At 56.2% G+C, this 57,671-nt stretch carries 55 protein-coding genes, 1 tRNA gene and 1 other RNA gene (1 of these 57 running past the window's edge); 46 read left to right on the plus strand and 11 right to left on the minus strand.

Features of this window, described 5'->3' with window-relative positions; all coding sequences use genetic code 11:
- Positions 1-139, plus strand: a 139-nt coding sequence (locus HPY58_07675; GenBank protein ID NPV29520.1) for a pyruvate ferredoxin oxidoreductase, incomplete at its 5' end; no start/stop codon positions are given.
- 128 nt (positions 140-267) lie between these two features.
- On the opposite strand, the gene HPY58_07680 is transcribed toward HPY58_07675, so the two are convergent.
- The 3 genes from HPY58_07680 to HPY58_07690 all read right to left on the minus strand — a co-directional run bounded on the left by HPY58_07680 (position 268) and on the right by HPY58_07690 (position 3,883).
- Complete coding sequence (locus HPY58_07680; protein ID NPV29521.1) at positions 268-1,452, minus strand: cation:proton antiporter; 1,185 nt, start codon at positions 1,450-1,452, stop codon at positions 268-270.
- Between the two features lie 110 nt (positions 1,453-1,562).
- Positions 1,563-3,200: a DUF1957 domain-containing protein gene (locus HPY58_07685; protein NPV29522.1), complete on the minus strand. Its 1,638-nt coding sequence runs from the start codon at positions 3,198-3,200 to the stop codon at positions 1,563-1,565.
- Positions 3,201-3,232: 32 nt separating this feature from the next.
- On the minus strand, positions 3,233-3,883 hold the full coding sequence (locus HPY58_07690) for a DUF4912 domain-containing protein (protein ID NPV29523.1): 651 nt from the start codon (positions 3,881-3,883) through the stop codon (positions 3,233-3,235).
- A gap of 238 nt (positions 3,884-4,121) precedes the next feature.
- Between HPY58_07690 and HPY58_07695 the strand changes: the two genes are divergently transcribed.
- The gene (locus tag HPY58_07695; GenBank protein NPV29524.1) at positions 4,122-6,092 is read left to right on the plus strand and encodes a glycoside hydrolase family 15 protein; all 1,971 of its coding nucleotides are present in this window, start codon (positions 4,122-4,124) and stop codon (positions 6,090-6,092) included.
- Positions 6,093-6,167: 75 nt separating this feature from the next.
- Here HPY58_07695 and HPY58_07700 read toward each other — a convergent pair whose 3' ends face one another.
- Complete coding sequence (locus HPY58_07700) at positions 6,168-6,815, minus strand: hypothetical protein (protein NPV29525.1); 648 nt, start codon at positions 6,813-6,815, stop codon at positions 6,168-6,170.
- A gap of 240 nt (positions 6,816-7,055) precedes the next feature.
- On the opposite strand from HPY58_07700, the gene HPY58_07705 reads away from it, so the two are divergent.
- The 6 genes from HPY58_07705 (at position 7,056) to HPY58_07730 (ending at position 13,478) form a co-directional block, all read left to right on the plus strand.
- Positions 7,056-7,769 carry a hypothetical protein gene (locus HPY58_07705; GenBank protein ID NPV29526.1) on the plus strand — a complete coding sequence of 238 codons (714 nt, stop codon included), beginning with the start codon at positions 7,056-7,058 and terminating at the stop codon, positions 7,767-7,769.
- Positions 7,770-8,064: 295 nt separating this feature from the next.
- On the plus strand, positions 8,065-10,359 hold the full coding sequence (gene hypF, locus HPY58_07710; GenBank protein ID NPV29527.1) for a carbamoyltransferase HypF: 2,295 nt from the start codon (positions 8,065-8,067) through the stop codon (positions 10,357-10,359).
- Positions 10,322-10,549 (plus strand): HypC/HybG/HupF family hydrogenase formation chaperone, encoded by a 228-nt coding sequence (locus HPY58_07715; GenBank protein NPV29528.1) that lies wholly within the window; start codon positions 10,322-10,324, stop codon positions 10,547-10,549. Before hypF ends, HPY58_07715 begins: the two co-directional genes overlap by 38 nt.
- A complete protein-coding gene (gene hypD / locus HPY58_07720; protein ID NPV29529.1) occupies positions 10,527-11,627 on the plus strand; it encodes a hydrogenase formation protein HypD in 1,101 nt (366 codons plus the stop codon). The genes HPY58_07715 and hypD overlap by 23 nt, the downstream gene beginning before the upstream one ends.
- Positions 11,552-12,649 carry a hydrogenase expression/formation protein HypE gene (gene hypE, locus HPY58_07725; protein ID NPV29530.1) on the plus strand — a complete coding sequence of 366 codons (1,098 nt, stop codon included), beginning with the start codon at positions 11,552-11,554 and terminating at the stop codon, positions 12,647-12,649. Before hypD ends, hypE begins: the two co-directional genes overlap by 76 nt.
- A 115-nt stretch (positions 12,650-12,764) precedes the next feature.
- A complete protein-coding gene (locus HPY58_07730; GenBank protein NPV29531.1) occupies positions 12,765-13,478 on the plus strand; it encodes a CPBP family intramembrane metalloprotease in 714 nt (237 codons plus the stop codon).
- Positions 13,479-13,482: 4 nt separating this feature from the next.
- On the opposite strand, the gene HPY58_07735 is transcribed toward HPY58_07730, so the two are convergent.
- Positions 13,483-14,625, minus strand: coding sequence for an acyl-CoA dehydrogenase (locus tag HPY58_07735; protein ID NPV29532.1), 1,143 nt, complete (start codon positions 14,623-14,625; stop codon positions 13,483-13,485).
- 241 nt (positions 14,626-14,866) lie between these two features.
- On the opposite strand from HPY58_07735, the gene HPY58_07740 reads away from it, so the two are divergent.
- From HPY58_07740 to HPY58_07815, 16 genes are all read left to right on the plus strand, one after another.
- Positions 14,867-16,258, plus strand: coding sequence for a sigma 54-interacting transcriptional regulator (locus HPY58_07740; GenBank protein NPV29533.1), 1,392 nt, complete (start codon positions 14,867-14,869; stop codon positions 16,256-16,258).
- A 376-nt stretch (positions 16,259-16,634) separates the two neighbouring features.
- Complete coding sequence (locus HPY58_07745; GenBank protein NPV29534.1) at positions 16,635-17,915, plus strand: CoA transferase; 1,281 nt, start codon at positions 16,635-16,637, stop codon at positions 17,913-17,915.
- A 29-nt stretch (positions 17,916-17,944) separates the two neighbouring features.
- Positions 17,945-19,081 (plus strand): acyl-CoA dehydrogenase, encoded by a 1,137-nt coding sequence (locus HPY58_07750; protein ID NPV29535.1) that lies wholly within the window; start codon positions 17,945-17,947, stop codon positions 19,079-19,081.
- Between the two features lie 85 nt (positions 19,082-19,166).
- Positions 19,167-19,943, plus strand: a complete 777-nt coding sequence (locus tag HPY58_07755) for an electron transfer flavoprotein beta subunit/FixA family protein (GenBank protein NPV29536.1) — start codon at positions 19,167-19,169, stop codon at positions 19,941-19,943.
- Between the two features lie 19 nt (positions 19,944-19,962).
- Positions 19,963-20,910: an electron transfer flavoprotein subunit alpha/FixB family protein gene (locus tag HPY58_07760; protein NPV29537.1), complete on the plus strand. Its 948-nt coding sequence runs from the start codon at positions 19,963-19,965 to the stop codon at positions 20,908-20,910.
- 18 nt (positions 20,911-20,928) lie between these two features.
- Positions 20,929-22,221 carry an FAD-dependent oxidoreductase gene (locus tag HPY58_07765; protein ID NPV29538.1) on the plus strand — a complete coding sequence of 431 codons (1,293 nt, stop codon included), beginning with the start codon at positions 20,929-20,931 and terminating at the stop codon, positions 22,219-22,221.
- Positions 22,218-22,499: a ferredoxin family protein gene (locus HPY58_07770; protein NPV29539.1), complete on the plus strand. Its 282-nt coding sequence runs from the start codon at positions 22,218-22,220 to the stop codon at positions 22,497-22,499. Before HPY58_07765 ends, HPY58_07770 begins: the two co-directional genes overlap by 4 nt.
- Before the next feature lie 78 nt (positions 22,500-22,577).
- Entirely contained in the window at positions 22,578-24,002 is a 1,425-nt protein-coding gene (locus tag HPY58_07775) for a hypothetical protein (GenBank protein ID NPV29540.1), read from the plus strand.
- Positions 24,003-24,121: 119 nt separating this feature from the next.
- Entirely contained in the window at positions 24,122-25,039 is a 918-nt protein-coding gene (locus HPY58_07780; GenBank protein NPV29541.1) for a DNA double-strand break repair nuclease NurA, read from the plus strand.
- A gap of 12 nt (positions 25,040-25,051) precedes the next feature.
- Positions 25,052-26,905 (plus strand): ATP-binding protein, encoded by a 1,854-nt coding sequence (locus tag HPY58_07785; GenBank protein NPV29542.1) that lies wholly within the window; start codon positions 25,052-25,054, stop codon positions 26,903-26,905.
- A 1-nt stretch (position 26,906) separates the two neighbouring features.
- Positions 26,907-27,896 (plus strand): serine/threonine protein phosphatase, encoded by a 990-nt coding sequence (locus tag HPY58_07790; GenBank protein NPV29543.1) that lies wholly within the window; start codon positions 26,907-26,909, stop codon positions 27,894-27,896.
- Positions 27,893-29,197, plus strand: a complete 1,305-nt coding sequence (locus HPY58_07795) for an AAA family ATPase (GenBank protein NPV29544.1) — start codon at positions 27,893-27,895, stop codon at positions 29,195-29,197. Before HPY58_07790 ends, HPY58_07795 begins: the two co-directional genes overlap by 4 nt.
- A gap of 25 nt (positions 29,198-29,222) precedes the next feature.
- The gene (locus HPY58_07800; protein ID NPV29545.1) at positions 29,223-29,501 is read left to right on the plus strand and encodes a hypothetical protein; all 279 of its coding nucleotides are present in this window, start codon (positions 29,223-29,225) and stop codon (positions 29,499-29,501) included.
- A complete protein-coding gene (locus HPY58_07805; GenBank protein NPV29546.1) occupies positions 29,498-30,151 on the plus strand; it encodes an ATP-binding protein in 654 nt (217 codons plus the stop codon). The genes HPY58_07800 and HPY58_07805 overlap by 4 nt, the downstream gene beginning before the upstream one ends.
- Before the next feature lie 25 nt (positions 30,152-30,176).
- Positions 30,177-30,968 (plus strand): undecaprenyl-diphosphate phosphatase, encoded by a 792-nt coding sequence (locus tag HPY58_07810; GenBank protein ID NPV29547.1) that lies wholly within the window; start codon positions 30,177-30,179, stop codon positions 30,966-30,968.
- A 233-nt stretch (positions 30,969-31,201) separates the two neighbouring features.
- Positions 31,202-31,279, plus strand: a tRNA-Pro gene (locus HPY58_07815).
- On the opposite strand, the gene HPY58_07820 is transcribed toward HPY58_07815, so the two are convergent.
- Entirely contained in the window at positions 31,258-31,428 is a 171-nt protein-coding gene (locus HPY58_07820) for a hypothetical protein (protein ID NPV29548.1), read from the minus strand. The two genes, HPY58_07815 and HPY58_07820, sit on opposite strands and share 22 nt — an antisense overlap.
- A 79-nt stretch (positions 31,429-31,507) precedes the next feature.
- Here HPY58_07820 and HPY58_07825 point away from each other — a divergent pair, with 79 nt between their 5' ends.
- The 12 genes from HPY58_07825 to HPY58_07880 all read left to right on the plus strand — a co-directional run bounded on the left by HPY58_07825 (position 31,508) and on the right by HPY58_07880 (position 44,162).
- A complete protein-coding gene (locus tag HPY58_07825; protein ID NPV29549.1) occupies positions 31,508-32,233 on the plus strand; it encodes an HAD family hydrolase in 726 nt (241 codons plus the stop codon).
- A 78-nt stretch (positions 32,234-32,311) separates the two neighbouring features.
- Positions 32,312-35,764, plus strand: coding sequence for a DNA polymerase III subunit alpha (locus HPY58_07830; protein NPV29550.1), 3,453 nt, complete (start codon positions 32,312-32,314; stop codon positions 35,762-35,764).
- Positions 35,765-35,829: 65 nt separating this feature from the next.
- Positions 35,830-36,057, plus strand: a complete 228-nt coding sequence (gene mtrB / locus HPY58_07835; protein NPV29551.1) for a trp RNA-binding attenuation protein MtrB — start codon at positions 35,830-35,832, stop codon at positions 36,055-36,057.
- Positions 36,058-36,157: 100 nt separating this feature from the next.
- Entirely contained in the window at positions 36,158-36,358 is a 201-nt protein-coding gene (locus HPY58_07840; protein ID NPV29552.1) for a glutamate decarboxylase, read from the plus strand.
- 125 nt (positions 36,359-36,483) lie between these two features.
- Complete coding sequence (locus HPY58_07845) at positions 36,484-37,332, plus strand: acetyl-CoA carboxylase carboxyltransferase subunit beta (GenBank protein ID NPV29553.1); 849 nt, start codon at positions 36,484-36,486, stop codon at positions 37,330-37,332.
- Between the two features lie 14 nt (positions 37,333-37,346).
- A complete protein-coding gene (locus HPY58_07850; GenBank protein NPV29554.1) occupies positions 37,347-38,288 on the plus strand; it encodes an acetyl-CoA carboxylase carboxyltransferase subunit alpha in 942 nt (313 codons plus the stop codon).
- Between the two features lie 41 nt (positions 38,289-38,329).
- Positions 38,330-39,298, plus strand: a complete 969-nt coding sequence (gene pfkA / locus HPY58_07855; GenBank protein ID NPV29555.1) for a 6-phosphofructokinase — start codon at positions 38,330-38,332, stop codon at positions 39,296-39,298.
- Positions 39,299-39,341: 43 nt separating this feature from the next.
- Positions 39,342-41,093: a pyruvate kinase gene (pyk, locus tag HPY58_07860; GenBank protein NPV29556.1), complete on the plus strand. Its 1,752-nt coding sequence runs from the start codon at positions 39,342-39,344 to the stop codon at positions 41,091-41,093.
- A gap of 22 nt (positions 41,094-41,115) precedes the next feature.
- Entirely contained in the window at positions 41,116-41,598 is a 483-nt protein-coding gene (locus tag HPY58_07865) for a sigma-70 family RNA polymerase sigma factor (GenBank protein ID NPV29557.1), read from the plus strand.
- Between the two features lie 12 nt (positions 41,599-41,610).
- Positions 41,611-42,063 carry a zf-HC2 domain-containing protein gene (locus HPY58_07870; protein ID NPV29558.1) on the plus strand — a complete coding sequence of 151 codons (453 nt, stop codon included), beginning with the start codon at positions 41,611-41,613 and terminating at the stop codon, positions 42,061-42,063.
- Positions 42,064-42,170: 107 nt separating this feature from the next.
- Entirely contained in the window at positions 42,171-42,932 is a 762-nt protein-coding gene (locus tag HPY58_07875; protein ID NPV29559.1) for an ABC transporter ATP-binding protein, read from the plus strand.
- Between the two features lie 12 nt (positions 42,933-42,944).
- A complete protein-coding gene (locus HPY58_07880) occupies positions 42,945-44,162 on the plus strand; it encodes a SufD family Fe-S cluster assembly protein (protein NPV29560.1) in 1,218 nt (405 codons plus the stop codon).
- A gap of 61 nt (positions 44,163-44,223) precedes the next feature.
- Here HPY58_07880 and HPY58_07885 read toward each other — a convergent pair whose 3' ends face one another.
- Complete coding sequence (locus HPY58_07885) at positions 44,224-45,018, minus strand: serine hydrolase (protein NPV29561.1); 795 nt, start codon at positions 45,016-45,018, stop codon at positions 44,224-44,226.
- Positions 45,019-45,162: 144 nt separating this feature from the next.
- Here HPY58_07885 and rnpB point away from each other — a divergent pair.
- Positions 45,163-45,611, plus strand: an RNA gene (rnpB, locus tag HPY58_07890) — RNase P RNA component class A.
- A gap of 160 nt (positions 45,612-45,771) precedes the next feature.
- On the opposite strand, the gene HPY58_07895 is transcribed toward rnpB, so the two are convergent.
- A complete protein-coding gene (locus HPY58_07895; protein NPV29562.1) occupies positions 45,772-46,860 on the minus strand; it encodes a DUF763 domain-containing protein in 1,089 nt (362 codons plus the stop codon).
- Positions 46,861-47,062: 202 nt separating this feature from the next.
- Here HPY58_07895 and HPY58_07900 point away from each other — a divergent pair, with 202 nt between their 5' ends.
- The 8 genes from HPY58_07900 to HPY58_07935 all read left to right on the plus strand — a co-directional run bounded on the left by HPY58_07900 (position 47,063) and on the right by HPY58_07935 (position 53,498).
- Entirely contained in the window at positions 47,063-48,130 is a 1,068-nt protein-coding gene (locus HPY58_07900; GenBank protein ID NPV29563.1) for a YedE-related selenium metabolism membrane protein, read from the plus strand.
- Between the two features lie 49 nt (positions 48,131-48,179).
- Positions 48,180-48,401, plus strand: a complete 222-nt coding sequence (locus tag HPY58_07905; GenBank protein NPV29564.1) for a SirA family protein — start codon at positions 48,180-48,182, stop codon at positions 48,399-48,401.
- A gap of 88 nt (positions 48,402-48,489) precedes the next feature.
- Positions 48,490-48,786: a DUF3343 domain-containing protein gene (locus tag HPY58_07910; protein ID NPV29565.1), complete on the plus strand. Its 297-nt coding sequence runs from the start codon at positions 48,490-48,492 to the stop codon at positions 48,784-48,786.
- Between the two features lie 249 nt (positions 48,787-49,035).
- Positions 49,036-49,449, plus strand: coding sequence for a GntR family transcriptional regulator (locus HPY58_07915; protein NPV29566.1), 414 nt, complete (start codon positions 49,036-49,038; stop codon positions 49,447-49,449).
- The gene (locus HPY58_07920) at positions 49,431-50,348 is read left to right on the plus strand and encodes an ABC transporter ATP-binding protein (protein NPV29567.1); all 918 of its coding nucleotides are present in this window, start codon (positions 49,431-49,433) and stop codon (positions 50,346-50,348) included. The genes HPY58_07915 and HPY58_07920 overlap by 19 nt, the downstream gene beginning before the upstream one ends.
- On the plus strand, positions 50,326-51,369 hold the full coding sequence (locus HPY58_07925; protein ID NPV29568.1) for an ABC transporter permease subunit: 1,044 nt from the start codon (positions 50,326-50,328) through the stop codon (positions 51,367-51,369). The genes HPY58_07920 and HPY58_07925 overlap by 23 nt, the downstream gene beginning before the upstream one ends.
- Before the next feature lie 93 nt (positions 51,370-51,462).
- Entirely contained in the window at positions 51,463-52,551 is a 1,089-nt protein-coding gene (locus HPY58_07930) for a hypothetical protein (GenBank protein ID NPV29569.1), read from the plus strand.
- Positions 52,552-52,919: 368 nt separating this feature from the next.
- A complete protein-coding gene (locus HPY58_07935; protein ID NPV29570.1) occupies positions 52,920-53,498 on the plus strand; it encodes a hypothetical protein in 579 nt (192 codons plus the stop codon).
- Between the two features lie 168 nt (positions 53,499-53,666).
- Here the strand turns inward: HPY58_07935 and HPY58_07940 are convergent, their stop codons facing one another.
- From HPY58_07940 to HPY58_07950, 3 genes are all read right to left on the minus strand, one after another.
- The gene (locus HPY58_07940; GenBank protein NPV29571.1) at positions 53,667-54,647 is read right to left on the minus strand and encodes a hypothetical protein; all 981 of its coding nucleotides are present in this window, start codon (positions 54,645-54,647) and stop codon (positions 53,667-53,669) included.
- A 170-nt stretch (positions 54,648-54,817) separates the two neighbouring features.
- Positions 54,818-55,936: a copper amine oxidase N-terminal domain-containing protein gene (locus tag HPY58_07945; GenBank protein ID NPV29572.1), complete on the minus strand. Its 1,119-nt coding sequence runs from the start codon at positions 55,934-55,936 to the stop codon at positions 54,818-54,820.
- A gap of 354 nt (positions 55,937-56,290) precedes the next feature.
- Positions 56,291-57,253, minus strand: a complete 963-nt coding sequence (locus HPY58_07950; GenBank protein ID NPV29573.1) for an ADP-ribosyl-[dinitrogen reductase] hydrolase — start codon at positions 57,251-57,253, stop codon at positions 56,291-56,293.
- Positions 57,254-57,457: 204 nt separating this feature from the next.
- Between HPY58_07950 and HPY58_07955 the strand changes: the two genes are divergently transcribed.
- A protein-coding gene (locus tag HPY58_07955) for an HD domain-containing protein (GenBank protein NPV29574.1) crosses the window boundary here: on the plus strand, positions 57,458-57,671 show its start. 1,160 nt of this gene lie beyond the right edge of the window; the window shows 214 of its 1,374 coding nt (coding positions 1-214); it begins with the start codon at positions 57,458-57,460; the stop codon falls past the right edge of the window.

Here is a 57,671-nt window from a genome sequence, read left to right on the forward strand (position 1 = left end):
GCCCGTTGCCGAGTACCTGAAGCCCCAGGGCCGCTTTGAGCACTTCTTCCGGCCGGGGAACGAGCACCTGCTCGAGGAACTGCAGGCGGAAACCGACCGGCGCTGGAACCGCCTCCTCAGGCTGGCCAGGAAAATTTAACTAAGAGGCCCCGAAGCCGCCGTATACCTCCCGAACTGGTTTGAAAACCAGTTCTTCGGCGGCTTCTTTATTTTATGCTTTTATTACTGTATTACTGTTATAGACCAGTCTTTCCCAGGCGTGCTTTTTTATCGGGTAGCAGCAGGAACCCTCTCTTGTTTTTCACGTAATTTATTAATCAAACAGGCAAGGACCGGGGGAGTTGTCAGCGTCGTAAGTATCGACATAGCTACAACAATTCCGAAAACGTCCATTGAAATTACCTTTAAATTTAGTCCCAGTCCGGCCACCAAAATTCCCACTTCGCCCCGGGGAACCATTCCTGCCCCAATAATTGTTGCTTCCTGCCGCCCCAGGGTGAAGGCGCCCAGGGAGGCTCCTGCAAATTTTGTCACAATAGCGAGGATGGTAATCAGGACGATTAAAGTCAGGGTTTCAGGACGCAAAAAAATTCTTATGTCAAGTTGGAGCCCGATGAAGACGAAGAAGAAGGGCGAAAAGAGGGCGTAAATAGGTGCCACCTCTTCTTCAATCCGGTAGTATTCCCGAAGTTCGGAAACGGTTAAACCCGCCAGGAAAGCTCCGATAATTGCCGCAAGGCCGATATATGTGGAGAGGGCAGAGAGGCCGAACAAAAAAGTAATCACCGGAAGAATGGGGGATTGCACAAATTCGATCCTTTTCCTTTCACTTAAAAATCTTTTAAGCAGAAGAGGAATGCCGAACATAAAAATTGCAACAAAGAGAAGGGCAGTCAGGAGGGGGACCAGGACTTCCCCCGCGGAAATGCCTCCTGCTTTAAGGCCCAATACCCCCGCCAGCAAGAGCATTGCTAAAATATCGTCCAGCACGGCCGCTCCCAGGATGACCCTGCTGTATCTTTCCTTGAGAGCATCAAGCTCCAGCAAAACTTTTGAAGTGATTCCAACACTTGTGGCCACTAAAGCGGTTCCAAGAAACGCGGCCTCAATAAAATTTGACCCGAATTGCCGGGCAAAAGCAAATCCCCCGGCAAAAGGAAAGACAACACCCAGGGTTCCGGCCAGGACGGCGGGAAAACCTACCTTGATCATTTCCCGGACGTCGGTCTCCAATCCCACGGTGAATAGAAGAAAAACCGCACCTAATTCTGATAAAACTCGCAGAAATTCACTTTCGTGGACCAGGCCCAAAACAGAAGGGCCGATGGCGACCCCGGTTAAGATTTCCCCTACGACAAAAGGGATGTTCAAGCGGAGAGAGATCACCCTTCCAATTCCTGCGGCCAGAAGGACCGTAAAAAGTGTTAATAAAATTTCTCCGGCCTCATGCATCTTATTTGCTCTCCTGTTTATTAAAAAAATTTAAATGGTTGCAAAAATTTTACAACCATTTCATATTTTATCCTATTGGCAGAACAGGATCAAGAATATAGGGGAAAGATTTATGCAGGCTGGAGGGCGCGGCGGGAAAGCGGCCCGGGAAGCCTCTCCACATGCCGGCTCTGGTAGACCCGGTAATCTATTTGGGGAAAAATGTTGTCCTTCTGCTCTATTTCGGCGAGCCGGCCTTCGTTTATGGTGTTTCTCTTGATGCTTTCATAAAGCTCGGTGAAACAGGCAATGTGTTTTATCAAGCGCTGCCTGGCGTACTCCACCATCGTACCGGTCTTCATGATAAAGGGCCAGTCGCTGCTCTGGGCCAGCAGCAGCTCGCGGGCGGCCTGGTTGAGGGCGCGCTTCAGGGGCCCCTCTGCGTTTTCATATCTGTTGGCAAGTTCCACCATGCGCTCTCCAGCCTTGTGCAGGTGCCGCCAGATCCAGTCGTTCGCCCCGTTCAGCCAGACTTCATGGTATCCCTTCCACCCCCAGCTGGATTCCGAAGGGGTGGAGACCTGATTGCAGGGGTAAATTTTGAGATACTCACCGGGTGTAATCATCTTGATCGTATTCTGGTCGTGGTGAATTTTCCGGATCAGATAGTCCAGCCACTGGGGCCCCTCAAACCACCAGTGACCGAAGAGTTCGGCGTCGTAAGGAGCAACGACAACGGGCTTTCGGTCAAGAATCTGGGCCAGCCACTCCACCTGCTTTTCTCTGTTGAACATGAAGTTCCCGGCGTGGAGGGCTGCTTTCTCCAGGGCGTTTTTTCTCACGTAAGGCTCTTTGTGGTCGGAAAGCCCGGTGATCCGGTAGTACTTGATCCCTGTGTGTGTCCGGATTCTCCCCTCAGGGAGATAGGGGCCGATGTAATCAAGATCGAGGTCGTATCCGATGTCCCGGTAAAAGTCGCGGTAGTCGAAGTCTCCCGGGTATCCTTCCCGGGCGCTCCAGACCTGTTTCGAGGATTCCACGTCCCTTCCAAAGGCGGCGACCCCGGATGGTGTGTAGACCGGAGCAAAGTAGCCGTATTTGGGACGGGGTGAAGCGTGGAGCAGCCCGTGGCTTTCGACAAAGAAATATTTAATGTCAAATTTCTTTAAGATCCTTTCATCCCCGGGCCGGTACCCGCATTCGGGAAGCCAGAACCCCTGAGGGCGGCGCCCGAAGTGTTGTTCGTACAGGGCGACGGCAACTGCCACCTGGGCGTGAATTATTTCCCGCTGCAATCCCAGAAGGGGAAAATACCCGTGTGTGGCGCCGGTTGTGATTATTTCTATTTTTCCTGAGTCCTGAAGCCGCTTGAAGGCCTGCACCAGGTTCCAGCGGTATTTTTCTGTTAGGAGGTGGTAGGCGCGGGAAAAGAGATCCCGGTACATCAGGGCATTCTCGTGAAACTCTGGCTGGTTTCTCGTCCGGACAACCTCGCGCTCTGCCAGCTCCATCAGCTTTTCCAGGTGCCGGACGCAGCGGTGGCGGAGGAGGTCGTCTGTGAGCATGGAGATCAGGGTCGGGGAAAGGTTGAGAGTTATCCGGAAATCGACGTTGTCCTCCAGCAGTTTTTCGAAAGTCCACAAAAGGGGGAGATAGGTCTCCGCGACGGCCTCATAAAACCACTTCTCTTCCAGGAAATGTTCGTGTTCCGGGTGGCGGACGTAGGGTAAATGGGCGTGCAGAACGAGGCAAAGGTAGCCCTGGGTCACTTTACAAACCCTTCCTTTCGCGGTTAAAGTTTTTACCAATTCATTGGTGAGCCGATCAACGCCGGAGAACTGGGACCGGGGTAGACGCGTCCGATGCGTTCGTAGAGCCTTTTCTCGTATTCTGCGAGGAGCAGCCATTCTTCGTCAACAATTTCCGAAACCCGATCCCGGGGTGTGCTTACAAAGTTGGAGCGGGCAATAAAGATATAGGTCCCATCGGGCAGGACGCGCCCCAGTTCCACGCAGAAGGTTTTGTCTGGCTCGCCGGTGTGGATGTACCAGTTGTTGGCATAGTCGTTGATCGGAATTTCTACATAATCTCTGCTGTCAAAGAAGTAAAGGTTGGTTGCATTGTAAACCCGCAGGACGGGCCTCGATTCTTCCCAGGAGCGGGGGCCAAACCGCTCTGCTAGCTCCCTCCTTTTTGCCTGGCTGATTTCCCAGTAGGCGAAGATCCAGTAAGGATCCCTGGCGAGGGCGACGATTTTACTTTCTCCGTAGGTCCAGGGAAGCTCGCAGGTTTCAGGTCTGGGAGCCTCCCGCTCCTCTTTGCCGATCAACGGTTTGGGCTGGGTTGCTGTGAACTCTTCAGCAGCTTCCATGGGAAAGGGCTTCTGCTGCTTGGGATGCCGTTTTTCTTCTGGACTCTGGGGTTTTTGCTGGGGGAGTCCTTTTCTGGACATCAAAGACAAGCCTCCTAAGACTAAAATTGCAAAAAATAAAAGCAGAAAGTCTATCAGGGCCATCGCAACGGTCCCCTCCTCCTTTCGGGAGCTGAACCCCATCGTTTTGGTTCGAAAGAGATTATTTTCCTTCCTGGTCGGAAAAATTAATTTAATAACGCGATTTCTGTTGGTATTATGTCCAAACCGAAAAGGGTTTATTTCAAGTCGGGGCCGTTTTGAAACAGGAGAGTGGTGTATGCCGAGGAATTTGGTATTAGGCAACGGCAATATTTTGATTAATTTCGATCATGCCATGAACATGCGCGATCTTTATTTTCCCTACGTCGGGATGGATAACCACATCGCGGGGCACCGCTGCAGCATCGGCTTTTGGGAGGCAGGGAATTTTTCCTGGATTGACGAGGGGGTTTGGGAGAAAAGCCTGGGGTACCAGAAGGACACCCTGGTTACCCTGGTAAAGGCGAGAAATTTAGTGCTGGGCCTGACGGTTGTAATCAACGATGCCGTTCACCACCGCTTCTCCATTTTTCTCCGAAGAATGGAAATTAAAAACCTCGAGAAGAGGGCCAGGAGCGTCAGGATTTTTTTTAACCACGATTTTTCTCTGGGCGGGTTCGATGTGGGGGACACCGCCCTTTACGACCCCACTTTAAAGGCTGTCTGCCACTATAAAAGAAATCGCTATCTTCTGGCAAACGGGAGGGTTCAGGGGAAGGGCATCTTTCAGTACGCGACGGGATTGAAGCGCTTCGGGGCGGCCGAAGGCACCTGGCGGGATGCGGAGGACGGCTGGCTGGAGGGGAACCCTGTTGCTCAGGGCTCTGTAGACAGCACCATCAGCTTTGAGGTGAGCCTGGAGCCCGGTGCGGCAGAAATCCTCTGGTACTGGCTTGTCATGGGCGAAAACTTCCGGGAGGTCCGGGAGCTGAATTACCTTGTCCTGGAGCGGGGGCCGGCGGCCCTCCTTGAAGAGACGAAAAACTACTGGTATCACTGGGTGAACAAGCAGGAACGGGACTTCGCCGACCTCCCCCCCAAAGTGTCAGATTTATTCAAACGAAGCCTGCTTGTGGTTCGGACCCAGTGCGACAACCGCGGGGCGATCCTTGCGGCCAACGATACCGATATTCTTGTGACCAACCGCGACCACTACAGCTACATGTGGCCGCGGGATGGTGCTTTAATTGCAATGGGGTTTGATAAGGCAGGGTATCCGGAGATCCCCTTGCGCTTCTTCCAGATGTGCGCCAGGATTCTCACCGAGGGAGGGTACTACCTTCATAAATACAACCCCGACGGTTCTGTAGGCTCCAGCTGGCACCCCTGGATCCATGAGGGCGAACTCCAGCTCCCGATCCAGGAAGACGAGACCGCCCTGGTGAATTACGCCCTGTGGAACCATTACTGCTGCTTCCGGGACTATGAGCTTGTGGAGTCTCTCTACCATGAAATGGTAAAAAAGGCGAGCGATTTTTTGGACCGCTACCGCGACCCGGCCACGAAGCTGCCGCTGGAGAGCTACGATCTGTGGGAGGAGAGAAGGGGTGTTTTCAGCTTTACGGCTGCCGCAGTCTACGCGGGTCTTGAGGCGGCCGCGCGCTTTGCGGATTTGTTCGGGGACTGCCGGGCTGCCGGGGTTTACCGCCGGGCAGCCCGGGAGGTCCGGGAGGGGATGGAGCGCTGCCTTTACAGCAGCGATCTGGGCCGGTTTTTGCGGGGGGTTTACCTCCGGCGCGGGGACCTGATCCCCGACTACACCCTGGATGCCAGCCTGTACGGGCTTTTTGCCTTTGGGGCTTTTGCGCCTGACGATCCCCGGGTCGTTCGCACGATGGAGGCGGTCCGGGAAGGGCTCTGGGTCAAAACCCAGGTGGGGGGGCTTGCCCGGTATACCGGCGACTGGTACTTCCGGAGAAGCGAAGATCTTGAAAAAGTTCCCGGCAACCCCTGGTTCCTGACAACGATCTGGCTCGGGGAGTGGTACATCGCGAAGGCCAGAACCAAAAAAGAGCTGGAGTATGCGAGAGCAATTCTGGAATGGGTGGCCGACCACCGCATGGAAAGCGGAATTCTATCCGAACAGATCCACCCCTACACGGGAAAGCCTCTTTCTGTGGCCCCCCTTACCTGGTCCCACGGCGCCTACGTGCTGGCAGTTGCCAACTACCTGGAAAAATACCACGCCCTGCAGGCAGCGGTAGAATAAAAAGTCGTGGGAGGCATGCAGCAACGCGCCTCCCACGCGAGCAGAAATTCTTCGAAATGTGGTTGAAGTGGAGATCTACCGGCTCTTAATTTCCACTACGGCTTTTTCTTTGAGTTCTCTGGTCAGTTTTTCAAACGCAGCTCTCTCTGCAGCCAGTCTTTGATCAGCCGGAACATTCGGCCCAAGCCTCCTGTCGGTTTCGTCGTATATCTGGGCGCGAAGCTTCCCGATGCTTAAGGCTTGCTGATAGAGAGGCGGAGCCACTTTGTCAAAAAACTCATCGATGGTTAACCCCTGACCTTCGATGTAGTTCTTAATTAATTCTGGGTTCTCAACGTCAGAACCGAATGCCTCCTTCTTCATTCTCTGTGAAAATTGCTTTGCTTCTTCGAGGCTTACCGTGAGACCGCGTTTTTTGGCTTCTTCATAAAGTACAGTTTTTTCGATGATTTTTTCTCGGACTTCATCATCCGAAACTGATTCACGCTCAAAGGACAGTAAAGCCCTCTGGTTCTCGAAGTCTTTCTTTGTCACCGGCATCCCGTTAACCACCATCACTATTTTATCTTTGTCCGGAATGCTTTCGTTTTCTCGAAGTTTTTGCCCTACTAAAAATTCTGGTCGAGGAAAAGAAAATAACTTGCTGCTTCCAAAAGCAACACCCACAAGGATAAATGCCAGCAATCCCAACCCAACTATCTTTGGATACGATTTTACTTTCATTATTTTCACTCCCTACTTAAATTATTTACCCATCCAGCCGTTCAGGATACAATATAACCGCCTGGATGATTGGCAACAGATAGAGGTCAAGCAGGGCCGCTTTTTTAGGTTAGGGGGGCGGCGTGGCAGGGATATTGGCGGCCCTTTTGAAGTAAAGATTTAAAGCATTTTTAGAGGTGCCGGGATGAAGCACCAATATCAGAACGTCTGGGCGATTCTGTATTGAGCGGGGTATTCATTATGGCGTTAAAGACAAAGTTGTTGGTGGGTTGGGCAGCAGCTTTCTTCATATTCTCAATTTTCTGGGAGTCCGGTTTCTATTCTTTTATCCTGCCGTATTTGGTCTATTACAACGCAGGTCTTGCCTTTCTGTTTGGCCTTGCCGGAAGCGCTTTAACCCTGCTCCTGCTCCGCAATAAATATGCTTATCACATCAGGCATCTTGATGCGCTGGCCGTTTTAACAGGGGCAAGCGGCCTTCTCTATCTTTACAACAATGCAGCTGCTGCTTATGCATTAGGGTGCTGCAGATACTACCAAGCGGGATCAATCCCTGAAGAGTTTCTGATGTCCCGTATATATCACAGTTATTTTAATTTATTTAAAGATTTTACGGCGCTGTTCCTGGTCTTTTTCCTGGCTTTAGCCTCTCTTTTTGTCCTGGTCTTTCTCTGGCACATAAAATTTAAGGGCAAAGCATCGGGAACGGAGTTAATTAATTTCCTTGCTGCCTGTTACGGGTGGGTTCACTTTTTCCTCGGCAAGGCGTTCCAGGCAAATTTTGCCTGGAACGAGTTGAATCCCTTGCCAGATTTTCTGCATTTTCTGCTTAAATTTCCTGCTGTTCTCATGCCACTCCTGATATTAAGTTTAGGATTAACCTGGTGCGGAATCAAACCTTTGACGCCAAAGCTTAATCCCAACGAACTGCTGAACATAAACAATCAAAAATAAAAGCAGAAAACTTCCCTTAATACAAACCTCGATTATTTCGGGGTCCCGCGTAACAATTTCGCTCCCTGTTTCCCTGGCCAACGCCAGGACGAAGGCGTCGGCGTAAGAGATCCTGTAGTTCATATTGTAAGACACCATGATTAAGGAAGCAACCTTTTTGGCCGATAAGGGATGCCCCAGGTCGGGTTTGATTTGGATTCTGTGCAGTCCTGATATTTACACCCCTGTCCTGTTATGTTAAGATGGGATTGTCAGATTTTATTCTGTATGATTCTGATGGGGGGAGAGGGCGCACGTGGAGACTGTTGCCCGGGAAATCAGAATCGAGGGCGTTGTCCAGGGTGTGGGGTTTCGCCCTTTTGTTTACCGCCTTGCCCATGAATACGGGATCAAGGGGTGGGTGCTCAATTCCTCCGAAGGTGTGACGATCTGGGCGGAGGCCGGCGAGGAGCAGATTGCGGCCTTTTACCAGGCCGTTCTGGCAAACCCCCCAAAGCTCGCGATTATCGTCAACCACTACCAGATCCCCCGCGAGGTCCAGGGCTTCGACCACTTCTTCATCAAGCACAGCATGGCGGGCGACCGCAAAGATGTGATCATATCTCCCGATGTAAGCATCTGCTCCGACTGCTACCGGGAAATTATGGATCCGAGGGACAGGCGCTACCGCTACCCCTTTACCAACTGCACCAACTGCGGCCCCCGTTTCACAATCATCATGGATGTTCCCTACGACCGGAACAAAACCACAATGCGGGACTTCCCCATGTGCCCTGTTTGCGCCCGCGAGTTCGAAGACCCTTTAAACCGCCGCTTTCACGCCCAGCCCAATGCCTGCCCGGACTGCGGCCCCCAGGTTACCTTGAGAGACCAGGAGGGGAATGTTTACCCCGGCCTGGGGCACGAATTTTTAAAGGCCGGGAAAATTCTGGCAGTCAAGGGTTTGGGAGGGTTTCACCTTGTCTGCGACGCCCGCCGGCGGGAGGCGGTGGCTGCTTTACGCCGCCGGAAAATCAGGGAGTTCAAGCCCTTTGCCGTAATGTGCCGGGATCTCCAGGTTGTTGAAAAATACTGCTTCGTTTCTCCCCAGGAGGCAGAGCTTCTGGAAAGCCCGGCCCACCCCATTGTCATCCTGGCGCGCCGCCGCCGGGACGACCTCCCTCCGGAAATTGCGCCCGGAATCAACACCCTGGGGGTTATGCTTCCCTATACTCCCCTGCACCACCTGCTTTTTGACGAAGAGCTGGAAATCCTGATCATGACCAGCGCCAACATCAGCGACGATCCCCTGATCATCGACAACGATGAGGCTCTTGCCAGGCTTAAAGGGATTGCTGATTATTACCTGATGCATAACCGCCGGATCTACAACCGGTGCGATGACTCCCTCGCCGCGGTGGTCGGCGGAGAAGTGCAGATTTACCGCCGGGCGCGGGGGTATGTTCCGCTTCCGGTGGATCTGCCCGAGGAAGTGCCCCCAATCCTCGGCTGTGGGGGGGAACTGAAAAACACCTTTTGCATGACCAAAGGCAGGGGTGCTTACCTGAGCCAGCATCTGGGGGATTTAAACCATTACGGCAACTACCGGCAGTTTCTCGATTCCATCCCGCGTTTTGAAAAGATGCTGGACGTCAAGCCTGAAATTATCGCCTACGACCTCCACCCGGAGTACATGGCCACCCGCTGGGCAAAGCGCCAGGAGGGTGTGACAAAAATTGGGGTCCAGCACCACCATGCCCACATGGCCAGCTGCCTTGCCGAAAACCAGGAGAAGGGCCCGGCGCTCGGGATCATCTGCGACGGGACCGGATACGGAACGGACGGGGCCATCTGGGGGTTTGAGTTTTTTGCCGGAACCCCCGCCCGGTTCGAGCGAATGGCTCACCTGGCCTACGTGCCCCTGCCCGGGGAGGTAACCATCAAGCGGCCGGCGCGCATGGCCTTTACTTACCTGTACGAGCTTTTTGGGACCTCCGGCCTGAAATGGGCGCGCAGGTATCTCCCCACGTTGCCCGAGGAGGAGCAGCAGGTTCTGATCCGCCAGCTGGAGAACAGATTCAATACCGTACCCACCTCCAGCTGCGGTCGGCTTTTCGATGCCGTCTCCGCCCTGCTTGGGATCTGCACGCGGGTCCAGTACGAGGCCCAGGCGGCGATGGAGATGGAGGCGGTGGCGGACCCCACGGTTCAGGACTTTTACGGGTTTGAGTTTCTTACCCATACAAGGCCGTACCAGCTGGGAGTCCGGGGGATCTGGGAAGGCCTCTTGGAGGATCTGGAGCGCGGAACCCGGGTGGAGGTCTGCGCCGGGAAGTTTCACCTGACTCTTGCCGTGATGATGCTCGCGGTTGCCGAAAGGCTGCGGGAGGAGACGGGTCTCAATCAGGTTGTGCTGAGCGGGGGGGTATTCCAGAATAATTTGCTGTTCTGCCTGCTGCGTGAGAAGCTCAAGGATGCCGGCTTTCGGGTTCTCATCCACCGGAAGGTTCCGGCTAATGACGGTGGAATTTCACTGGGTCAAGTTTACATTGCAAGCGAGGTGATCAAGGGGAATGTGTCTTGCAATACCTGCCAGGATTATCAAAATTAATGGCGTCTTTGCCGAAGTTGATCTGGGAGGGAACACCAAAGAGATCAACATTGCTTTAACACCGGAAGCGAAGGTCGGAGATTATGTTCTTCTGCACGCCGGTTTTGCCATCCAGGTAATCGACGAAAAGGCCGCCGGGGAAATTTTCGAAGCATGGGAGGAAGCTTATGCAGCTTTACAGCAGAAATAAAAAGGAATATGCCCGCTCTCTCCTGGACCGACTGCACCAGGAGGCCGACCGCCCCCTCACGGTGATGGAGGTTTGCGGAACCCACACGGTGGCCATTGCCAGAAGCGGACTGCGGGAGCTTTTGCCGAAGAATATTCGCCTGATTTCAGGCCCCGGCTGCCCGGTCTGCGTGACCGATGATGCCGACCTGGATTATGCGATCGCCCTTGCCCGGGAGAGAGGGGTGATTCTGGCCACTTTTGGCGACATGATGCGGGTGCCCGGGACGACCGGCAGCCTCCAGGAGGAAAAAAGCCGGGGGGCGGATGTCCGGGTTGTTTACTCCCCCACCGACGCCCTTGCGCTGGCCGCTGAAAACCCCTCAAGGCGGGTTGTTTTTTTGGCGATCGGCTTCGAGACCACCGCGCCCGCGGTGTCTGTTGCGCTGGAGCAGGCGGTCCAGCAGGGTTTGAGAAATTTTTTCATTTTTTCCCTTCACAAACTGGTGCCTCCGGTGATGGAGACCCTGCTGGAGGACCCCAAGGTCAAGATCGATGCCTTTATCAACCCCGGCCACGTCTGCACCATTCTGGGGAGCGAGCCCTTTCGGTTTGTGGCAGAAAAGTACGGAAAGCCCTGCGTGATCACCGGCTTTGAAGCAGTTGACATTCTGGAGGCTCTTCTTTTGATTGTGCGCCAGTACCGTGAGAACCGGCCTGCTGTTGAAATCCAGTACAGGAGGGCTGTAAGGGCCGAGGGCAACCCTGTGGCGCGCGCCTATATTGAGAAGTACTTTGCCCCGGCCCTGGCGCGCTGGCGGGGGATCGGGGAGGTGCCCGGGAGCGGGCTTGCCCTCCGGGAAGAGTTTGCAGACCTGGACGCCACGCGGCGCTTCTCCCTGACGGTAACGCCTGGGAAGCGGACGCGAAACTGCGCCTGCGGAGATGTTTTGAAGGGCCTGAAGCTGCCCTACGAGTGTTCCCTTTTCGGGAGGGCCTGCACCCCTGTAAAGCCGGTGGGGCCCTGCATGGTTTCCGCCGAAGGCTCCTGTGCCGCCTACTACCGCTTCCGCGCCCGGAAGGCTGGTGGGGCGCGGTGAGAACAGGAGAACAGGGGGAAATTGTCCTGCTCGGCCACGGGAGCGGGGGGACCCTGACCCACCGGCTTGTGAAAACGGTCTTTCAGGAAGCCTTTGAAAACCCGATTTTGGATGAGATGCTGGACGCCGCCCTGCTGGATTTGCCCCACGGCCGGATTGCCTTCACAACCGACTCCTTTGTGGTGGATCCCATCTTTTTCCCGGGCGGCGACATCGGCAAGCTGGCCGTTTGCGGGACGGTCAATGATCTTGCTGTCAGCGGGGCGAAACCTTTATACATCAGCGCTGCTTTTATCATTGAGGAGGGTTTTCCCCTCGCGGACTTGCGGCAGATCGTGGGTTCAATGCGGGAGGCTGCCCTTGCAGCAGGAGTGCACGTGGTCACCGGGGATACGAAGGTGGTGGGGCGGGGGAGTGCAGATAAAATTTTCATCAATACAACCGGAATCGGAATCATCCCCGAGGGGTGCTGTCTTTCCCCGCGCCGGATTAAAAGCGGCGATGCCGTGATCGTGAGCGGTTCCCTCGGGGAGCACGGACTGGCGATTCTTGCCCGGCGGGAGGGTTTGTCGTTCACGACCCCTGTTGTCAGCGATTGCGCCCCTCTGCACAGGCTGGCCGCGGCAATTCTTGCCGCGGGCGGCGAAGGCGTCAGGTGCATGCGGGATCCCACCCGCGGGGGGCTTGCGACAACCCTCAACGAACTGGCGGCTCAGAGCGGGAAGGGAATCCTGATTCAGGAGGAGCTTCTCCCCGTGCGGCGCGAGGTCGCCGGGGGATGCGAAATGCTCGGAATCGACCCTCTCTACCTGGCTAATGAAGGAAAAATCGTTGCCGTTGCGGCTCCCGGGGTTGCGCCCCGGGTTCTGGAGGCGATGCGGAGCCTGCCCGAAGGCCGGGAGGCCGTCCAGATCGGGAGGGTGATTGAAGAGGAACCGGGGCTTGTCCTGATCGAGACCGAACTGGGAGCAACCCGGATCTTGACGATGCTGGAAGGGGAGCCCCTGCCCCGGATTTGCTGAACGTCTGATTTCAGAACCCCGGTTGCCGGAGAACAGGTGGGCCATGAAAGGGCGGAAGATTCGGTGCCACGCAGAATTACAAAAACAAGAAAATCCCCGTAAAACCGGCTTTCCCGTGCTGCGCCCTCCCTGGGGGCTCCAGGAAATCCTGATGATTCTTGTGCTTGTTTATCTGTTTGGGTTTCTTTTGAGCCTGTTCGGTGCCCGGCTGGTGGACCGGGTGCTCCTCTTTTTCCCTGCCGTCCGCAGTCCCGAACTGGCCTCCTTTTTTCTGTCGGGGATCCTGCAGGCTCTCCTGCTGGGGGGCCTTGTGCTTGGTTTTGTGCGGGGCAAGCACCGCGCTTCTCTGGCGTACCTGGGCCTGGGCCTCTTTTCCTGGAAAGATCTGGTGGTTGGTCTGGTGGGGGGACTGGCGGTTTTCAGTCTGGTCGTCCTGGCGATGGCCCTGATTATTTTTCTGCTGCCCCATCATCCCCAGCCCCAACCCTTCGCTGAGGTAATTCTGCAAGCCCGCAGATGGCAGGAACTGGTACTTCCCTTGATTCTGGGGGGGATCTTTGCCCCTGTAGGCGAAGAACTCTATTTTCGCGGTTTCATCTACCCGGTATTCCGTTCCCGTTTCGGCCCTCTTCCCGCCGTATGCATCACTTCTCTCTTTTTTGCCGCTCTCCATTGCGACCTGGCCCGCTTTCTTCCCCTTGCGCTCGGCGGAGCAGGACTGGCCTTGATCTGCGAGAAAACGGGTTCTCTTTTCCCTGCCCTGGCGGCTCACAGCACCTGGAACCTGGCCATGACCTTCCTTGTCGTTTTGGGCAGGCAGGCTCTGTAGCTTTTCAGCAGCCCAGCTGTTTTGCGATAACAATCCGCATGATTTCCGAGGTTCCCTCGGCAATCTCCATGAGCTTGGCGTCTCGCAGATAACGCTCCGCAGGGTATTCCTTTGTATAGGCCGCTCCCCCGTGAATTTGAATGGCGTGGTTGGCCGCCTGGGTCGCAGTTTCGGAGGCAAAGAGCTTCGCCATTGCCGCTTCTTTCCGGAATGTTCGCTGGTGGTCGATCAGCCAGGCTGCCCTGTATGTCATAAGGCGGGCCGCCTCTAATTGCATGGCGATATCCGCTAATTTGAATCTGATCGCCTGGAACTTGGTTAACGGCTGGCCGAACTGGATGCGGCCGCGGGCGTAGGCAAGGGAGGCTTCGAGGCAGGCGCGGGCAAGACCTACGGAAAGTGCTGCGATGGCGACCCGGCCGCGGTCGATAATCTGCAGGGACTGCTCGTAGCCCTTCCCCCTTGCCCCCAAAAGATTCTCCCGGGGAATGCTGCAGTCATCAAAAAAGATTTCGACGGTGCTCACTCCCCTTAAGCCGAGCTTGTCATACCTGCTTCCGATTGTAAAGCCGGGGATGTTTGCAGGAACGAGCAGGAGGCTGCAGCGCTCCTTTGCCCTCCCGGAGTTTTCCGTTACTGCGCTGACCACAACTACTCCCGCAACATCCGCATTTGTAATAAATGTTTTTCTGCCGTTGATGACCCAGTTCCCGTTGCCGAGGATGGCGCGGGTGGTAATTCCTGCCATATCGGAGCCTGCTCCCGGTTCGGTAACTGCGAAGGCCCCCAGGAATTTTCCTTGAATCAAGGGAACGAGGAATTCTTCTTTTTGTTCGGGAGAACCAAAGAGGCGGATTGCCTCTGCAGCCAGGGAGGTGTGGCTGGCAACCACCAGGGCCGTAGAAGCGCAAACCCGGGCAATCTCTTCGATCGCGATCGCAAGACCGAGGTACCCCAGATCTTTCCCTCCGTAGCTTTTTGGGAAAGGAATCCCAAAAAGGCCCATTTCTGCCCCTTTTTGAATGATTTCCGGAGGAATCTGCCCTGTCCGGTCTACGATTTGGGCTAAAGGAGCAATTTCCCGGCTCGCGAAATCCGCGACCTGGTGTCGTAGTCTGGCATGTTCTTCACTTAAAGAAAAGTCCACTTGGCCCCCTCCCGGTTCAGAAGCTTTTAAATTAGGATTCCACATGATTGAGAAGTTTCCTGCTGCCTGCAAGGCAAAGGTTCCGGATGGGGGTCGGCCTCGAAAGAGGGAGAGGAGGGAATTTCGCGAAAAATGTCGAATTACAGCTAGTGTAAAACTTCACGAAATTAATGGCGAAATAAGACCTGTTCAATGAAATTCTGGCTGTGAGGGGGGGGAGATTTCGATTAACTTAAAGCCGGTGAAGCAAGTCTACTATTTTCATGATGATGAAGGACAACCGGTAAGAACGTGGGACTTAGCAGATTCTGCCAGCCCTCTTCAGCTGCTGGAGGCTTCCTATGACGGTCTGACTGTTTTCGACCAGCAGGGGCAGGTTGTTGCTTCTTCTGGTATCCCCTTTATGGAGCAAGCCGGTACCTTTTTTCAGAACCTGGTATTCCAGGTAGTTCAATCAGGAAAAAGAGTCAGTGCCCTGTTTCAGGAGGGAGGCGAGAATTTTCTTGTTACTGCAAGCCCCGTTTTTAACCGCGGGCATGAGGTTTCTCATGTTGTCTGCAACGTCCGGAATCTGGAAGAACTGGGTTTTCTCGAGAGGGAGATTCAGTACCTCACCCTTCTGGAAAAAGGGCCTACCCCCTCGGCTGAATGGACCGCTTACAGAGAAGAACTGAAAGAAATTATTACCAGGAGCGCTGCGATGCGCAGTGTTTTGACATCGGCCCTGCGGGTTGCCCAGGTTGATTCGACGGTTTTAATCCTGGGGGAGTCCGGGGTCGGGAAAGACATGCTGGCGCGGCTTATTCACAGGGCCGGAAAGCGCCGGGACCGTCCTTTTGTTAAGATTTCTTGCGGCGCGATTCCTGAGAGCCTTTTAGAATCGGAGTTGTTCGGCTACGAAGGCGGAGCCTTTACAGGGGCCCGCAAAGAGGGAAAGCCCGGCCTGTTTGAACAGGCTGCGGATGGAACAATTTTTCTTGATGAGATCGGGGAACTTTCCCTGAATTTACAGGTAAAACTCCTTAATGTTTTGCAAGATCGAAATTTCCTGCGGGTTGGCGGGGTGAAACCGATTCCCACAAATGCGCGGGTGATCGCGGCGACCAACCGGGATCTGGAGGCCCAGGTAAAGGAGGGGGCCTTTCGCGCCGACCTCTATTACCGCCTGAGCGTAATCCCCCTGGTCATTCCCCCGTTGCGGGCGCGGCGGGGGGATATTTTACCCCTTGTCAGGCACTTCCAGGAGCTTTTTTGCAAGCGCTACGGTTTCAAAAGAAGAATCACCCCGGCTGCTTTGAACTACCTGATCAGGTACGACTGGCCCGGGAACGTCCGGGAGCTTCAAAATGTCATGGAGTTTCTGGTTGTCATGACACCGGGTGAGGTTATTGATGTGGAGCACCTTCCCGAGAAGATCGTGGAGAATGTCCAGGGGGGAAGGGTTTCGCCAAAAGCGCCGGTGCCGGAGAAGGCCCGGCTGAAGGAAGCGCTTGAGGAGTACGAACGGGCACTGATCAGCCGCGCCCTCGCAGAGCATGAAACGCTCCGGGAGGCGGCGGAGTACCTGGGGATCGATCTTTCAACCCTTACGAGGAAAAAGCAAAAATACGGTCTGGCCAGGCATGAAGGTTAGTTTGCCAGACATGAGGATTGCCTTCAAAAATTAATTTGCCCCGCAAGGCTGGGGAGCCACTGCGGGGCTTTTTTGGTTTGAACGGCTTTATGCAGTCATGCACAATACTTGCCCAAAAATGTGATCATTTGCACAAACTTCAACAAAAACCCCTTGAAAACGGGCTTCTTCCCCACTGGCATATTTCTTGCGAAACTTAAAAGAGCGCCAAAAAATTAGCACCTTGCAGGAGTTGCAACTCAGAAGGAGTTCCCGCACAAAATACGTATCCGGGAGAAAACGGAGGTGATGCCAGACTTAGACCGATAACTTGAGCTGAGTAATTTTCAAGAGGCCTGGAAATTATGAAGGAAAACAAGAAAGTGGGGGGAAGCTTGTGAAGCGCGTTGAAGAAATGCCACGGGTACCCGCACCGGCCCTGATCCCGTCCTTTGGCCCTCTTGCGGGGATGCGAGTTCTATCTACAGGAAGCATTGTTGCCATGCCCCATGCCGCCAACATGCTGGCGGATTTTGGTGCGGAGGTGATCCATGTCGAGCGCCCCAAAGTGGGAGATACCTACCGCACCCTGGCGCCCTTTGTGAGGGACGGAGAAAAGTGCGTGAGCGCAAGCTGGGCCCAGGATGCCCGGAACCGGTTGAGTCTCACGCTGGAAGTGAACCTGAAAATCCCCGAAGCCAGAGAGATCTTTCTCGGCCTGGTTAAAAACTCGGATATCTGGTTTGAGAACCTGGTCTGGCTGGAGAAGTTCGGAATTACCGATGAGATGTGCCTGGAGGTCAACCCGCAGCTTGTAATCGTTCACGTCAGCGGGTTCGGGAGGCCCCAGTTTGGAGGAATCCCTGAGATTTGCGACCGGGGTTCTTATGACATGATCGGGCAGGCGGCGAGCAGCTGGATGAGTTTGATGGGATTTCCTGAGCCGAACCCTCCTTCCATGGCGAAGCCCTGGAGCAATGACTACATCTCCGCCATGTTTGCCGTTTTTGGAGCCCTGATTGCCTATGTCCACGCCCAGAAAACCGGGGAGGGCCAGGTGATCGACGTTGCCCAGTACGAAGCAAATGCCAGGATTCTTTCAGACACCTTCGTCTCTTATTTAGAGGCCGGCATCCTGCGCCAGCGGACCGGGAATAAATCTCCTGCCTTCCAGCCGTACGACGTTTTCCGGGCGAAGGATCGCTGGGTGGCGTTGGGCGCTTTTGGCCCCGCTGTCTACGAGCGCTTTATCAAGGCCCTGGGCCTTGACCCCAACTACTATACCTGGAAGGAATGCGCCTCATCGGTGGAAGCTGTCGCGTCTGAAAAAGGACAGGAACTCGACCGCCTGACGCGGGAGTGGATCGGCGCCCGCACCGCCAAAGAAGTAGAAGAACATATGGCAAAATACAAGGTTCCGTGCTCTGTGGTCTGCGATGCCCGGGACGCTGCCGAAAATCCCCACTGGCAGGCGCGGGAAAACTTCATCGAATACGAGGACCAGACCCTGGGGCGGAAGATTAAGGCGCTCGGTGTGATTCCGAAGCTGAGCAAGACGCCGGGAAAAGTCTGGCGCGGTGCACCGTCGGTCGGACAGGATACGGAGGCAATCCTCTCGAAGATCCTGGGTTACAGCAAGGCAGAAATCGACGCCTTTAGGGAGAAAGGTATTATTTAATAATCTTAAAACTGGAGGCGAAACTGGAAATGGCTTACCTGTTGGGTGAGGAACATGAATTGATGCGGCGGACCGTGCGGGAGTTTGCGGAAAAGGAACTGGCCCCCCGCGCCAAAGAGATGGACGAGACCGGGGCCTTCCCCTGGGATCTGGTCAAAAGGGCGGCAGAACTGAATTTGCTGGGGATCATGGTTCCCGAGGAGTACGGCGGGGCAGGGAGCGACATGCTGAGTTGCGCCATTGCAATCGAGGAGATTTCGCGGGCGAACGCCGCGATGGGGATCATCGTTGCCGCGCATAAGCTCGGTACGGATGCCCTGATGATTGCAGGAACCGAGGAGCAGAAGCAGAAGTACCTGGTCCCGGCCGCCCGCGGGGAAAAGCTTGCAGCCTTCGGCCTTACAGAGCCGGGCGCGGGGTCCGATGCCGGCTCCCTGGCAACCAGTGCGGAGAGAGACGGAGATGCCTGGGTTTTAAACGGGACAAAGTGCTTCATTACCAACTGCGGCCCTGCCGAAATCTACGTGGTTGCCGCCAAAACTGACAGGGAGGCCGGGGTCCGGGGGATCAGCACCTTTATCATCGAAAAGGGGACTCCCGGTTTCTCCATCGGGAAGCTTGAGGAGAAAATGGGCCTCCATGCCTCGGCAACCGGCGAACTGGTCATGGAGAACTGCCGGATCCCTGCAGAAAACCTGCTGGGGCCGCTCAACAAAGGTTTTTCCACCTTTATGAAGGCCCTCGACGGGGGGCGGATTGCCATCGCGGCGATGGCGCTGGGGATTGCCCAGGCCAGCCTCGATGCCTCCATCGAGTTTTCCAAGCAGCGCAAGCAGTTCGGGCGCCCCATTGCCTCCTTCCAGGCGATTGCCTTTTACCTTGCCGAAATGGCAACGAAGATCGAGGCCGCCCGGAGCCTCACCTACCGCGCGGCCTCTCTAAAGGATGCCGGGCAGCCTTTCAGCAAGGAGGCGGCGATGGCCAAGTACTACGCCTCCGAGGTAGCAATGTGGTGCTCGACGAAGGCGGTTCAGATCCACGGCGGGTATGGCTACACGAAGAACTTCCCGGTGGAGCGCTACATGCGGGAGGCCAAATTGACCGAAATCGGAGAAGGGACCTCGGAGATTCAAAAGCTGGTGATCAGCAGGGCCCTTCTCGAGTAGCTCCGGCAGCGTTGTTGATGTCAGCCGAAGGGCCGGATAAAGGTCTCCCTCCGGCCCTAATTTTTAGCGGAGGAGTGACCGGATTTTGCGGATCGTTGCCTGCTATAAATACGTCCTGGACGAGCGGGACATCAGAATTAACCCTGAAGACCGGGCCCTTGTCACAGACCGGGCTGCCTGGAAAATCAGCGACTACGACCGGAACGCCATCGAGGAAGCGGTGCGGATCAAGGAGCGGTCCGGAGGCGCCGCGGTTTTCGGTTTGACTGCCGGACCGGCTCAGGCGAAGGCTTCCCTGAAGGATGCCCTCTCCCGGGGTCTTGACGAGGTTTACTTTGTTCAAGACGAAAGCCTGGCGGGAGCCGATCCCCGGGTAACGGCACGGGTCCTGGCGCGCGCCCTTGAGAAAATCGGTGACTGCCGGTTGGTGCTCTGCGGGGAGGGAGCCAGCGACGACTACGCCCAGCAGGTGGGGCCCCGCCTGGGCGTGCTGCTGGGCTGGCCGGTGGTAACCTATGTGAGCAAACTGGAGATTACCGGCGATACTTTGAGGGCCGAAAGAAAGCTGGAGGACGGGCTGGAGATTGTGGAGGTGGAGCTTCCGGCGGTGGTGACGGTTACCGGAGAAGTTAACCAGCCCCGCATTCCCAGCCTGAAGCAGGTGATGGCGGCCGGCAAAAAACCGATGCACATCTGGTCTCTGGCGGACCTCGGCCTGGGAGGCGATGCCCTTGCCGCTGCGGTTGAAGTCAGGTCGCTGAGAGGAGCGGTTACGGACAGGAAGCGGGTCGTATTCAGGGGAGATCCCGCCGAGGCTGTTGTCAGACTGGTGGAGGCTCTGGTGAAAGAAGGCCTGATCTAGCAAGCGGGAGGGAAAAATCTTGCAGAAGAAGGTTTGGGCAATATCAGAGCAGCCGAAAATACTGGCGGAGCTGGTGGGCGGCGCCAGGAGTCTTTTCGGGGAAGGTGCGGTCGTGACCGCAGCCGCGCTTGGATCGCGCGAGGGAGCAGAGGCTGCAGCCGCAGCAGGCGCCGGGAAGGTGTACTGCTTTAATCTGGAAAACGGGGCTGCGGTGGAAGATCTGTACCGGCCCTTGTTTGAACTTATAAAAATGGAAGGAGCAGACCTGATCCTGGTGGGAGCGACGAAACGCGGCAAGACCCTGGCTGCGCTCCTGGCTGCCGCCCTGGATTCCGGCCTGGCAACCGAGGCGGTTATTGAAAGCGTTGCTGACGGTATTGCCGTGCGCCGGCTCGTCTACGGCGGGCTCGCGGTGAGCACGGGCACCTTTGTTTCCGGGATTCCGGTAGTGACCGTTCCGGGCCGCACCTGGGAGGTTCCGGCTTCAGGTGAGGCAGGGGCCGCAATCGTGGAAACGGACGGCATGCCGGGGCGCATCCGCGTCCTTGAGCGCAGGGCCCGCGCGAGGGAGTCGGCCGATCTCGAATCTGCCGAGGTGGTGATCACCATCGGGCGGGGAGTCAAGAAAAAGGAAGATCTTGCCATGTTCGAAGAGCTTGCGGAGCTCCTGGGCGGCGTTCTTGCCTGCACCCGGCCCGTGGCCGAAGAGGAGGGCTACCACTGGTTTCCCGAGGACTCCTACATAGGGATTTCCGGGCGGATCGTGAAGCCGCACCTTTACCTCAGTGTGGGAAGCTCAGGCCAGGTGCAGCACCTGGCCGGGTGCCGCGACGCGAGGGTGCTTGTCGGAATCGATAAAAACGAGGACGCCCCCATTTTCGAGGCCTGCGACTACGGGGTCGTGGGCGACCTCTACCAGGTGATTCCGGAACTCATCAAAAAGATTAAAGAAGCCAGGGCTTCTTAAAAAGTTGGGGTGACCCGGTTGAGCGAGGAAAAATTCGACTGCATTGTTGTAGGGGCGGGGCCTGCAGGAAGCACGGCGGCCCTTGAGCTTGCCCGCCAGGGTCTTGAGGTACTCCTTGTGGAGCGGGGCCCTGCGCCGGGAAGCAAAAATATGATGGGGGGGCGCCTCTACAGCCACTCCCTCCACAAAATTATTCCCAACTTCTGGGAAGAAGCGCCGGTGGAGCGCTGTGTGGAGAAGGAGGAGCTTTGCTTTTTAACCGAGGGCGGGGCGGTGACCGTGAGCCTCGCCTCTCCCGAACTGGGCGAGCCCCCCGACCACTCCTTCACCGTGCTCCGGGCCGACTTTGATGCCTGGCTGGCCGGCAAGGCCGAAGAGGCCGGGGCGGTGCTGGCTACCGGGGTCCGCGTCGACGACCTTTTGCTCTCCGGCGACCGGGTCTGCGGGATCAGGGCCGGGGAGGACGAGATCCTGGCCGATGTGGTCATCGCGGCCGACGGGGTCAATTCCCTCCTTGCCCGGAAGGGCGGCCTGCGGGGTGAACTTCCGTCCCGGTACGTCTCGGTCGGCGTCAAGGAGGTTATTGCCCTTCCCGCCAGAGCCATCGAGGACCGCTTCGGCCTGGGGGAAGGAAAAGGGGCCGCCCGCCTCTTTGTGGGTGCCTGCACCAGGGGGGTTCAGGGCGGGGGCTTCCTCTACACCAACAGGGAGAGCATCTCTCTCGGCCTCGTCTTTTCCCTGCACGCCCTTTCTGAAGCTGGTGTGAGCGTACCCGAGGCCGTGGAGGACTTCAAGCTCCACCCGGCGGTCAGGCCGCTGCTTGCGGGTGGGGAAGTTGTGGAATACTCCGCCCACCTCGTCCCCGAGGGGGGTCTTGCCATGCAGCCCAGGCTGGTTGCGGGAGGGATGCTGGTGTGCGGGGACGCTGCCGGAATGGTCATCAACACCGGCTTCATGGTGCGGGGGATGGATCTGGCCGTAACCGCCGGGGCCACGGCGGCCCGGGCAGTTCTTGCCGCCAGAGAGAAGGGGGACTTCAGCGCCGCCACCCTGAAAATCTACGAAGAGATGCTGCGGGAGACTCATGTCTCCTGGGACCTCGAGGCCTACAGAAACGCTCCTGCTTTCCTGGAAACGCCGCGGCTCTACACCACCTACCCGGAGCTGGTGGTGGAGATGATGGCCGACCTCTTCAAGGTGAGGGGGGCCAGGCCGAAGCCCGTGCGCCGGATGGCGATAGAGCACCTGAAGCGGCGCGTTTCCCTCATCCAGCTGATACGGGATGCCTGGAAGGGGGCGAGAAGCATATGAAGCGCCTGAGTATTTCGGAGCGCCTTGCCCTGAATAAATTCGAGGTTGACCACGAAGAACCGCATATTGTACTGAAGAGGGACATCTGCAGGAGCTGCTCGGTTAAGCCCTGCACCTTCGTCTGCCCCGCGGGGCTCTACACCTGGAACGGGGAGGAGATTAACTTCGACTACGCCGGGTGCCTGGAGTGCGGCGCCTGCCGGGTGGTCTGCCCGAAGGGGGCCCTGACCTGGAACTACCCCCGCGGCTCCTTCGGTGTAATCTTCCGCTACGGATAATTCGGCCCCTGAGAAAAAAGGATTTTTCACCCCCCCTGCCGTAAAAGTACGAGAGGAAGAAGGCAGGGGGTTGTTTTTTTGAGACGCCCGAGTTTTTTCCTGGTTTTTCTGACGGCCCTTTTTATCATCAGCTATAACTTCTGGTATTTTCTCCTTCGGGAGGCGAAGGGGGCCACCTGGCACGAAACCCTTTTGCGGGGCGGCATTGTTGTGGACGGCTCCGGCCGGAAAGCCTACCCCGCCGATGTCCTGATCCGGGGGGCGAAGATTGCCGCCGTGGGCCGGGAGATCGAACCCTCACCCGGGACGCGGGTGATTGATGTCCGGGGCGCACTGCTCCTGCCGGGCTTTGTGGCGCTCCGGCCGGGCCTTCTTCCCCAAGAGGAAAAACAGAAAGAGTTCATCAGGGCAGGAGTGACAACCGTCATCGGCGGGGGAGATGGGAATGCTCCCGCGGAGATCGAAAAGCATCTGAATCTTGTTGCACAGAGCAATCCCCGCCTCAACTACGGAACCCTCTTCGGCCTGGGGACCCTCAGGGGGATCGTCCAGAAAGGGCCGCGGCCGATCAGCCCTCCCGCCCTGGAAACCCTGCGGGGGCTGGCCCAAAAGGGCCTGGCGGAGGGTGCGCTGGGATTTTCCCTGGACCTCAACTCTCTGCCCGGCGCCTGCTGGACCTGGGAGGAAATCGAGAAGGTTTTGGCAAATTTCGCGCCTCCCCCGCTGCTGGTGCTGGGTTTGCCGGAGGAGGTTTTTTTCCAGGAAAACAACCTCCTGGAGGTGCTCCAGGAGGTGGTTCGGGAGGCGCGGCGCATTCCCTTTCAGCCTTATCTCAGGCATTTTCGCCTCCCGAAGGGAGTTTCCTCCGATTTGGCTGCAAATGTCAGCGGGGAGCTTAAACGGGCGGCTGCAGCAGGGGTAGAGGTGAGGGGAGACCTCAACCCCTTTCTCCTCACAGGGGGGCCGCGCCACCGCTTCGACCGGGCTCTCGGGCGTTTCGATCCCGGGGACCTGGTCTTTGCCAGGGTTCCGGAGGAGCTTGCGGAGCTGCGTGGGAAAAGCCTGGCCGGGGCGGCCCGGGAACGAGGCTTGCCGGTCGCGGCCCTCGCGCGGCAGCTGCAGGGGAAAGAGCTTCAGGTTGAACTGAATGAGGCGGGGGGAGAAAAGGCCTTGGCCTCGCTCTCTTCTTTCTGCTGGCAGGCGGTATACGCCGATTCCGGAGAAGCCCCCCGTCCTTATTTGAACCTTTTACGGGAGGAGGAAGGCCGCCTGGGGGCGCGGCCGCTGGAAGAAAAGGTCTGGAGGTTGAGCTTTTTGCCGGCCCGCTTTTTCAGGTTGGAGGGGCGGGGGATGCTTGCTCCTTCTTATTATGCAGACATCCTGGTTGTGAGAAGAACCGGGAAGGAACATGTTCTGGAGTACGTTTTTGTGAACGGAAAGCCGGCTTTAAGAGAGAGGCTTTTAACAGATGTGAGGTCCGGAAGCGTTCTCCGGAGTCGGTGAAAAAGCCTGGTTCCCGGCGCTGCACTTTGTGGTAGAATAAGGATTGAAGAAAAGGAGGGGATCTCATTTTTTTCCAGATAGCAGGACTGGCTTCGGAATTAAAAGAGCTCAATGGATTTTTGCAGCGGCGGAAAGAGGCGCGGGGAAGCTGGGAGGCCCGGCGGCGCAAAGCCCGCGAAAAGGGGAGCTTTTTCTCCCTCTGCCGCCTCAGCGGCGGGGAAATCCAGGAATTTTTTCGGGGCTCCTCCCTTGTGGGAGTTGACGGCTCTCTGAACACTTTTGGTGCCGCTTTCCCCTACACCGTAACCTTTTTCCGGGCCCTTGCCCGCTCCTGCAGGGCCGGCGCAGAAGGGAAGCGGTTCTGGGCCCACCGGATCTTTTCCCCCCTTCTGCCGGAGCACCGGGCAAAGGTGGAGGAGAAGGTGAAGACCGGTCTTGACCCTGAGGAGGCCCTGGCGCGCCTCCGCTGGGAAACCCTCGCTGCCCTCGAAGCGGAAGCAGGAAGGCGCGCCCTGGAAGAAGAACACCCCCGCCTCCTTTTGTGGGACGGGGCTTTTGCCAGGCTCGAGGCCCATGCACCGCTGGTTTGGGAAGAGTTAAAGTCGTGCGCCTTGAGCCGGCGGACTTTGCTGCTGGGAGTAACCGAGGAGATTGCAACCAGTTCCTTTAGGGATCTCGGGGCCGGAATGATGGCGGACCGGGAGATTTTGTACAGCCTGCTGCGGCCGGGGGAGGGGTTTCAGCTAAGGGAAGAAGGGCGCGAAAAGGTGGGGCGGGTTTACGTGCGCCTTGCTTCCCACCCTCAGGTTATTGCGGTCGACTATCTTCCCGAGCAGAGAGGAGACCTTGCGACGGCTCTGAACTTTCTTTACACCATTACCCCGGAACACGGAAGGGGTTTTCCCCTCTGGCTTGATATTGTCGATGCCGAGGTCCGGTTCACGCGGGACCAGGTGGAGGTTCTGATCGCGAATTATCTGGATCCTGCGGTGACCGAACTCTTCCTGCGGCCCTTGCGGGCGCGGCGGGATCTTTAGGAGGGCTTTTGGATGCAGGTGGTAGGAGTAACAACCCAGCAGTATGTATACGTGGCATCCCGGGAGCGGAAATTCCGGATCAACGAAGTCCTGATTGTGGACGACCCGGAGCACGGATTCCCCCGCGGGGAGGTTGTTGAGACCAGGTCCTTCAACAGGTTCATCCCTCTCACCCTGGAGCGCAGCCCTTTAATCGATCCCGAGGTCTGGGAGGGATTGGAGCAGGTCGGTTTCAATCTGGGGGAAGAAACAATCCACCTTGCGAAGCTCCGGATTCTGAACGACCTTCCCGCCCCGGTGGCGGTTGGAGCGCGCGTCCGGGTGCCGGAGTTCGCCGAGGTCAGGGACCTTTTGCTGCCGTGCCATCCTGCTTCAGGTTTCGTCCTGGGCGTGCTTCTGGGAACGGAGGAGCTGAAAGCGGGGCTGCCTGAAGAACTCCGGGAAATTGCTCCCCTTTACATAAAAGGGCAGGGGATTTTGCCCCAGAGCGGGGTGCCCTTTGTCTTCGATTACCGCGCCATGCAGGAGTACCCTCATATCGGGATCTTCGGGGGTTCGGGCTCGGGAAAATCCTTCGGGATGCGGGTGATTCTGGAGGAGGTTTTAGAAAAGAGAATACCTGCCCTGGTCTTCGATCCCCATTACGAAATGAGCTTTGCCACACCCTTCGAAGGGATGGAGAGGGAGTGGGTCGATTCTTTTGCTTCCCGAACCGAAATCCTGACCGTCGGCCGCGACACCGGGGTAAGTTTTGAAGACCTGACAAGCAACGACCTCGCCTCCCTTATCCAGGCGGCAGGCGCGAACTATACCGAGGGAATGGATAACGCCCTGAAGGCGATCCACCAGGAGCGGGATTCCTTTGTAAGTTTTTCCCAGAAACTCGAAGATCTGATCGGCCTGGCCGAGAGGGAAGAAGAGACGCGGGAGCGCATCAGGCGCAGGTACGGAGAGAACTCCCGCTATGAAAAATCCCTGGAAGCCATGGCGCGTCAGGCCGGCCATCCCAGCAGCCTGCGGGGGATCCGGTGGCGTCTTTACCGCCTGGAACGGGAAGGAATCTTTCAAAAGAACATCGAACCGATCATCAACGCCTTGAAGCACCGCCGCCTGACCGTGATTCGGGGCCCCATCTGGCTCCTCACGGTTTTCAGTGCTTACCTCATCCGGAAGCTGTACCGGCTCCGGCGGGGCTACCAGGATGCCCTGCAGCGGGGGGAGGCACCCGGAGAGAGGTTTCCGCCTTTTTTAATCGTTACCGATGAGGCCCATCATTTTGCCCCAAAGAGTTTTGAAATCAACGCTCCGGCGCGCGGGATTTTCCGGGAAGTGGCTCAGGAGGGCCGGAAGTACGGGGTTTTCCTGGTTCTGGCCACCCAGCGCCCGGCCCTTCTTGACGAGACTGTCACCGCCCAGTTGAACACGAAAATCATTTTCAGGACGGTGAGGGCTACCGATATCGGTGTCATCAAGGAAGAAACCGATATCACGCGTGAAGAGGCGGAGCGCCTCCCCTATCTGAGTTCGGGTACGGCTTTTATCTCCTCTGCTGTTGTGGGAAGGACGGTTGCGGTGCGGATCCGCTGCGCCCGGACCAGGCCCCCCCATGCGGCAAATCCTTTTGCCGAGCTGGAGGAGGAATCCCAGACGGCCCGCGAGGAGATCTGGCGCCTGCTGGTGCAGTATTTGCCGTTGCACGCCGGGCAGGTTAATTTGTACCTCCCCGAATTCGAGCGCGCCCTGAACCGGCCCGTCACCTTTAACGAGGTCTGGGAGTGGCTGGAAGAATTTGCTGCTGCCGGAAGGCTTGAAAAGGAAGAAGGGCCCTTCGGCCCCACCTACTCTTTGCGTGAGGAAGAAATCTAAAATGCGGTTTTTGTTTCTTACCGACGATCACAAAAGGGGTACAACCCCTGCGAACCGGAAAGACAATTTTCCCGCCACCCTGGCGGCCAAACTCCGGGAGGTAGTGGAAATTGCCCGGGAGCGGGAGGTTGATTACATCTTGCACGGAGGGGATTTTTTCGATGTTCCTGCACCGTCCCTCAGTGTCTGCGCCGATTTCCTCGAGATTTACCAGCAGTTCCCGGCGCCGGTTTACACCATTGCCGGAAACCACGACCTTTTCGGACACAACCAGGAGACGCTGCCCCGGACGATGCTGGGTTTTGTAGCGCGCCTGGGAATTGTACATCTGGTCGGAAGGGAGCCTGTCTATTTAGAAAAAAACGGGATCCGCGTTCAGCTGACGGGCCAGGGGTACCATTTTGAGATGGACCGCCGGGATCCGAAAAAGGATTATGTGGTGCAAAAAAAAGATTGCGATTTTGCGATTCACCTCGTGCACGGGATGCTGCTGGACCGCGTCTGCTTCCCCGGCCCCTTTTACACCCTGGTCGAGCAGATCTGGGAAACGGAAGCCGATTTTACCCTGGCGGGCCACAACCACCTGGGCTTTCCGGACACAGAAAGAGATGGCAAGTTCTTTCTCAATCCAGGCGCGCTCGCCCGGCTTTCAAGCCACCCCGCCGAAATGAGGAGGCCGGTTCAGGTGGTCCTGATCGATTTTTCCGGAAGCAGGCCCGTTTACGAAAAGATCCGCCTGATAAGCGCCCCTCCGGGTGAAGAAGTCCTCGATCGGAGCCATCTGGAAGAGGCTGCTTTTCGGGAACAGCGGCTGGCCGGATATCTTGCGGAGGTCAAGGCTGCCGGCTCTTACCAGCGCACCGATGTCCGCCTTTTGATTGAAGAAATCGTCCGGGCAGAAAAGCTTGACCAGAGGGTGAGAGAAGAAGCGTTAAGGCGCATTGCCCGGGCCGAGGAGGCGCTGGCGCGGGGGGAGGAGGAAGAAGCGTGAGTTTCCTGCGCAGAGTCGTTGTGGACAATTTCCAGTCCCACGAGCATACAGAGCTTACCCTGGAACCGGGTTTGAATGTAATTGTAGGCCCTTCCGACTACGGGAAATCTGCTCTGGTCAGGGCGCTCCGCTGGCTTTTTTACAACGAGCCCAAGGGGGCGAACTTTATCCGCGTTGGGGCGCGCGCTGTGCGCGTGCTCGTGGAATTCGACGACGGGACGAAATTGCAGCGCCTCCGGGATACAGGAGGGAAGAACCGCTACATTTTGCAGCGGCCTGGTGAGGAAGAGAAAATTTACGAGGGTTTCGGAGGGGATGTTCCGCACGAAATCATCCTCGCTTCGGGAGTCCGGAAGGTTTTCATAGATGAGCGCAACAGGGTTGAATTGAACCTGGGGGGCCAGCTGGAAGCACCCTTTCTCCTGGCCGAGAACGGCGCGGTCCGGGCCAAGGTGATCGGGCAGCTGGGTGGCGTGCACATCCTCGACTGGGCCCAGAAATCCGTGGGGACGGACCTCAGGCGCCTGCGCGAGGAGGAAAACCGGTGCAGTCTCAACCTTAAAAATCTGGAAACAGCCCTTCATGCCTACGATCATCTGCCCCGCCTTGAAGCCCAGATCCGGGATCTGGAAGAAGCGGCTGCCAGGGCAGAAGCAATCACCAACACCATTGATGCTCTGAATGAGATCCAGAACCAGTGGAATGAACTGGAAAGCGCCCTGAAGGAGGTGGAGAGCCGCCTTGAGGCGCTCGCCCTTTTGGATCAGGCCGAGGCCCGGCTCCAGGGGCTTGAAGCTTGCCTGCAGGAATACAGGGACCTGGTGCTCCTCTGCGCCGAAATGGAGGAGACCGAACTTCAGTTGAAAAAGGTGGAAGAAATTCTTGAAAAAACGAGTTCGGTTCCTGCTGCGGAAATTCTTGCGGCGAAGCTGGAGGTGCTTACCGGGCAGTTAAACGACCTCCTCCAGATTGCCCGGGAGGCGGATGCCGTTGCGACTCTCCTTGTCAGGGCGGCCCGCGTTGTGGAGCGCACCGGAGCGCTGGAGAGGGCGGAAAAACAGGTGACCCTCATTTCAGATCTGGTCCAGCAGATCCGGATTTACCAGGAGATGTGGAAAGCCTGGCAGGACCACGAGCGGGAGTACCGGGGAGCCTGTGCTGCCGTTGCGCGTTGCCAGAAGGAGATGGAGAAGCACCTTGCGGATTTTCGCCTGCTTCTCACAAAGCTTGGGAGGTGTCCCGTCTGCTTTGGGGAACTGACGCAGGAGGCGGTGGCGCGGGTGCTTGCCGAATACCAGTAAGAGGATACCGGGAGGAGGAGAAATTTTGCAGGAGCAAAAAGAGCAGGTTCTGTACGAAAAGCAGGTCAACCACCTGAAGGAGGCGTTGCGCAGGTCCCGCGACCTGAGGTCGCGCGCCCTGAGCCAGAAGGAATTGCTTGAGAAGCAGCGGGAAAAGCTTTACCAGAAGGCAGCGGAATACGGCGTCAAACCCGAGGAGTTGGGCGAGAAAATTGCGGCATTGAAAGGCGAGCTGAACCGGCTTCTCGAGGAGGCCCGGAAGCTGGTCCCCTGGGATCTCCTGGAAAAGGAGCGGATTGAGTGAGACAGAATCTGGCTTCTCTGAAAAATTCCCTTGAACTTATGAAAGCCCTTTACCACAGGCAGCGGGGGGAACAGGCAAAGCTCCTCCAGGAAAAAGCCGCCCTGGAGAATCGCCTCCGAGAGGTTCGGGAAGAAATCGAATGCCTGGAAAAGGTGCGCCTCCTCCTATTGGAGGCGGCAAAACACGCGCGGGAACAGGGTCGCCGCCAGGTGGAGTTTCTTGTTACCCAGGCCCTGCAGTTTGTTTTCGGAGGGGATCTGGAGTTCAGGGTGAAGGTGGAAGAGAAGAGGGACCGGCCCGAAGCGGAGTTTTACGTTTGCTCCACCTATGGCGGAGATTTCAAGGTCGAAACCACTCCCCAGGATGCACGAGGGGGCGGGGTGGTTGATGTGATTTCCCTTGCCCTGCGGCTTGCCCTTCTGCATGCCTTCCGTCCTCCTCTGGGGGGGCCTGTAATCCTGGATGAACCGGCAAAACATGTTTCCGAGGAATTTTCGCCCCAGGTGGCCCGCTTCTTAAAGAGTTTCAGCCAGAGCCTCGGCCGCCAGATCATTATGGTTTCCCACAACCAGCACCTGGCGGACTCGGCCGATGTTGCCTATTTGGTGGAGATGCAGCAGGGAAGAAGCAGCGCAAGACGCATTCGGTAGCACTTGATTTCAAGGAGGTTCTGCGGTGACAATCTGGCAGGCGGTTGTCCTCGGTTTGGTGCAGGGGTTTGGTGAGTTTTTGCCTATCTCCAGTTCTGCCCACCTGGTGCTGGTTCCCTGGTTCTTCCGCTGGACCTACCAGGGGCTTGCTGTAGATGTTGCCCTTCATTTGGGAACACTGGTAGCCGTAGTTGCCTATTTCTGGCGGGACTGGTTTAACCTTTTGCTGGGGGCGGGAAAAGGATTACGCGATCCGGAGGGCCGCCTCTTCTGGTATCTGGTCCTGGCTTCTCTTCCGGGGGCAGCCCTCGGCTACCTGTTTGAAGACTGGGCCGAAACCGTTTTCCGGACCCCGGTGCTTGTAGGGATCATGTTGATTACCATGGGCCTGATTTTATACTGGGCCGACCGGAAAGGGGCCAAAAGCGTGGAAATAGAACGGGTTGGCCTCTGGCAGAGTTTGCTGATCGGGTTCTCCCAGGCCCTGGCGATTGTTCCGGGAGTTTCTCGTTCAGGTGTCACGATGACCGCCGGGTTGCTTGCCGGATTGACGCGGGAAGGAGCGGCGCGGTTTTCGTTTCTCCTCTCGGCGCCGATTATTTTTGGGGCAGGGCTCCTGAAGGTACCGGATCTGATGGCACGCCCGGACATGGTCAACCTTCCCTTTCTGGTAAGTGTTGTCGTTTCTGCTGCTGCGGGGATTGCCAGCATCGGCTTTCTGCTCCGTTATGTGCAGACCAGGGATTACACCCCTTTTGTCTGGTACCGCTTTCTTCTGGGCGTGCTGGTCTTTTTCGTGGCCTTGACACGCCGCTGAAAGGCCTTAATGAGGCAAATCTTCCTGTATCGAGGGCCTTTCACAGGAAAGCTCTTCTGTTTCTCCCAGCAGAAAGGGTGCTTTGAGAAAGGCAAAATCGACCGATGGAAACGGGAAAATAAGGAAAGGAGGACACGGGAGCCGCCCTCCGGGGGAAGTTCTGAATTCCTCGAAGTGGCACCGAAATTCTTGACGGAGGAAGGGAAAAGGGTTAAAATTATAGTTGCCGGAGTCGGGATGTAGCTCAGCTTGGTCAGAGCGCACGGTTCGGGACCGTGAGGTCGCTGGTTCAAATCCAGTCATCCCGACCATTTATTTTTTTAACCTGCCGTTCAATCTCCCGGGCGCAGGCCCGACGTTGCAGGGAGCATCTCGCTGCCCCCTGTGGTGCCTGGCGGGCCATTCCCCCGATGATTTCTTTTCTGCCTCCCGTTTGTGCGGCACCGCAAGAGCCCTTCATGCGGAAGCTTGTCTTGCCTGGTAGGATATGCTAGACTATTCCAAAATAAAATTTCCGAGAAAGCCCGGGAGGGAGTATTGTGTTTAAGGTTCTGCTCTTTGATCTTGACGGCACTCTGCTGCCGATGAACATGGATATCTTTATGAAAGAGTACTTTCGAGCCGTAACCCGCAAGTTTGCCCATCTCATTCCTCCCGAGAAATTAATCCAGGACATTCTCTACGGGACAATGGCCATGATTAACGACACCAACCCCGAAAAGACAAACAAAGAGGTTTTCTGGTCTCATTTTCTTCCCCGTGTCAGCCTTCCCGAGGAGGTTCTCGTCCCGATGTTTGATGAATTTTATGCTTTTGATTTCGCCAGCCTGAAGCGCTGCATTCACCCCAACCCTCTGGCGCGTCCTTTACTGGAACGCCTCTTTGAAAGAGGTTTTCAGGTTGTGATTGCCACCAACCCCGTTTTTCCCGAGAGAGCCATCCAGGAGCGCATGAACTGGGTGGAAATCGGGGATCTGCCCTACGCCCTTGTGACAACTTATGAAAACAGCCACTTCTGCAAGCCGCGCCTGGAGTATTATCAGGAGGTCATTTCTTGCCTGGGCGTCAGGCCGCAGGATTGCCTGATGATCGGGAACGATGTTGAGGAGGATCTCGCTGCCAGGAAGCTGGGGGTCACGACTTTTCTCGTGGAGGACTGGCTCCTGAACCCGCGCGGGCTTCCCATCGAAACCGATTACCGGGGTTCCTTTCAGGATTTGGCGGCTTTTTTAAGCAGTTTGCGTCTTGATGAAAGTCCGGTGTAGAAGCAGAATCCGGGTTGCGCCGGGGATCTCTCCTGGCCTCTTGAAATATATCTTATCGAAATTGCGGGGTAGTTCAGGATGAGCGAAAGTTTCGTCCACCTTCACGTTCACAGTGAATACAGCCTGCTGGACGGGGCAGCCCGCCTAAAGGATCTGGTGAAAACGGCTGCGGAGATGGGAATGCCGGCCCTTGCCCTGACAGACCATGGGGTGATGTACGGCGTGATTGACTTTTACAAGCTGGCTAAGGAGCACGGAATCCACCCAATTCTGGGTTGTGAGGTTTATGTAGCAACAAGGACGCGCTTTGACCGGGTGCCCCATGTTGATGATTCTCAGTACCACCTGACTCTCCTTGCAGAAAACGAGACCGGTTATAAAAATCTGCTCGCTTTAGTCTCTGCTGCTTACCTGGAGGGTTTTTACTATAAGCCCCGCGTCGACCGGGAACTGCTGGCCCGGCACAGCAAAGGCTTAATTGCTCTGAGTGCATGTCTGGCAGGAGAAGTGCCTGCGGCAATCCTTTCCGGCGAGGAGGAAAAGGCGCGGGAGGCGGCCGAAGCCTACCGGGAAATCTTCGGTCCCGATAATTTCTTCCTGGAACTGATGGACCACCAGATGCCGGAACAGCAGCGGGTCAACGCCGGTTTGAGGGAAATTGCCCGGGCGACGGGGATTCCTCTGGTAGTGACCAACGATGCCCACTACATCCGAAAAGAAGATGCAAAAGTGCATGACATTCTTCTCTGCATCCAAACGGGTAAAACCGTTCAGGATGAGAACCGCCTGCGCTTCCCGACCCAGGAGTTTTATCTCAAATCTGCGGCGGAAATGGCGGCCCTTTTCCCCGGGGACCCGGAGGCGGTCAGGCGGACGAGGGAAATCGCCGAGCGCTGCCGGGTGGAGCTGGATTTCAACCAGATGCACCTCCCCGAATACCGGGTCCCGGATGAATACGATCTGGATTCTTATTTAAAAAAGCTCTGCTGGGAGGGTCTGGAACAGCGCTACCACGGAGAGATTCCACCCGGGGCGCGGGAGCGGCTGGAATACGAACTTCAGGTGCTCTGCAAAATGGGATTTGCCGGGTATTTTCTGATCGTCCAGGATTTCGTCAACTGGGCGCGCCGGAAAGGGATTATCGTGGGGCCGGGGCGGGGCTCGGCTGCGGGGTCCCTGGTGGCTTATGCCCTCGGCATTACCAGCATCGATCCCCTGAAGTACGGCCTCCTTTTCGAACGTTTTCTCAACCCGGAACGGATTACCATGCCCGATATCGACATCGACTTTTGCTTCGAGCGGCGGGAAGAGGTCATCGATTATGTCGTGGAGAAATACGGGTCTGATCACGTTGCCCAGATTATCACTTTTGGAACGATGATGGCGCGGGGAGCGATCCGGGACGTGGGGCGGGTGCTGAATCTCCCCCTTGCGGAAGTGGACCGCATTGCAAAGCTCGTTCCCGAGGAGCTTGGGGTGACCCTGGAGAGGGCCCTGCAGACCTCTCCCGAGCTCCGGCAGCTCTACGATGAAAACCCGGAGGTCCGGAACCTGGTGGAGCTGGCGCGGGCGATTGAAGGGATGCCGCGCCATGCCTCGACACACGCTGCAGGAATCGTGATTTCCAGGGAACCCCTGATCAACTACGTCCCGTTGCAGCGAACCGGAGACACCGTGACGACCCAGTTCCCAAAGGAAATCGTCGAGGAAATCGGGCTTTTAAAAATGGATCTGCTTGGCCTCCGCACCCTTACCGTGATCGACAACACGCTGGAGATCGTCTTCGAAATGAATAAGATCCGGCTGAATCCGGACCAGTTTCCCCTGGATGACCGGTTGACCTATGAGCTTCTGGCATCAGGGGAAACGGTAGGGGTTTTTCAGCTGGAAAGCACCGGGATGCGGCACCTCCTCAAAAGCATGAAACCGGAGCGTTTTGAGGATTTAATCGCCCTGGTTGCCCTGTACCGGCCCGGCCCCCTGGGGAGCGGGATGGTGGAGGATTTTATCAACCGCAAGAACGGTCAGACTCCGGTCCAGTACCTTCACCCTGCCCTGGAACCGATTTTGAGCGAAACCTACGGAGTAATTCTCTACCAGGAGCAGGTTATGCAGATCGCCTGTGAGCTTGCAGGTTTTACCATGGCCCAGGCGGATTCTTTGCGGCGGGCGATGGGCAAGAAAAAGCCGGAGGTGATCGCAGGGCTGCGGGAAACCTTTGTTTCCGGAGCCGCAGCGCGCCAGGTGGATCCCGGGCTGGCCGGGCAGATCTTCGACTTGATGGAGCATTTTGCGGGTTACGGCTTTAACAAGAGCCACTCTGCAGCATATGCCCTGATCGCCTACCAGACTGCGTACCTGAAAGCCCATTATCCGGTTGCCTTAATGGCCGCCCTGTTGACAAGCGTCCGGAGCAACTCCGATAAGGTTTCCTACTACATTCAGGAGTGCCGCCGGCTCGGGATCGAAATCCTTCCGCCGGATGTCAACGAGAGTCTGGTCAACTTTACCGTCGTCGGGGAGAACCGGATCCGCTTCGGGCTTGCTGCTGTAAAAAACGTCGGCGAGGGGGCCGTCGAGGTGATTATCAAGGCGCGCCAGACGGGCGGCCCCTTTCAGTCGCTGGATGACTTCTGCCAGCGGGTGGACCTCCGGCAGGTGAATAAGCGGGTGATTGAAAGCCTGATCCTGTGCGGGGCTTTCGATTCCCTGGGATTTTACCGTTCGCAGTTGCTGGCGGTGCTGGACGACTGCATGGAAACCGCCCAGGCCAACCGCCGGGATCAGGAGGCCCAGGTGAGCGGCCAGGTTTCTCTTTTCGATCTCCTTGAAGAGCCGCAGGCGAACAAAATTAACCGGAATTACCCTGCAATTCCCGAATTCCCCATGCAGGAACTTCTGGCCCGAGAGAAAGAGGTCCTGGGTTTTTACGTCAGCGGCCATCCCCTGCGAGATTACCAGGACCTCCTGGCAGGGAGAACCTCTGCGTACATTGGCGAGCTTGCTCAGTACAGGGACGGGGAGCGGGTGACGGTGGGAGGGATCATAACCTCTCTGCACCGGGCAACCACGAAGCGGGGCGAAGGGGTCATTTACTTTGCACTGGAGGATTTGGGAGGGAGTGTGGAGGTCATTTTCTTCCCTCGCGGGCACGAAAAAGAGCTTCGTTTCCTGAAAGAGGATGCCATTGTCATTGTGGTGGGGCGGGTCAGTCTGCAGGAAGAATCCTGCCGGATCTTCGGGGAAGAGGTGAGGCCCCTTGAAAAGGAACCCTCGCAGTACCTTTACGTGCGGATTAATCCCCTCGCGGGAAGGCCGGAGGTGGTTGAAAAGCTGCGCGTTCTTTTTATGCAGCAGCGCGGCCCCACTCCTGTCTTTCTTTATTTCGTCCAGCAGAAGAAGCTTATTAAAACCGATTCCTCTTTCTGGGTTGAAGTCACGCCAGAACTGTGCTATCAGGTCGAAGGATTATGCGGGCCCGGCTCGTGCCTGGTCCTGGATAAGAAATCGTTTCTGGCGTCAACAGCCTGATAAATTTGCAATATCAGTAAAAATATGGTATCATCAAAAAGATAAGGCGAAGGACGGTGATTGCAGTGGTTGAACACTCTGTACTGGGTGATTATATTGCAGTGAAGGCATTGGAAAATGGGGTTACCATTATCGGCCTTACCCGGGGCAAGGATACCAGACTCCATCACACCGAAAAACTTGACAAGGGAGAAGTAATGATTGCCCAGTTCACGGAGCATACCTCGGCGATTAAAGTGCGCGGCCGGGCTGTTATCTATACAAAGTTTGGGTCGTTCGAGACCACCGTCTAGCCGGGCAATCATTTTAACGAAACTTCGAGCAGGAATCTTCAGCTGTCTGGTCGAATGCTTTATCCACCAGAATTTTGGATGGGGAGGGGGCCAAAATTCGATGTGGACGGTAGTTTATATTGCACCAAACCGGGCAACTGCCGAGATGCTTAAAGAAATCCTTACTTCGGAGGGACTTTTAGTAATGCTCCGGTCTGCCGGCATCCCTCATTTTGGAGACGGGGGAGCGGTTGAGATTCTGGTGCCGGAGTCGGAGGCAGAAGAAGCTTACGAGATTTTAAGCAGCACTGTTCCTGTTTAAAAGACAGCACTTCTGGAACCGCCTCACCCACCAGTTGCCCTGCAGAGCCCCGCCAGGGCTCTGCAGGGGTCTAACCTCAACCGGAATCCGGGTATCATTTGTTGCCTGAATAAGGAGGGAGCGGACTGTTCAGGGATCTGTTCCGGAAGCAGCAAAGATACATTACCGTAAAAGCCGATCACGCTCCGCGGGAAAGGGAAGCCCTCTGGCTCAAGTGTCCGCAGTGTGGAGAGCTTTTATATGTGCGCGAGCTTGAAAAAAACCTCAAGGTATGCCGGAAGTGCCGCTACCACTTCCGGCTTACTGCTCCGGAAAGGCTGGCTTTGACCCTTGATGAAGGGAGTTTTGAAGAGTTCGACGGCGATTTGGCGCCCGTTGATCTTTTAGGTTTTCCCAACTACCGGGAAAAGCTGGCCTGCGCCCAGCAGGAAACGGGATTGCGGGAGGCCGTTCTTACCGGTACGGGCACCATTGAAGGCTGGCCGGTGCAGGTAGGTGTTTTAGAGCCCCACTTCATCATGGGGAGCATGGGGAGCATTGTCGGAGAAAAAATCGTCCGGCTTGCAGAAAGGGCCCTGGAAAGCAGATTGCCGGTTTTGATTTTCTCGGCATCTGGTGGCGCCAGGATGCAGGAAGGAATTTTTTCTTTAATGCAGATGGCAAGAACGAGCGCGGCTTTTGCCAGACTCAATGAGGCCGGGCTTTTGTATATCTCGGTTCTCACCGATCCCACAACGGGCGGAGTCACCGCCAGTTTTGCCGCCCTGGGGGACATTATTCTTGCAGAACCCGGGGCGCTGGTTGGATTCGCCGGACGGAGGGTGACGGAGCAGACAATAAGGGAGAAGCTCCCTCCTGGTTTTCAAACCGCAGAGTTCTGCTTCGACCACGGTTTTGTCGATCTTGTAGTTCCCCGCCAGGAGATGAAGAAGACTTTAGCGCACATCCTCTCTCTTCACGGTGAAAGGAGTTAGCGGGATTGCCGAATCTGCTCCTCGACTTTGAGAAGCCTCTTGTGGAACTGGAAAACCGGATCTCCGAACTTAAAAAGTATGCCGGGGAAAAGGGGATCGATCTGGGAACCGAAATCGAACTCCTGGAAAAGAGGGCACAGGAGCTGAAAAAAGAGATTTATCAGAACCTTACCCCCTGGCAGCGCACCCAGCTGGCGCGCCACCCGGAGCGCCCCAATACCCTTGATTACATTAAATTTCTTTTTACTGATTTTCTTGCCCTCTTTGGGGATCGGTGCAGCGGTGACGATCCTGCCATTGTCGGGGGGATCGCCAGGTTTGAGGGCTCTCCTGTCACCGTCATCGGGCACGTCAAGGGCCACAATACAAAGGAAAATCTTGCCCGCAACTTTGGAATGCCCCACCCTGAAGGTTTTCGGAAAGCGCTTCGCCTTGTCCAGCAGGCAGAAAAGTTTCGCCGCCCGGTGATTTCCTTTATCGATACACCCGGGGCTTATTCCGGGGTCGGGGCCGAGGAGCGCGGGCAGGCCTGGGCGATTGCCCGCAACCTCTCTGCCTTTGCCAGGGTTAAAACTCCCATTATCGTCGTGATCACTGGGGAGGGGGGAAGCGGGGGCGCCCTCGCCCTGGGGGTTGGGGATCTCCTCTTGATGCTCGAGAATGCCATCTTTTCTGTAATCTCTCCTGAAGGGTGCGCTGCCATCCTCTGGAAGGATGCCGGACGTGCTCCGGAGGCGGCCGCAGCCCTGAAGCTTACGGCGCCCGAACTGCTCGAACTGGGTGTCATCGATGGGATTATTCCGGAGCCGCTTGGCGGCGCCCACCGCGACCCGCAGGGAGCGGCCGAAAACCTGCGCCAGGAACTCAGGAAAAGGCTTGACGAATTGAAGCGGATCGATCCTGAGGAACTCGTTTTAAACCGCTGGAACCGCCTCCGCGGCATAGGGAAATATTAAGAGGGAAAACTAACCTGTAGAAGACCAAGAGGGTGAAGAGGATGCGACCTGCCAGCCGGATTGGAGTTCTCACAAGTGGCGGCGACGCCCCGGGAATGAACGCGGCCATCAGAGCCGTGGTCAGGAAAGCCATTTATCATGGCCTTGAGGTGATCGGGATCCGGAGGGGTTTCCTCGGCCTTTTAAAGAAAGAATTTGTGCAGCTTTCCCTGGGTTCGGTGGCAGATATCATTCACCGGGGAGGGACGATGCTGCGGACCGCCCGGTGTGAAGAATTTAAAACAGCGGAAGGCCAGGCGCGGGGAGTGGACAACCTCCAGGCGGAGGGAATCGAAGGGGTTGTTGTCATCGGAGGGGATGGTTCTTTTCGCGGCGCCCTTGCCCTTGCGAGGCACGGGATTGGGGTCGTAGGGGTGCCTGCCACAATTGACAATGACCTGCCGTGCACCGACTACTGCATCGGGTTTGATACTGCTGTCAACAACGTGGTTGACGCCATCAATAAGATCAGGGATACGGCAACCTCCCATGAGCGGACCTTTGTCATTGAAGTGATGGGGCGTCACGCCGGGCATATTGCCCTCTTTGCAGGGCTGGCAGGGGGAGCGGAATCCATTTTGATTCCCGAAATTCCCTACGATATGAACGAAGTTATCTTTAAACTGGAACGGGGCCTGAACCGCGGCAAACTCCACAGCATTATCATCGTTGCCGAGGGCGCTGCAAGCGGATTGGCCGTCGGGGAGGAAATCCGGCAGAGAACGGGGCTCGAAACCCGAATCACAATTCTCGGGCACCTTCAGCGGGGGGGCACACCTACCGCCCTCGACAGGGTGATCGCAAGCCGGATGGGGGCTAAAGCCGTCGATTTACTGCGGTCAGGAGAAACCGGGAAAATGGTGGGGATCGCTGCGGGAAAGCTGGTTTCTGTGGAACTGGAAGAGGTTTTGAGGCAAAAAAGAGAGCTGGACCGGGAGATTTGGGAGCTGGCGGGAATTCTCGCGATCTGACCCCAATCAGGCAAGTCTTATCCAAAAGAAGAGGAGGGGTCTGATGAGAAAAACAAAAATTGTCTGTACGATCGGGCCGGCCAGTGACTCCCTGGAGGTGATGAAGGAGTTACTCAAAGCCGGGATGGATGTGGCGCGGCTGAATTTTTCCCATGGCACCCACGAAGAGCACGAAAGGCGCCTTCACAATCTGCGCCGGGCCGCGGCCGAACTGGGGAGCAATCTTGCGATCATGCTGGACACCAAGGGTCCCGAAATCCGGATCGGCCTTTTAAAAGGGGGCAGGGTTCTTTTGCGCGAAGGGGCCCGGGTGACCCTGACCACGGAAGAGATTGAAGGGGATGAAAACCGGATCTCGGTTACTTACAAGGGACTGCCGCGATCCGTCAAGCCAGGGGATATGGTTCTGCTCGACGACGGAATGATCGGCCTCAAGGTTCTCGAGGCAGGGGACACGGAGGTAGATTGTGAAGTAGTTTTCGGGGGAGAGTTGACTAACCGGAAAGGGGTTAATCTTCCGGGTGTTCCCCTTGATTTGCCTGCGGTAACGGAGCAGGATGTGGCGGACATCAATTTTGGAATAGATCATGAAGTGGATTTTATCGCAGCCTCCTTTGTGCGGCGCGCGGCAGATGTTCTGGCCGTGAGGCGTTTGCTGGAGGCACGTGATGCCGACATCCACATCATCGCGAAGATCGAGAACGAAGAAGGGGTTAAAAACCTGGATGAGATCATCAAGGTTGCGGATGGTGTGATGGTGGCGCGGGGGGATCTCGGGGTCGAGATTCCCACCGAAGAGGTTCCCCTGATCCAGAAAAAGATTATCGAAAAGTGCAACCGGGCAGGAAAGCCTGTAATTACTGCCACTCAGATGCTGGAGTCGATGATCCGCAACCCGCGCCCCACGCGGGCCGAGGCAAGTGATGTGGCCAATGCCATCCTGGACGGAACGGATGCGGTGATGCTTTCCGGAGAAACGGCAAGCGGAAAATACCCGGTTGAGGCCGTCCGGATTATGGCGCGCATTGCCGAACGCACCGAGCAGGCCCTGGATTACGGGCAGATCCTTCTGAAAAAGGGAGCTGCTGCACCCCGGACGATCACTGATGCCATCAGCCACGCCACGTGCACAACGGCTCAGGATCTGGGTGCGGCTGCCATTATTACCGTTACGAAGTCGGGCTTTACGGCCCGGATGGTCTCGAAGTACCGGCCGCGCGCACCGATTGTGGCGGTGAGTCCGAGCGAAAAGGTGCGCCGGAAGCTCTCCCTGGTATGGGGGGTTCAGGCGCTGGGTATTCCTTTTACTGCAAATACAGATGAGATGATTAAGGAAGCAGTTGACACCGGTCTCGCGGAGGGTCTGATCAAGTGCGGCGACTTGATCGTGATTACTGCCGGCGTGCCTGTGGGAGTTCCCGGAACCACGAATCTGCTCAAGGTTCACATCGTCGGGGAAGTGCTGGCGCGGGGAACGGGGATCGGGAACCGGGCGGTGATCGGCAAGGTCCGGATATGCAAGAAACCTGAAGAGGCCCTTGCCAGGGTAAACCGGGGAGACATTCTGGTAACCACAAGCACCGACCGGGATTTCATCCCCAGCATGCAGAAGGCAGGGGCGATTATCACCGAAGAGGGCGGCCTTACTTCCCATGCTGCCATTGTCGGCTTAAACCTGGGAATTCCTGTTGTTGTGGGTGTGGAAGGTGCGACGGAAATTCTCAAGGATGGGGGAACAGTTACCGTTGACAGCATGCGCGGTCTGATTTACCGGGGTGCCACCACGGTTCTGTAAGGGATCTTCCGGGGGGAGGAGCGTGTACCAGTTTTATCTCCTTGCACAGGCCGAGCAGGGTAATCCCGATGCTTTTTGGGTCCTGGCTGAAGACTATCTTCCGGTGATTTTTAATAAGATCTGGCTTCTTTCGGGAAGCACTGGAGAGACAAAGGAAATTATGAGCCAGGGGCTCCTTACTGCCTGGTCCAGGATCCGGACCATGGCAAAACGCGGGGCCTTTCAGAATTTTTTGAGCCGCTCGATGATGGAAGCGGCTTGCGCGCACCTCAAAAAACAGAAAGCACCACCCCAGCCTGTTTCCCATGATGAAGAGATGATTAAAGAAGCGGGGGATCTGGTACGGAAAGTTCTCCAGTTGGACCGCCTGGAGCGCTGGCTTGTTGTGATGCGCTATTTGGAAAACTTCACACTCCGGGAAATCGCAGCCATCCTCGGAAAACGGGAAGAACAGGTTCTTGAGGCCCTGACGCGGATTTTATCAACCCTGGAAGTTGCTGATTAGGGGGTATTACTGTTGGCCTCCGACTGCGAGTCCATTCGCAAGCGCTTGTGTGCTTATTTGGGTCACGATCTTGACTGGTGGGAGGGGGAGAAGATCAATTTGCACCTGCAGCACTGCCCCTCCTGCGATGCTGTTTATCACCAGTTTCGCGCCCGCGTTGAAAGGCTGCGCCGGGAATTGCGAGACTGGGCCTGCGAGAACCGCTTCCCCGAGGGCTGGAACGAGGAGTTCCGGGAGGGGCTTTTTAAAGCATTGAAAAACCAGAGGGGTTTCCCCCGGAACGGCAAAGATGCGGTTTCCCGGGAGCGAAGAGGTCTCGCGGGGAGAGCAAGACTAAAAATTCCGCTCCTCTTTGTTGGTTTGTTTATTTTCATCACCATTGTTTCGCCCTTCTTATGCTGGTTAACCCTGCACCTTCCCTTTTATGGCCTTCTTGTAAAAAAATTTCTTTTAACTGTGATCTGAGCCGGTTCACTGAAGTTCTTCTGAAAGGTTTTTCAAGATCCCTTGACGAATCCTTAAGATGGATTATACTCAAAGAGGTTTTAATTTTGATTGAAGGTGGTTGGTAAATGCTCAAGATTGAGGATCTTCACGTAGAAGTAGGAGGAAAACAGATTCTGCAGGGTGTCAACCTTCACATCAGACCGGGTGAGACTCACGTCCTTTTTGGCCCCAACGGCTCCGGGAAGTCGACTCTGCTCGGGGCAATTATGGGTTTTCGCAGGTACCGCATCACCGGCGGAAAAATCTTCTTTAAGGGAGAAGATATCACTTCCCTTTCCGTCCACGAACGCGCCCGGCGCGGCATTGGCATTGCCTTCCAGCGTCCCCCTGTCCTGCGGGGCGTTACGATGCGGGACCTGCTGCGCATTTCCGGACAGGGAAAGGTGGAAAATATTGAAGAACTGGCCAGGCCTTTGAATTTTCTCTCTTTTTTAGGACGGGATGTCAATTTCGGGTTTTCTGGAGGCGAAATCAAGCGTTCCGAACTCGTGCAGCTCCTGGCCCAGGATCCGGATCTGGTGCTTCTTGACGAACCTGAATCGGGAGTAGATCTGGAAAACATTGCTATTATCGGGCAGGCGATCAACCAGCTTCTGCAGAAAGACAGTTTTTGCAAACAGGAGCGTTCCCGCCGTGAGATTAAAGAGGCCCGGAAGAAGGCAGGGCTGATCATCACCCACACCGGTTTTATCCTTGATTATGTTCCTGCTGATGTGGGGCATGTTCTTTACGAGGGGAAGCTTTCTTGCAGCGGGTTGAACCCGCGTGAGCTGCTGGGTTGCATTCATGAACTGGGGTACGGTGAGTGCACCCGTTGCCTGGCGTAGAGGGGGAGGCAGATGCAAGAAGAAAAACGCTTAAAGGCTCAGAAGGCGCTGGAGAAGTCGGCTGCCTACGGGGAGGAAATTGATTTCCGCCAGTACCGGGATGAAGGAGAACCCCATCCCGTTTTAACCCGTTTGGAGAATCTCCCTCCTTCAGAACAGAGGGATCTGCTCAGGGCAGGGGTTGATGTAACAGAAAAGGGAAGAACCGGGACCTACATTCAAAAGGATCACTCGGTTATCCATACAAGTGTCTGCCAGGAAGGGCTTGAAGTATTGAGCATTACCGCTGCTCTAGAGCGTTACCCCTGGCTGGAGGATTATTACTGGCGAGCGGTGGCGGTGGATGCCGATAAGTACACCGCCCGTGCCGAACTTCACAGGGAGCACGGCTATTTTATCCGGGCGCTTCCCGGTGTGAAGGCAATCTATCCTGTTCAGGCCTGCCTTTACATCACGCAGGAGGGGCTCATCCAGGATGTCCACAACATCATCATCGCCGAGGAGGGCTCCGAACTTCATGTGATCACAGGCTGCACTACAGGGCATGGCGTTGTCTCGGGAATGCACATTGGAATCTCAGAGTTTTACATCAAGAAAAATGCAAAGCTGAGCTTTACGATGGTCCACAGCTGGGCGGAAAATGTGGCGGTGCGCCCCCGGACCGGCACCATCGTGGAGGAGGGGGGAATTTTTCTTTCCAACTACATCTGCATGCGCCCGGTGCGTTCCCTCCAGATGTACCCCACCGCCTGCCTGGCGGGGGAAGGGAGCCTGGCCCGGTACCACTCAATTCTGGTAGGCCACCCGGGGTCTCACCTTGACGTGGGGTCGCGGGTCATCCTCCGGGGCAGAGGGAGCCGGGCGGAAATCATTGCCCGTTCCATTACCAGGGGAGGGGAGATCGTCAACCGGGGCCACCTGGTGGGCGAGGTTCCTGATGTGAAAGGGCATCTGGAGTGCCGGGGGCTGATGCTGGCGCCCGAAGGGGTGATTTACGCTGTTCCCGAACTGGAGGCGCGGGTGGATGGGGTAGAGCTTTCCCACGAGGCCGCGGTCGGCAAGATTGCCGAGGAGGAGATCGAATACCTGATGGCGCGGGGTCTGACAGAAGAAGAAGCAACCGCAACCATCGTCCGGGGCTTTCTGAACGTGAAGATCATGGGGCTTCCCCCCGAGCTTGAAGAAGAAATCCAGCGGGCTATCGAGGCAAGCGAGCAATCCGAGCTTTAAGAATTAAAAGAGTTAAGAATAAGGGGTCAAGCTGTTTTTGGGTTTAAGTTTGGCCCGAAAATTACCTGCTGAGCTGACACTGGTAGTCGAAAACCAGCCGCGAGACTGCGGCAATTTCCCTGAAGGCCGCAGGAACGTCCGGCTGGTTTTGAGAAAGAACGACAAGGATGTAAGGGCGGTCGGGGGCAAAGATGATGCCGGCATCATTGGCCACCCCTTCGAGATCGCCTTCTTTATGGGCCACCTTGATTTCATCGGGGAGGAGGGCGGGGAGGCCGCAGTGCCAGACCGGATGCGCGAGGTCGTCGAGGAGCATTTCTCCCAGTTTGGGGCTGCGCTTTGCAAAGTCCAACACGCCCAGCAGGTAGGAGCCCTGGTCCCGGGGTGTGGTGCAGTCGTCGCCATCAGGCCGGGGGTGGCTTCCCCCAAGGGCTCTCATGAACTCCACGACGTTTGCGGGTTTCACCAGGCGCTTGATCATCCTGTAGGCAATGTTGTCGGAGAGGGTTATTGCCGCCTTTGCGAGGGCGCGCAGGGTGAGGCGGTCCCCTTCTTTGAGGATGTGCTGCAAGTAGCCCGACCCTGCGCTGTAGTCTGTATCTGCCTGGTAGGCAAGGCGCTGCTCCAGCCGGTAGCTCCCTACGGCAACCTTCTCGTAAAGGTAAAGGACGTAGGGAACCTTCACGCAGCTTGCCTGGGGAAACAGCTCGCGGTCGTTGATCCCGAAGGATTTCCCCGTCCCCAGGTCCCTGAAATGAATGCCGTAGGTGCCCGGTTTTCCTGTCAGGTATTTTTTCAATTCTAAGGCGAGGGGGAGGTAAACACGGTCCGAGCAAAGGTTGAAAAACCCGTCCATCTTCCGCTCCCGTTAAGAAGAGTTTTCTTAAATCTATTCTTATTTGGTACGCCGGTGGTTTAGACTACTTTTTGCGACTGTTCGTTCAATTTGCATATTTTCTGCATTGGTGTTATAATTTTGCCGTCAAAGTAGATAATCAGGCAAGCAGTCTGGATGATCGCGCGCACCGGGAGCCGAAAGGCGGTGCGTGAGGAAAGTCCGGGCTCCGCAGGGCAGGGTGCTGGGTAACACCCAGTGGGGGCGACCCCAAGGAAAGTGCCACAGAAATGGAAACCGCCCCGCACTCACCGGAACGAAGAAGCCTAAATAAAATTCCGCTGCTGATAGATGTTGTTAAACCTTTAAGCCTCTGCGCTCCGGTGAGTGCGGGGCAAGGGTGGAACGGTGCGGTAAGAGCGCACCAGCGGCCAGGCGACTGGCCGGCTAGGTAAACCCCACCTGGAGCAAGACCGAATAGGGAGGCAAGGGAGTGGCCCGCTCCGCCTCCGGGTAGGTCGCTGGAGGCCCCAGGCAACTGGCGGCCCAAGAGAGATGATCATCGCCTTCGGTTTTCGAAGGAACAGAACCCGGCTTACAGGACTGCTTGCTGAGAATAAAAAGGCGTGGGAAGCTGGCCGCTGAGGTACGTACACCACGCCTTTTCTTTTCTATACATTACATTCAGTTTCGTTCATCAAAAATCAGTTGCTGCTCATGGGCGTTCCCTCCGTCATCTTTTTGCCTGGCCCGGGGCATCCGTAAATCAGATTTTTAAGGGGTGGTTTTGTTTTGAGTTTGGAGCAGAGATTGGAGGCGGCGGAAGGCCTCCAGTTTTTCCTCCCGGCCCAATTTTGCTTCTTTAATGGCCTGCTCGAGAACGGTGATCGACCGGTCGTAGGTCCGCCGGTCTACAGGGTAGGGATAGCCGTCTTTTCCCCCGTGCGCAAAGCTGTATTTGGCCGGGTCCTGGTAGCTGGGGCGCGCTCCGTAGGCGAGCTCGGCGATCAGGGAGAGGGCGCGGATGGTCTTGGGTCCGATTCCGGGAATGGAGAGGACGGCTTCGAAGTTTTCGGGCTGTTGCTCGTAGCTTTTCAGAAGAACCCGCTCCAGGCTGGAGGGTTTCAGGTGCTCCAGGTATAGGGAATGGCGGGAAGGCAGAACCAGCCGGTTGTACTCCCTCACAACCTGCTCCGGGTTTAAGCAGCTCAAGGCGGCAATTGTTTTGCGCGATTCCTCGCTTGTTTGGGCCACCAGGTTGAGAACCTGTTTCTCTCTGTAGTCGCAGCAGATGGCGCTGTGAGGTTCGTTGACGAAGTCCGAAACTCTTTCTCCCAGCCAGTGGTAGCGGCGGGCGCGCCGGAGGCCCGGATTCATCCCCTGCTGGATCACGGCCCATTCACCGCGCGCCGTGAAAATAAAGGTGTGGTGGTAAAGCTGGTACCCGTCCTGGAGGGCGGAGTTGTCCACCTTCGCGCTCATCCTGCTTGCGTAAACGAGCCTTTCACTTCGGGGGAGGGCGAATTTCTCTGCGTACATGACGATTTCCTGCGGTGTTTTCCGTGACGTCTTCCCCTTTCCGCCGGCAATGAACAGGCCCAGCTCCCTTTCGCACCCCCGCAGCCCCTCCTTGAGGGCCCCGCAAACCGTTGTCGTTAAACCCGAAGAGTGCCAGTCAAAGCCAAGCAGGCACCCCAGAGCCTGAAACCAGAAGGGGTCGGCCAGCCTTTTTAAAACTCCTGCCGGCCCTTCTTCGCGCACCAGCAGGATCAGGATTGCCCGGCTCAATCTGGTCATCCGGTCGAAAAGCCAGCGCGGGCACTCTCCGCTGTGCAGAGGAAGGTCAACGGTCCCGGTGCGCACCCGGATCACCCCTTTGCTTGCGCCTATTTTACCTTTTCTCCAAAAGCATGACAAGTCTTTGCAGTGCAATGAGGAAAACATTGGTATAACAAATCGTTATAAATAATATAACAGGATTTTTGGTTCCGATGGCATATGTATATTAAGAGGAAATGCATTCCGTAATCTAAAGGAATTTAAAACGGAGGGGGAGCGGGGTAAAATGGAGCGAAGAGATGCAATGATCGTGGGAACAGGGTTGGTAATTGGGATTCTGGCGGCACTGCTTGTGAAATTCGGAAACCCGGGAAACATGGGCCTCTGTATTGCCTGCTTTATCCGTGATATCACCGGCGCCCTGGGGCTGCATCGGGCGGCGCCCGTGCAGTATTTGCGGCCCGAAATTCCGGGCTTGCTGTTAGGGGCTTTTCTGGCTGCGGTGCTGGGCAGGGAGTTCCGGAGCCGGGGTGGTTCCGGCAGTTTAGTCCGGTTTTTGCTGGGTTTTTTCATGATGGTGGGCGCCCTGGTCTTTCTGGGCTGTCCCCTTCGCACGCTCCTGCGGCTGGGGGGCGGCGACCTCAACGCGGTGCTGGGTCTGGCGGGTTTTACCGTCGGCGTCCTCGGTGGAGTGGAGTTTTTAAAACGGGGCTACAACCTGGGCCGCGCCCGGCGGGGTTCGGCCGTTGGGGGTCTTGTAATGCCTCTTCTTGCGGTCGTTATCCTAGTCCTGGCTATTTACCACCCGGTTTTTGATCCAAAGGCGGGAGGCCCGGTTTTTGCCAGCCTGCAGGGCCCCGGCTCTTTCTCCGCTCCGGTTTTGATGAGTCTGGGGGCCGGGCTTCTCGTCGGCATCCTTGCCCAGCGTGCCCGCCTGTGCCTCAGCGGGGGGATCCGCGATTTCGTTCTCACCAGAGATGCCTATCTTTTAAAGGGCTACGGTGCAATTTTCGCAGGGGTTTTGCTTGCGAACATCCTGCTGGGTCAATTTCGTTTGGGCTTCGCCAACCAGCCAATTGCCCATACCGATGGCGCCTGGAACTTCCTGGGGATGGTTTTAGTGGGGTTGGCTGCGGTGCTTGCCGGGGGTTGCCCGCTCCGCCAGTTGATCCTGAGCGGTGAGGGGGATGCCGATGCCGGCATGTCGGTCTTGGGAATGGCGGCAGGCGCTGCCGTTGCGCACAACTTTCTCCTGGCCAGCAGTCCGGCGGGTCCCACTCTTTACGGAAAAGTCGTCGTGCTGCTTGGAATCCTGATCGCCGTGCTGATAGGATGGTTTTGTCGGGAAGCCTGAGCTGCCTTGAAATTAAATTTTGGAATACCAGTCTGGATGAAGGAGGAAAATGATGAAAAAAGAAATCGACGCCCGGGGTTTGAGCTGCCCGTTGCCTGTCTTGAAAACCAGGGCCGCCCTGGAGGAAGGATGCGAAGAAGTAGAGGTTCGGGTTGACACCGGTGTGGCGCGGGAGAATGTGGCCCGTTTTGCCAGGAGCAGGGGTTATGCTGTGGCAGTTAAACAATCCGGAGAAGGAGAGTGGCTCCTCTGCCTCCGGAAGGAAGGCTAGATCTCCAGAGCTGTTCTTCCAGGGGATTATTTCCTGGATAGATGGTTAAGGCTTGTTCAGATTTTTTTCGGGAGGCCGCTTGACAGGTATGAACAAAGGGGTCGGTGGCGACCGGTCTGTTACCGTTGCCGTACTCGTTTTTCCCTCTTCCCACTACGCCCTGCGCGCCGAAAAAATCTGCAAAGAGGCAGGACTCCCGGTTCTCTTAATCCCGCTCCCCCGCGAAATCACCTCGGACTGCGGGGTTGCCCTTACCCTCCCGCCGGAGTTCCAGGAAAAGGGGGAAGCCCTGCTCAAGCAGGCAGGGGTCCCCCTGACCGGAAGCCACCGGCTGACGAGAACCGGCAGGCAGGCCCTCCTGTGGCAGCGGTTTCTTAATAGGTGACGGGAGTTCTTCCCCTCCATCTCCGCCCTCCTTGCGGTGCCTTTCCTGTCCTTTTCCCACCGCTCACTTTTGCCGGCGAACCCGGGGGAATAAAACATTCACCGGGTAGTTTCAATGCCTTGCCAGGGGATTGACAAAAAGGCGGTCATAGTGTACTATTTACAATATGACATATAATACAATTAGAAAAAAGAGCACTGCTCGGCTAGAATTATACGCTTGCTCTTATTACTGGAAGGGGGAAGCGGCTTGTGGTTTGATATCGACCAGCGATCGAGCGTTCCCATCTACCAGCAGCTGGTGGAAGGGGTTAAGGAGGCGGTGGCCCGGGGAGTGCTCGCGGTTGGGGAAAAACTTCCTTCGGTAAGAGAACTGGCCGCCCGGACCGCCGTCAACCCCAACACCATCGCAAAGGCGTACCAGGAGCTGGAACGCGAGGGAATCATCGAAACCTTCCGGGGGCGCGGCACCTTTGTTGCTGCCCGGAAAATTCAAGTTGACGGGGAGGAGAAGAAAAGGGTGATCAGGGAGATGCTGCGCAGGGTATTGGTCGAGGCGTATTACCTGGATCTTTCCCAGGAGGAACTGCTTTCCTTGCTGGAGGAGGCGGTGCGGGAGTGGCACCGGGAGGGGAGGGGAAAGCAATGCCTGAACGGGCGATAGAGACGCGCGCTCTGACCAAGTTGTTCGACGGGAAACCGGCGGTGGATCACCTGGATCTGGCGGTTCCGGAGGGGTCCATCTTCGGCCTGGTGGGTCCTAACGGAGCAGGCAAAACGACTCTGATCAGAATGCTGATGGGCATCCTTAAGCCCGCTTCCGGTACGGGAACCATCCTGGGCAGGGACATCACCGACTCCTCCGGCGACGTCAGGCAGCAGGTCGGCTACGTGGCGGAGGTGCAGCACATGTACCCGTCTTTCCGGGTGGAGGAAATCCTGAATTTTTGCGCCCGGGTTTACCGCAACTGGGACTGGAAGCGGTGCCGGACCCTGTTGAAGGCTTTTGAACTCCCGGCGGAGAAACTGGTGCGGGCGCTCTCGAAGGGGATGAGGACCCAGCTCGCCCTGGTTATTGCTCTCGCGATCCGGCCGCGGCTTTTGATTCTGGACGAACCGGCCGGTGGTCTTGACCCCGTGATCCGCCGCCACTTCATGCAGTTGATCGTGCAGGAGGCTGCCTCGGGCAACACGACGGTCTTTTTCTCCACCCACAACCTGCGCGACCTGGAGCGGACGGCGGACCATGTGGCCGTCATCATGAAGGGAAGGCTCCTTTTCAGCAAACCCCTGGATGAACTCAAATCCGGAGCCAGAAAGATCCAGGTGGTCTTCCCGGAGGGTTTGCCTGAAGAAATCAGGAATCTGCCGGGCGTCACCCGGGTGGAGGCACAGGGAAAGGTATATTCCCTGATCGTGGGCGAAAACTTCAGCAAGACCCTGGAAAGAGTAAAGTTTTTCCATCCGGCATATCTTGAGCTTCACGATCTCGATCTGGAGGAGATCTTCATCCACACAATGGCGAGGGAGGGATACAGCCGTGAAGCGCTTGTGCTTGAATAGGGGCCTGGTCTGGAAGGAGTGGAGGCAGAACTGGTGGAGGTTCTGGGCGGTTGGCGTGCTCATGAGCATGACACCTGTACTGGACACCATTTTCATCTTGATTATCAGAGCCGTTGAGCCCACCGCCTATTTCAACGGCACGACTTTTTCGCAGGACCCCACCATCTGGTCGTTTCCGATTGCCGAAATGGTTCACGGCACTTCCGGCAGTTCATCCATGGGCACCCTTGCCGTTGTCCTGGCTCTGGGGCTGGGGGCGGTTCTGCTCGCCCAGGAGCGCCATCAGAACACCCTGGAGTTCCTGGTGGCCACACCGGTCAGCAGGCGGGAGATCGCCGCGACCAAGTTCCTGGTGGGTGCCGGGGCGATCACGGGCATCATGCTCGTCAACCTGTTGTTTATTGTTGTCATGGCCGCGATCCTGCCGGCCCGGTATACCAATTCTGCTGCTCTTGTCTGGTTTGGTGCCACCACCCCGGTACTGCTGGCAGCCTACGCCCTGGGTTTCCTGGTGGCGGCGGTGACCGGGAACCTGCTTGCCTCTTTGTTCGGCGCCCTGGGCCTTTTATATTTCCCGGGTTTCGCCCTTTTTTTCCTGCAAGAACTTCTTGTTTCTTTCGGAATCATCCGCTTCTCCGACCCCGTCAGTGCCTTTTTGGAGGGTCTGGGGAGGCACCTTATCCTTCCCGTCTATCTCGAGGGTTACCGTTACGGGGACGTAAGCGAGTGGCTGGCGCCGGGGATGCTCCTGGCGGCTGCCGTTTTCTTTCTGCTAGCGGTGTACCTCTTCGAGCGCAACCCCCTGGAGCGCACAGGCCAGATCCTGATGTTCGGAAACACCAGGGCGATCTTCCGGGTAGGGATCTCCCTGTTTGCCGCGACTCTTGCATCCATTATTACTCCTGACATTTTGGGTAACCGGCCCGGGGCCGCGCTGATGCTGGGGGTGTTTCTGGGCACATACGCGATCTGTTCCGCGTTGATCCTGATATTCTACAAGGTTCAGCGCAGTCCGGGCTGAGGCAGGCCGGCCGTGTCTTTTTCCTGTTGCAACACGACTTTTTAGTTTTTTAACATTATTTCTCTGAGAATATCTGGAGAAGGTGACCTTCGAATGGAAAAATCAAAATATACAAAATATAGAAAGAACCTGATTACTGCTGCTGTTGTTATGATCTGGATTGTCTTGTTAATCGTGGTGGGGAGCCAGTCAGTCCCGCGGGTGTACCCGTATTTTGCCCTTTCTTTTTCTATTTCGTTTATGTCACTGATTATCTGTCAGCATATTAGGGCCAGGGACAACTTTTTTCGGGGTCTTGCTGCCGGAGGCTTGAGCTCAATTATTACCGCAATCCAGGCGTTTTTGATCGGCGTCGTTTTTCGGGCGGTTCCAGATCTGGGAGTGCACGGCTATCAAACCGCGATGATTGTCATCCAAACGGTGTTCGCTGCCGGAGCAGTCGGATTTGCCTTTTTCTTTGTTTATAACATCAAGCACCCCCCCGGCGAAGCAATTTTACTTGTAATTTTTCTTGCCCTCAGCCTCTCCGGGATGGCCTCAGCCGTCACCGGCCACCCTGAGTTTGATCCCTGGGGAAGAAAACCGGATATTATATTCCGGAAGCAAATTGCCACGGATGGCTTTTCGTTGCCGTTGCGGCATGGGAGCAGACTTTACTTTGTCGGAAGCGCTTCTTCTGGTCCGAGATTGTTCTGCCTGGATATGGAGCGCGGGAAGCTGCTGTGGTTTCTTGAACTCGAGATTCCTCCCGGAGCAGATCGCAAAGAAGTAAGGTCTTACTCCCATGAAGCAATGCTTCAGCTTCGGCCGGGTAATATTGTCAGGGTAGCCTACGAAATTAGCCGCGCCGGACCGGATAGAACGCTGACAGGTTATGTTACTGCGGACGTAGACGTACGTGAAAGGCGAGTTTTAAGTTTGAAAGAGCACAAAGGAGAGCTCAACGTTCAGCAAACGACCTATGCGGAGGGGTTCAAATTTCAGGACATCACCGTGCAATACGGTGAGTATGACGGTGTCCGAATAACGGGACCAAATATAAATGCCCTGGTGCTGAGCAAAGGTTATCCGTATTGGTTTTACTGTTACAAAAAGAATATTATCTATACCACATCGTTTGGGTACCTGTGTGTTGTTTCCGATAACCGGTTTGATTTCCCGCCTGGCAGCTATAAAAAATGAATAATGAATATAGAGAAGTTTTTGTTCAATGGATCTTTGACTTCTTCCCAATATCAACAGCTAATCTTTCTCACCCTGGCCATGTTTTTTCCAATTGCAACACGAGAGGAAGAAATCTTATGGTTCAACATAATTTCGACAAAAGATCTTAAAATTCACCTTGCGTTCCCTCTCCCCCCTTTAATACACTAATACACGTGGAGCAGCACAGGCGTTACTGGCGCCGAGGTGGGCCCGGGAGGCATTTCATTTACCTTTTCATCTCAATCGAACAAGTGGGTGGTTGTTTCGCCTCCGTGTTACTGGACTATTTGATGACGAGAGAGACCAAGAGAGAGAGAGATCTTAAAAAAGGAGTTCTGGAAATCTTGAAGAAAGCAGATTGGCTGACAGTTGTCTCGTGTTCAGCTATTGTTCTGGTGCTGGTTTTCCTGGCAATTTTTCCTGCTGTGCGGCAGCGGCTAGTGGAACGCAAGGAGGAAAACGGGACGCTGGACATGTACGTGCGTACGGAACCGGCTAAAAACGGGGTAAAAATTGTGTTACATTTTCCTGACATCAAGAAGAAAAACATCACGCCCACCACCGGAAAAGGAATTGTAAAAGAGGGCTATTTCAGGGAAGAAGAGAACGGGATGATCGGAATCTATTTTCCGGGCACCCAGGGAAAGAGATTTGCCTCGATTGCTCCGGGGGATTTCGAAAAATACCGGGGATACCCTTTTATCTTTGTCCAAAACACGCTCTTCCGGGGAAAAGATATTGCAGCTGCATCCGACCTGATCGAGGAGATGGTGGTCATTCAAAACGAACCTCTGGATGTGCCGGGGACTCTGTTGATCGTCATACCCAAGAAAAAAATATACTTTATGCCTGAAAGGATTCCCGACAACGACGAAACACGCAAAACAATACTCCTTACGAAAGTCAGCAGCCCGCCGGAATAAATTTTACAGGGGATCTTTACCAGAATAAAATTCGCAAAGTCGTTTTGAGCAGGATTGAGCCCGGTGCTGCGGGGATTTCCCCATGGCAGCTGCCGGGCTTTTTTCTTGCCGGGTCTGCCGGGCAGGCGCACGGGTCCCGTTCGCAATCCAGGACGCGCCTGCCTTGCTCTATCTGGCTTCGGAGGCCGCCAGGGAGCCCCCGCATCCCCTGCAGTGTGGGAGGTGCCGGTTTGTTTCTTCGCCGCACTGCGGGCATTTAAGAAGCTGAGCGGCGCCGCACCAGGTGCAGAAAGCGCCCGGGGCGGGGAAGCCGCAGGCGGGGCAGAGCCCCCTCCAGAGCCGGCGGCGGCTGACCGCTTCGCCGGAAAAGAATTTGTTTTTCAGGTAAACGAGGGCTGCAATGCAGATGATCGAACCTCCCAGGGAGATGGCCCACTCGACGGGAATGACGTTGTGCAGAAAAGGATAGGCTATTTTAAAGAATATAACCAGGGTTTGCAGCGCCCCGAAACCCAAAAAACTCGTTCCGATGACCGCGTAGCGGGCAAGCCTGGGATTTGCACGGAACAGGTTGAAGATCCAGAAGGTCAGGGCAAAGGCGAGCAGGGCGTACGCCAGGGAAAAGCCTCCGGATTTCAAATCGCGCATCCTGTTCAACCGCTCCAGCTTTTCCTGGAAGCTCCTCTCTGCCCGAACATAGGCTTTCTGCTTGGGCTCGAGAATTTTCTTCTGGAAGTTGTTGAGGGTTGCCTCCGCCTCTTCTCTCCGGTCGCGGGCCTCGTCATATGCTTTTCTTGCCTTTTCCCATGCCTCTCTCTTCTGCGGGTCGTCAACCCCCCGGTCCAGGAGGGTGCGGTACTCCTCGCGGGCGGTTTCGTAATCGAGGCGGGCTTTAATTTCCGCCTCACGGCTCATCTGAACCGCGCCTGCGAGTTCTTCCTCTTTCTGGCGCAGCAGGGACAGCTCCTGCTCGGTGGATTCCGGAAGGAACTCCTGCCGGATTTTCATGTAATCGGGGCGGGGAAACATCCGGTCGACGGCAATTGCAATCCTCACTCCTCCGATCAGCAGAAAGATGGCTAAGGCGAAGGCCAGGATCTTTTCCGCCCTGGTTGCCTCCCGTTCTCCATGATTCTCTTCTCCACTCATCCGGTTTCCCTCCCCGGTTGTTTTAATTAACTTCATGCTTGCTTCTTTCCAGCACCCCTGTCAGGATAATTTTCCGGGATGAGATTTTTCATCGCTGCACTTAATTCTATCCGGAATTAAGAAGCTGAAGGTGCCGGGCGCGCCGGAGTTCCGTTTTGGCGGCAGCCGCGCTACTCAACCAGCCGGCGCATCTCCTCGTACCCCTGCTTTATTAATTCTTCAGACGGCTTAAACGCAGGCCACTCGTCCGGCGTAAAGGGAAGGTAGGCACCCGCCGGGTCCTCGTAATAGAATTTGATCGTTTCTGGCCTGATGCCGCCCATTATGTCCAACCCGGCCGTTACTTTTAAAAGCATGTTCGCATCGTCAGGTTTGTCGATGTATTGCCGCAGTTCCCGATTCCAGAAGTCTATTTTTTCTTCGACCCTGCGAACCTGTTCGGGAGTAAGCCTTCCCCGGTTTTCTTCCAGAAACTTGATGCGCCCTTGCTGGACAGGCCACTGTTCCGGCTCTTTATAGGCCGGAACGTGCGCCACTGTAGTGCTGAACAGCGCCTCCACCCCGGAAGCAGCTGCGCTGTGAGAAAGGCAGGAAACTTCGGTTTTCAGCAAGCGGTAGTGCTTCCCGTACATCTCGGTAAGAAATTTCGTCACCTGTTCCTGCAGGTGCTCCAGCACATCGTCCCGCATTATCTGGGCTACAAACCAGTGCCGCTCGTACTGCTTAACGGTCACCCTGGCTGTGTACGAGCCCGCGGGGCCGGTGGAAGCCATCATTTCGAATCTGACCTCGCACCCCCAGGCGCCGTCCTTGCTCTTGGTCTCCCGGGTTATCTCATAGCGCTCGACCCAGGGGCTGGACACTCCTGTCACCCAACCGCACTCCTCGTACTCCGGGCGCATTTTCTCCTTCAGCTCCGGAGAAAGAACGGCGTACTGGAGCGCGCCGTTGCGCGTTTTCACGCCTGTCGCCCATTTTTCTACTGCTTCCCGCGGCGATGTCGAGGCCAGCGCGTTATGCAGAAGAGTAATCTGGCGCTCGAGCGATTCAAGCTGCGGGACGTTGACGCGCACGGTCGCGGTGGCCTCTTCCCAAGTCACATCCGCGCCGAGGGCCGCGGCGACCCACCTCACGGGCGCCACCACCCGCCCGTTTATCAGCTGGGGCGGGACGTCCGGCTCGATTTCCCGGCCGTTGACGAGCAGCCTGACGGGACTGCCGGCCGAGACCGCGCTGGCAAAAAGACCAGCCAGAGCCAGAGCAGCAAAGACAACCAGCAACCTTTTCAACGCAGGAACCCTCCTTAACTTTTAAATTTTCCAACACTGCGGCGCCGCAGCAGCTGCAGGTAAAGCTGCAGGTAAATCCTTCCGGACCGGGCTTCGCATCGGTTCCGATGCGAAGAGAAGAGCACTCTGCAGTCTCTTCCTAAAGGAGGCGGCGCACGGATACTTCGTTTGAGTTGACGGGATCGACACCACCCCCTTCGCCGGTTTCCAAATGGTCTCTACTTTTACCTACGCCCTGCCGCCCGGAAATCTTACTCTGGGTTGCTGCAAAAAACAAAAAGCCTTTTTTCCGGCTTCCTGCCAGGTTCGAGGGCCTTCCTGACCCGCTTTTCAATGGTTTGCTTGCCCCGGGGTTTATCTAAAAGTGCCGGGATGCCGCGAGGCGAGGTGAAAGAGCTGCTGGGATACCTTATCCAGCTCCTCCTTTGGCTTGAGGGTTTCGAGCCACCGCGCCGGGATTGCCCTGTAACCGTAGAAGGTCCCTGCAAGGCCGCCGCAGACAGCGCCGACGGTATCGGCATCCCCGCCCAGGTTGACGGCTTCAACGACGGCCTCCTCAAAAGTAAGGGTGTGAAGGAAGCACCAGACGGCAGCTGCCAGCGTATCCAGGCAGTGCCCTGTCGGGGAGATCTCCTCTTTGGACATAACAGCGATCTTTTCAACCGTTTCTTTGATGGTTTCCAGAGTTCCGGCAGGAAGGTCTGCTGAGTAATTTTCGGTATCCTTAAGCGCTGCTTTTAGAAACCCCTCTTTATTTTGGGGGGAGTGGGGCGCGTATAAAAGACGGCGCGCCAGGTTGTTGTAAAAGGCGCAGGCTGCTTCAGCTAACGGCTCGTAGTGGGTCATCCGCGCCAGTTCCCGGGAGATCCGGTTCATTTTTTCGGGGTTTTGGGCATAGGCAAAAGTAACCGGGAGGGTCCGCATCAGGCAGCCGTTTCCTGCAGCTTTCCCTCCCAGGGCATGGCAGGCCCGCTTTGCTGCCTCATCCCAGTCCGGATTTTCGAGATAAAAAGAAAGGGCGGTGCGAATTGTTTCTCCCACATCTTTTGGGTTGCCCTGAAACCAGCGCAGGAACATTTTCCCCACCGCGTCCCGGGGAGAGGCCGGATTGGCGAGAATCCCTTTTGCTACAGCCAGTGTGATCTCGGTGTCGTCGGTTACTTCCCCCGGCTCCAGGTTGAGCCATCCCCCTCCAATTATTTCCGTGAGGCAGCCGAAGCGGCGCCGGATTTCACCCTGGCTCAAAAACTCTACTGTGGCGCCCAGGGCGTCCCCTACCGCAACTCCGAAAAGACCTCCCCGGATGCGATCTCGCAGTTTAGCATCCACAAAGAATCCCTCCTTTTTTAAATTTTTTTATTTTTCCCTTGGTTTTGTCAACCAAAAACCTGGCCGAAGGTTCTTGCCTTAAAATAGTGGTCCTGCTATGCTTTGGAATGAGCGCAGGTATTGCTGTGATTTAATGGGTTAACTTTTTGTTGATGGAGGAAGGAAGAGAGACTGATCAGAGGAGTTGAATTGATGAAGCTATCTCTTCCGGAGGAAGTAAAAGCAGCGTGCAGGCTTCTGGCGGAGCACCGGTACCAGGCCTTTGTGGTTGGAGGCGGGATCAGAGACATGTTTCTGGGGATTGCTCCCCAAGACTGGGATCTGGCCACCGATGCCAGGCCGCAGGAGATGGAACGGATCTTTAAAAGCGCCGGTTTCAAGGTGCTCCCCACAGGGGTGAGGTTTG

The sequence above is a fragment of the Bacillota bacterium genome (assembly GCA_013177945.1).
GTDB lineage: Bacteria > Bacillota > DSM-12270 > Thermacetogeniales > Thermacetogeniaceae > Ch130.

What these genes read in the sequence shown, in the direction of transcription:
- HPY58_07715 (NPV29528.1), top strand. Translation starts at nt 10,322, where the DNA reads ATGTGTCTTGCAATACCTGCCAGGATTATCAAAATTAATGGCGTCTTT.
- HPY58_07920 (NPV29567.1), top strand. Translation starts at nt 49,431, where the DNA reads ATGCCTGAACGGGCGATAGAGACGCGCGCTCTGACCAAGTTGTTCGAC.
- HPY58_07840 (NPV29552.1), top strand. Translation starts at nt 36,158, where the DNA reads ATGTGGACGGTAGTTTATATTGCACCAAACCGGGCAACTGCCGAGATG.
- HPY58_07900 (NPV29563.1), top strand. Translation starts at nt 47,063, where the DNA reads ATGGAGCGAAGAGATGCAATGATCGTGGGAACAGGGTTGGTAATTGGG.
- HPY58_07695 (NPV29524.1), top strand. Translation starts at nt 4,122, where the DNA reads ATGCCGAGGAATTTGGTATTAGGCAACGGCAATATTTTGATTAATTTC.
- HPY58_07705 (NPV29526.1), top strand. Translation starts at nt 7,056, where the DNA reads ATGGCGTTAAAGACAAAGTTGTTGGTGGGTTGGGCAGCAGCTTTCTTC.
- HPY58_07700 (NPV29525.1), bottom strand. Translation starts at nt 6,815, where the DNA reads ATGAAAGTAAAATCGTATCCAAAGATAGTTGGGTTGGGATTGCTGGCA.
- HPY58_07940 (NPV29571.1), bottom strand. Translation starts at nt 54,647, where the DNA reads ATGAGTGGAGAAGAGAATCATGGAGAACGGGAGGCAACCAGGGCGGAA.
- HPY58_07930 (NPV29569.1), top strand. Translation starts at nt 51,463, where the DNA reads ATGGAAAAATCAAAATATACAAAATATAGAAAGAACCTGATTACTGCT.
- HPY58_07750 (NPV29535.1), top strand. Translation starts at nt 17,945, where the DNA reads ATGGCTTACCTGTTGGGTGAGGAACATGAATTGATGCGGCGGACCGTG.
- HPY58_07690 (NPV29523.1), bottom strand. Translation starts at nt 3,883, where the DNA reads ATGTCCAGAAAAGGACTCCCCCAGCAAAAACCCCAGAGTCCAGAAGAA.
- HPY58_07885 (NPV29561.1), bottom strand. Translation starts at nt 45,018, where the DNA reads ATGGACGGGTTTTTCAACCTTTGCTCGGACCGTGTTTACCTCCCCCTC.
- HPY58_07785 (NPV29542.1), top strand. Translation starts at nt 25,052, where the DNA reads ATGCAGGTGGTAGGAGTAACAACCCAGCAGTATGTATACGTGGCATCC.
- HPY58_07770 (NPV29539.1), top strand. Translation starts at nt 22,218, where the DNA reads ATGAAGCGCCTGAGTATTTCGGAGCGCCTTGCCCTGAATAAATTCGAG.
- pfkA (NPV29555.1), top strand. Translation starts at nt 38,330, where the DNA reads ATGCGACCTGCCAGCCGGATTGGAGTTCTCACAAGTGGCGGCGACGCC.
- HPY58_07680 (NPV29521.1), bottom strand. Translation starts at nt 1,452, where the DNA reads ATGCATGAGGCCGGAGAAATTTTATTAACACTTTTTACGGTCCTTCTG.
- HPY58_07910 (NPV29565.1), top strand. Translation starts at nt 48,490, where the DNA reads ATGAACAAAGGGGTCGGTGGCGACCGGTCTGTTACCGTTGCCGTACTC.
- pyk (NPV29556.1), top strand. Translation starts at nt 39,342, where the DNA reads ATGAGAAAAACAAAAATTGTCTGTACGATCGGGCCGGCCAGTGACTCC.
- HPY58_07820 (NPV29548.1), bottom strand. Translation starts at nt 31,428, where the DNA reads ATGAAGGGCTCTTGCGGTGCCGCACAAACGGGAGGCAGAAAAGAAATC.
- HPY58_07790 (NPV29543.1), top strand. Translation starts at nt 26,907, where the DNA reads ATGCGGTTTTTGTTTCTTACCGACGATCACAAAAGGGGTACAACCCCT.
- HPY58_07905 (NPV29564.1), top strand. Translation starts at nt 48,180, where the DNA reads ATGATGAAAAAAGAAATCGACGCCCGGGGTTTGAGCTGCCCGTTGCCT.
- HPY58_07875 (NPV29559.1), top strand. Translation starts at nt 42,171, where the DNA reads ATGCTCAAGATTGAGGATCTTCACGTAGAAGTAGGAGGAAAACAGATT.
- HPY58_07830 (NPV29550.1), top strand. Translation starts at nt 32,312, where the DNA reads ATGAGCGAAAGTTTCGTCCACCTTCACGTTCACAGTGAATACAGCCTG.
- hypD (NPV29529.1), top strand. Translation starts at nt 10,527, where the DNA reads ATGCAGCTTTACAGCAGAAATAAAAAGGAATATGCCCGCTCTCTCCTG.
- HPY58_07880 (NPV29560.1), top strand. Translation starts at nt 42,945, where the DNA reads ATGCAAGAAGAAAAACGCTTAAAGGCTCAGAAGGCGCTGGAGAAGTCG.